Source organism: Pseudoalteromonas tunicata (genome assembly GCF_002310815.1).
Lineage (GTDB): Bacteria > Pseudomonadota > Gammaproteobacteria > Enterobacterales > Alteromonadaceae > Pseudoalteromonas > Pseudoalteromonas tunicata.
The window spans coordinates 1,654,798-1,712,468 of sequence record NZ_CP011032.1 but is presented as its reverse complement, the minus strand read 5'-3'; the positions used below and the strand labels follow the sequence as shown (position 1 = coordinate 1,712,468).

At 39.6% G+C, this 57,671-nt stretch carries 47 protein-coding genes and 2 tRNA genes (2 of these 49 only partly in view); 17 read left to right on the top strand and 32 right to left on the bottom strand.

The window, feature by feature from the left end; genetic code table 11:
- The 3 genes from PTUN_RS07885 to PTUN_RS07875 all read left to right on the top strand — a co-directional run.
- Positions 1-104, top strand: partial view of an alpha-glucosidase family protein gene (locus PTUN_RS07885; protein ID WP_009839706.1) — the end only. 1,522 nt of this gene lie to the left of the window's left edge; 104 of the gene's 1,626 nt are visible here — the last part of the coding sequence; its start codon lies off the left edge, out of view; its stop codon occupies positions 102-104.
- A gap of 122 nt (positions 105-226) precedes the next feature.
- On the top strand, positions 227-646 hold the full coding sequence (locus PTUN_RS07880; RefSeq protein WP_009839705.1) for an FAD synthase family protein: 420 nt from the start codon (positions 227-229) through the stop codon (positions 644-646).
- 4 nt (positions 647-650) lie between these two features.
- On the top strand, positions 651-1,733 hold the full coding sequence (locus tag PTUN_RS07875) for an iron-containing alcohol dehydrogenase family protein (protein WP_009839704.1): 1,083 nt from the start codon (positions 651-653) through the stop codon (positions 1,731-1,733).
- 187 nt (positions 1,734-1,920) lie between these two features.
- On the opposite strand, the gene PTUN_RS07870 is transcribed toward PTUN_RS07875, so the two are convergent.
- The 24 genes from PTUN_RS07870 to PTUN_RS07755 all read right to left on the bottom strand — a co-directional run bounded on the left by PTUN_RS07870 (position 1,921) and on the right by PTUN_RS07755 (position 31,591).
- On the bottom strand, positions 1,921-2,994 hold the full coding sequence (locus PTUN_RS07870; protein WP_009839703.1) for a CDP-glycerol glycerophosphotransferase family protein: 1,074 nt from the start codon (positions 2,992-2,994) through the stop codon (positions 1,921-1,923).
- 117 nt (positions 2,995-3,111) lie between these two features.
- Positions 3,112-5,094 (bottom strand): methyl-accepting chemotaxis protein, encoded by a 1,983-nt coding sequence (locus PTUN_RS07865; protein ID WP_009839702.1) that lies wholly within the window; start codon positions 5,092-5,094, stop codon positions 3,112-3,114.
- Positions 5,095-5,395: 301 nt separating this feature from the next.
- Complete coding sequence (locus PTUN_RS07860) at positions 5,396-6,685, bottom strand: NCS2 family permease (protein ID WP_040644228.1); 1,290 nt, start codon at positions 6,683-6,685, stop codon at positions 5,396-5,398.
- 240 nt (positions 6,686-6,925) lie between these two features.
- A complete protein-coding gene (galE, locus tag PTUN_RS07855) occupies positions 6,926-7,939 on the bottom strand; it encodes a UDP-glucose 4-epimerase GalE (protein WP_009839700.1) in 1,014 nt (337 codons plus the stop codon).
- Between the two features lie 57 nt (positions 7,940-7,996).
- Entirely contained in the window at positions 7,997-8,686 is a 690-nt protein-coding gene (locus PTUN_RS07850; protein ID WP_009839699.1) for a VpsP family polysaccharide biosynthesis protein, read from the bottom strand.
- A 26-nt stretch (positions 8,687-8,712) separates the two neighbouring features.
- Entirely contained in the window at positions 8,713-9,444 is a 732-nt protein-coding gene (locus PTUN_RS07845) for a tyrosine-protein phosphatase (protein ID WP_009839698.1), read from the bottom strand.
- A complete protein-coding gene (locus tag PTUN_RS07840; RefSeq protein WP_009839697.1) occupies positions 9,441-11,666 on the bottom strand; it encodes a GumC family protein in 2,226 nt (741 codons plus the stop codon). Before PTUN_RS07840 ends, PTUN_RS07845 begins: the two co-directional genes overlap by 4 nt.
- A gap of 26 nt (positions 11,667-11,692) precedes the next feature.
- Positions 11,693-12,214 (bottom strand): polysaccharide biosynthesis/export family protein, encoded by a 522-nt coding sequence (locus PTUN_RS07835; protein WP_009839696.1) that lies wholly within the window; start codon positions 12,212-12,214, stop codon positions 11,693-11,695.
- Positions 12,215-12,223: 9 nt separating this feature from the next.
- A complete protein-coding gene (locus PTUN_RS07830; protein WP_119081464.1) occupies positions 12,224-13,408 on the bottom strand; it encodes an outer membrane beta-barrel protein in 1,185 nt (394 codons plus the stop codon).
- A 19-nt stretch (positions 13,409-13,427) separates the two neighbouring features.
- Positions 13,428-14,828, bottom strand: coding sequence for an undecaprenyl-phosphate glucose phosphotransferase (locus PTUN_RS07825; RefSeq protein ID WP_040644227.1), 1,401 nt, complete (start codon positions 14,826-14,828; stop codon positions 13,428-13,430).
- Positions 14,829-15,064: 236 nt separating this feature from the next.
- Positions 15,065-15,934 carry a dTDP-4-dehydrorhamnose reductase gene (gene rfbD / locus PTUN_RS07820; RefSeq protein WP_009839693.1) on the bottom strand — a complete coding sequence of 290 codons (870 nt, stop codon included), beginning with the start codon at positions 15,932-15,934 and terminating at the stop codon, positions 15,065-15,067.
- Positions 15,935-15,940: 6 nt separating this feature from the next.
- Positions 15,941-16,486 (bottom strand): dTDP-4-dehydrorhamnose 3,5-epimerase, encoded by a 546-nt coding sequence (rfbC, locus tag PTUN_RS07815; RefSeq protein WP_009839692.1) that lies wholly within the window; start codon positions 16,484-16,486, stop codon positions 15,941-15,943.
- Positions 16,487-16,821: 335 nt separating this feature from the next.
- Positions 16,822-17,661, bottom strand: a complete 840-nt coding sequence (locus PTUN_RS07810) for a hypothetical protein (protein WP_009839691.1) — start codon at positions 17,659-17,661, stop codon at positions 16,822-16,824.
- A gap of 372 nt (positions 17,662-18,033) precedes the next feature.
- On the bottom strand, positions 18,034-18,324 hold the full coding sequence (locus PTUN_RS07805) for a hypothetical protein (protein WP_009839690.1): 291 nt from the start codon (positions 18,322-18,324) through the stop codon (positions 18,034-18,036).
- Between the two features lie 379 nt (positions 18,325-18,703).
- On the bottom strand, positions 18,704-20,179 hold the full coding sequence (locus PTUN_RS07800; protein ID WP_009839688.1) for a phosphomannomutase: 1,476 nt from the start codon (positions 20,177-20,179) through the stop codon (positions 18,704-18,706).
- Between the two features lie 585 nt (positions 20,180-20,764).
- Positions 20,765-22,219 carry a mannose-1-phosphate guanylyltransferase/mannose-6-phosphate isomerase gene (locus tag PTUN_RS07795; RefSeq protein ID WP_040644225.1) on the bottom strand — a complete coding sequence of 485 codons (1,455 nt, stop codon included), beginning with the start codon at positions 22,217-22,219 and terminating at the stop codon, positions 20,765-20,767.
- Between the two features lie 534 nt (positions 22,220-22,753).
- Positions 22,754-23,971 carry an MATE family efflux transporter gene (locus tag PTUN_RS07790; protein WP_009839683.1) on the bottom strand — a complete coding sequence of 406 codons (1,218 nt, stop codon included), beginning with the start codon at positions 23,969-23,971 and terminating at the stop codon, positions 22,754-22,756.
- Positions 23,958-25,007, bottom strand: coding sequence for a glycosyltransferase (locus PTUN_RS07785; protein WP_009839682.1), 1,050 nt, complete (start codon positions 25,005-25,007; stop codon positions 23,958-23,960). Before PTUN_RS07785 ends, PTUN_RS07790 begins: the two co-directional genes overlap by 14 nt.
- A complete protein-coding gene (locus tag PTUN_RS07780) occupies positions 24,997-26,163 on the bottom strand; it encodes a glycosyltransferase (protein ID WP_009839681.1) in 1,167 nt (388 codons plus the stop codon). Before PTUN_RS07780 ends, PTUN_RS07785 begins: the two co-directional genes overlap by 11 nt.
- Positions 26,163-27,269 carry a polysaccharide pyruvyl transferase family protein gene (locus PTUN_RS07775; RefSeq protein ID WP_009839680.1) on the bottom strand — a complete coding sequence of 369 codons (1,107 nt, stop codon included), beginning with the start codon at positions 27,267-27,269 and terminating at the stop codon, positions 26,163-26,165. The genes PTUN_RS07780 and PTUN_RS07775 overlap by 1 nt, the downstream gene beginning before the upstream one ends.
- 27 nt (positions 27,270-27,296) lie before the next feature.
- Positions 27,297-28,769, bottom strand: a complete 1,473-nt coding sequence (locus PTUN_RS07770) for an O-antigen polymerase (RefSeq protein ID WP_009839679.1) — start codon at positions 28,767-28,769, stop codon at positions 27,297-27,299.
- Between the two features lie 15 nt (positions 28,770-28,784).
- Complete coding sequence (locus tag PTUN_RS07765) at positions 28,785-29,243, bottom strand: hypothetical protein (RefSeq protein ID WP_009839678.1); 459 nt, start codon at positions 29,241-29,243, stop codon at positions 28,785-28,787.
- Positions 29,244-29,248: 5 nt separating this feature from the next.
- A complete protein-coding gene (locus PTUN_RS07760) occupies positions 29,249-30,247 on the bottom strand; it encodes an NAD-dependent epimerase (RefSeq protein ID WP_009839677.1) in 999 nt (332 codons plus the stop codon).
- Positions 30,248-30,250: 3 nt separating this feature from the next.
- Complete coding sequence (locus PTUN_RS07755) at positions 30,251-31,591, bottom strand: UDP-glucose dehydrogenase family protein (protein ID WP_096035243.1); 1,341 nt, start codon at positions 31,589-31,591, stop codon at positions 30,251-30,253.
- Between the two features lie 422 nt (positions 31,592-32,013).
- Between PTUN_RS07755 and PTUN_RS07750 the strand changes: the two genes are divergently transcribed.
- Positions 32,014-32,463, top strand: coding sequence for an REP-associated tyrosine transposase (locus PTUN_RS07750; RefSeq protein ID WP_009839671.1), 450 nt, complete (start codon positions 32,014-32,016; stop codon positions 32,461-32,463).
- Positions 32,464-32,787: 324 nt separating this feature from the next.
- On the opposite strand, the gene PTUN_RS07745 is transcribed toward PTUN_RS07750, so the two are convergent.
- Positions 32,788-33,828: an NAD-dependent epimerase gene (locus PTUN_RS07745; protein WP_009839670.1), complete on the bottom strand. Its 1,041-nt coding sequence runs from the start codon at positions 33,826-33,828 to the stop codon at positions 32,788-32,790.
- Positions 33,829-34,071: 243 nt separating this feature from the next.
- Here PTUN_RS07745 and PTUN_RS07740 point away from each other — a divergent pair, with 243 nt between their 5' ends.
- The 7 genes from PTUN_RS07740 to PTUN_RS07710 all read left to right on the top strand — a co-directional run bounded on the left by PTUN_RS07740 (position 34,072) and on the right by PTUN_RS07710 (position 42,279).
- Complete coding sequence (locus PTUN_RS07740) at positions 34,072-34,773, top strand: transglutaminase-like cysteine peptidase (RefSeq protein WP_009839669.1); 702 nt, start codon at positions 34,072-34,074, stop codon at positions 34,771-34,773.
- Entirely contained in the window at positions 34,760-36,820 is a 2,061-nt protein-coding gene (locus tag PTUN_RS07735) for a bifunctional diguanylate cyclase/phosphodiesterase (protein ID WP_009839668.1), read from the top strand. The genes PTUN_RS07740 and PTUN_RS07735 overlap by 14 nt, the downstream gene beginning before the upstream one ends.
- A gap of 10 nt (positions 36,821-36,830) precedes the next feature.
- Positions 36,831-37,316 (top strand): hypothetical protein, encoded by a 486-nt coding sequence (locus PTUN_RS21740; protein ID WP_050760047.1) that lies wholly within the window; start codon positions 36,831-36,833, stop codon positions 37,314-37,316.
- Positions 37,317-37,553: 237 nt separating this feature from the next.
- The gene (locus tag PTUN_RS07725; RefSeq protein WP_198138445.1) at positions 37,554-38,900 is read left to right on the top strand and encodes an O-antigen ligase family protein; all 1,347 of its coding nucleotides are present in this window, start codon (positions 37,554-37,556) and stop codon (positions 38,898-38,900) included.
- A gap of 138 nt (positions 38,901-39,038) precedes the next feature.
- Positions 39,039-39,758 (top strand): tetratricopeptide repeat protein, encoded by a 720-nt coding sequence (locus PTUN_RS22160; RefSeq protein WP_009839665.1) that lies wholly within the window; start codon positions 39,039-39,041, stop codon positions 39,756-39,758.
- A 464-nt stretch (positions 39,759-40,222) separates the two neighbouring features.
- On the top strand, positions 40,223-40,657 hold the full coding sequence (locus PTUN_RS07715) for a SulA-like leucine-rich domain-containing protein (protein WP_009839663.1): 435 nt from the start codon (positions 40,223-40,225) through the stop codon (positions 40,655-40,657).
- A 1,163-nt stretch (positions 40,658-41,820) separates the two neighbouring features.
- A complete protein-coding gene (locus PTUN_RS07710) occupies positions 41,821-42,279 on the top strand; it encodes a YchJ family protein (protein WP_009839662.1) in 459 nt (152 codons plus the stop codon).
- 115 nt (positions 42,280-42,394) lie between these two features.
- Here PTUN_RS07710 and PTUN_RS07705 read toward each other — a convergent pair whose 3' ends face one another.
- Positions 42,395-42,919 carry a VC2046/SO_2500 family protein gene (locus tag PTUN_RS07705; protein ID WP_009839661.1) on the bottom strand — a complete coding sequence of 175 codons (525 nt, stop codon included), beginning with the start codon at positions 42,917-42,919 and terminating at the stop codon, positions 42,395-42,397.
- Between the two features lie 111 nt (positions 42,920-43,030).
- Here PTUN_RS07705 and PTUN_RS07700 point away from each other — a divergent pair.
- Positions 43,031-43,115 (top strand) — tRNA-Tyr (locus PTUN_RS07700).
- 251 nt (positions 43,116-43,366) lie between these two features.
- Here PTUN_RS07700 and PTUN_RS07695 read toward each other — a convergent pair.
- Positions 43,367-44,263: a response regulator gene (locus tag PTUN_RS07695; protein ID WP_040644124.1), complete on the bottom strand. Its 897-nt coding sequence runs from the start codon at positions 44,261-44,263 to the stop codon at positions 43,367-43,369.
- A gap of 148 nt (positions 44,264-44,411) precedes the next feature.
- Here PTUN_RS07695 and PTUN_RS07690 point away from each other — a divergent pair, with 148 nt between their 5' ends.
- Together PTUN_RS07690 and PTUN_RS07685 are read left to right on the top strand one after the other, a co-directional pair.
- A complete protein-coding gene (locus tag PTUN_RS07690; RefSeq protein ID WP_009839658.1) occupies positions 44,412-45,254 on the top strand; it encodes a hypothetical protein in 843 nt (280 codons plus the stop codon).
- A gap of 133 nt (positions 45,255-45,387) precedes the next feature.
- A tRNA-Tyr gene (locus tag PTUN_RS07685) sits at positions 45,388-45,472 on the top strand.
- Between the two features lie 23 nt (positions 45,473-45,495).
- On the opposite strand, the gene PTUN_RS07680 is transcribed toward PTUN_RS07685, so the two are convergent.
- On the bottom strand, positions 45,496-46,176 hold the full coding sequence (locus tag PTUN_RS07680) for a M48 family metallopeptidase (protein ID WP_009839657.1): 681 nt from the start codon (positions 46,174-46,176) through the stop codon (positions 45,496-45,498).
- Positions 46,177-46,359: 183 nt separating this feature from the next.
- Between PTUN_RS07680 and PTUN_RS07675 the strand changes: the two genes are divergently transcribed.
- Positions 46,360-48,012, top strand: coding sequence for a tetratricopeptide repeat-containing response regulator (locus PTUN_RS07675; RefSeq protein WP_009839656.1), 1,653 nt, complete (start codon positions 46,360-46,362; stop codon positions 48,010-48,012).
- A gap of 277 nt (positions 48,013-48,289) precedes the next feature.
- The gene (locus tag PTUN_RS07670) at positions 48,290-49,270 is read left to right on the top strand and encodes a pentapeptide repeat-containing protein (RefSeq protein ID WP_009839655.1); all 981 of its coding nucleotides are present in this window, start codon (positions 48,290-48,292) and stop codon (positions 49,268-49,270) included.
- A gap of 34 nt (positions 49,271-49,304) precedes the next feature.
- Here PTUN_RS07670 and PTUN_RS21730 read toward each other — a convergent pair whose 3' ends face one another.
- A complete protein-coding gene (locus PTUN_RS21730; protein ID WP_009839654.1) occupies positions 49,305-49,460 on the bottom strand; it encodes a hypothetical protein in 156 nt (51 codons plus the stop codon).
- 151 nt (positions 49,461-49,611) lie between these two features.
- Here PTUN_RS21730 and PTUN_RS07665 point away from each other — a divergent pair, with 151 nt between their 5' ends.
- Positions 49,612-51,237: a phosphoethanolamine transferase gene (locus PTUN_RS07665; RefSeq protein WP_009839653.1), complete on the top strand. Its 1,626-nt coding sequence runs from the start codon at positions 49,612-49,614 to the stop codon at positions 51,235-51,237.
- 58 nt (positions 51,238-51,295) lie between these two features.
- Here PTUN_RS07665 and recD read toward each other — a convergent pair whose 3' ends face one another.
- The 3 genes in view from recD to recC are tightly spaced (each overlapping or abutting the next) and all read right to left on the bottom strand, a layout consistent with a single transcriptional unit that may run on beyond the window.
- Positions 51,296-53,107 carry an exodeoxyribonuclease V subunit alpha gene (gene recD, locus PTUN_RS07660; protein WP_009839652.1) on the bottom strand — a complete coding sequence of 604 codons (1,812 nt, stop codon included), beginning with the start codon at positions 53,105-53,107 and terminating at the stop codon, positions 51,296-51,298.
- Positions 53,107-56,658, bottom strand: coding sequence for an exodeoxyribonuclease V subunit beta (recB, locus tag PTUN_RS07655; RefSeq protein WP_009839651.1), 3,552 nt, complete (start codon positions 56,656-56,658; stop codon positions 53,107-53,109). The genes recD and recB overlap by 1 nt, the downstream gene beginning before the upstream one ends.
- On the bottom strand, positions 56,645-57,671 hold the end of the coding sequence (gene recC / locus PTUN_RS07650; RefSeq protein WP_009839650.1) for an exodeoxyribonuclease V subunit gamma. Its footprint extends 2,225 nt past the window's final position; the window shows 1,027 of its 3,252 coding nt (coding positions 2,226-3,252); its start codon lies beyond the right edge, outside the window; the stop codon is at positions 56,645-56,647. The genes recB and recC overlap by 14 nt, the downstream gene beginning before the upstream one ends.

Here is a 57,671-nt window from a genome sequence, read left to right as displayed (position 1 = left end):
CACTGACTGAGTTGGCTGATGTGAGCCATCACAGTGGTCAGCTTGTAAAAAATCAGCTCAATCTGCCCCCGTTTGGCTGTTATTTTGCAAAAAAACACGACTGATCTAGCATCTATTGTGATTTCCCTTGAGCAAAACGCGCTATTTAGCGCGTTTTTTTATTGCTTATTGTTCGGTTTTAGCCAGGTTTTGAGATAAAATCGGCGTTTTTAATTGGGGATATAAGATGTCAGAAAATATTTTAGTGGTAGGTGTATTTGATTTATTTCATGTAGGGCATCTCACATTACTCGAAAAGTCAAAAGCGCTGGGCGATAAACTATTTATTATCGTCAATGGCGACAAAATGACGGGTGAATATAAGCGCACTCCCTATATCAATGAAAACGACCGTAAACGCCTAATCGAAGCACTTGATATTGTTGATGAAGCAGTCATTTCAAATGAATTTGATATCAAACCTTATATTGAGCAATTCAATATTACTAAAATCGTTCATGGTGATGATTGGGAGCTAAATTCGTATATGGAGCAAATTCGCTGCACACCTGAATATTTAGCAGCTCAAGGCTGTGAAATTGTTATGCTGCCTTATACACAAGGGATCAGCACCTCAGCTCTTATCAAACAAATAAAGCAAAGCTAATCGAATGCAATTCTCTCAATTATCTGCCAATCGGTTTTTAAATATACCCAAAGTATTAAAAATCATTGAAAACGAGCAACAGACGGCCCAGTTATTACTCGAAACATTACAAGTACAAAACATGCAAAACATTTGTATTGTAAGTGGTAAAGGCGGTTCATTGAAACTGGCCAGCGACATAACAACACACGTAAAACTGGGGCATCAAGTGTTGCACCATGTGATTGAAGATAATTCAATGGCAGAATGTATTAAGCTTGATATCGCATGTGCACATCATCAAATTGATTTAATTGTCGCCATTGGTGGCGGTAAGGTGATTGATGTCTGTAAAGTTGCGGCAACAACACGTAATTTGAGTTTCGCGATTATTCCTACTTGTTTATCAAGCGATTGCATCACCTCACCCGTTGCGGTTATTAAAAACAAATTAGGGCAAAACCAAAGTGTCGCTGCGGCATTAGCCACCTTTGTCTTTATCGACTTAAAGCTAATTATATCAGCCCCTAAACGGCTCAACCTTGCAGGACTTGGAGATTTAATTTCAAATGCTTCGGCATTACTGGACTGGGAATATGCCCACAAAATCAATCAAACCCCGGTTGATGATTTTGCTCGTTTGTTATCAAGTGCCAGCTGCGATGTATTATTTAAAAACCCACTATTTGACATCACCAATCTGTCAGATTTAAAAATTGTGGCCGAAGGCTTATTAATTTCGGGCTTATCGATGGGATTTTCTGGTGATAGCCGACCAGCAAGTGGTGCAGAACATTTAATTAGTCATGCGCTAGACAAACTGGCGCTTGGGCAAGGTTATCATGGCGAGCAAGTTGCGTTAGCAACGATATATATTAACGAGGTGCGAAAGCTACTTGATGAGCCACAAATTGATGACGCCATCATTACCCTCATTAAGCAGTGCGGCTTACCGACTTATCCGAGCCAACTGCTCATTTCACAAAGTGATTTTCTCTGTGCGGTGACTCTTGCCAACACAATGCGACCCGACCGAATTACGATTTTAAATCACCCAGGGATCAGTCCAGAGTTACTCAATCAAGCGTTTGTAAACAGTTTTGATTAGGAAACCTGGGTCGAGACCGAGCCAACTTTTCGGTTATAGACTTTTTAAAGATTGTGACTTATTGGTATTTTTACTGCGTTGCCGCAGATTTATGTAGCATAACGACACTACAGCGGCTGCGCTTCGTGTGAGTCGTGGAAATACTAAACAAACCGCAATAAAAACATAGGCCAAAAGTTAATATGGCCTATGTATTGGCTATTAAGTATTCAGCAATTCTTTTTGAAACCTGTCCATCGGTGGCACCGGCTAATTGCGCTGTCATTTCAATCCGTTTACTGGCGAGTTTATTCGGCTCGCGAAACGCTTCGGTTACCGCCTGTTTTAAGCCTTGGTAGTGTTCAACTCGCTCGGTAATTTGATGAAAAAACTCAATATCATCATTTAAGCGTTGTTTAAAGCGAAAACTAAAAATACCGCGATAACTCCAGCGTAATTTATAAAAATCACACCACACCACGGGTTTATTAAGCGCCGCAAACTCAAAAATTGCCGATGAAGCATCTGAAATCATCACATCGCTCAGCGCCATAAATGGCAGTAAGTTATAGTCCGACACAGGCGCCAAATACACATTTTTGGCTTGTGCCCATTGCTGGAGCAAACGGCGTTGTTTATGGTATTTATCTTTGCTTAACGAGAAAAAATGCGGTTTAACAATAATATTAAATTCACTAAAATCTTGCGCAAATGTTTTGGCAAAACATTCGATTGAGCTTGGATAAAACGTTGGCGCATATAATAAAGTGGGTTTTGCAGGGTCTAAACCTAACGCTTCAAGCGTCAATAAAGCGTGTGGTGCATTAAAAGCCGGATCTAACTTTGCAAATCCGGTATCAACAAAATTGCTGTTTGGATATAAGGCTTGTAAACGTTTTAATCTGTGCTGTCCTTCAACAAAACGCACCGTTGTTGGATTGGCCGATACATCGTAATAACACTGCTTTGGGCCAATGCCATGTTGCATTAACACCGTTTTACTGACGCGGTGTAATTGGTCTAAATCGTTGACTGCATTACCAAATACTAGCCAATCTGCTTGCTCACGAGTGTAATGAGCGAGCGCTTGGCTCCAGTTATCAACCCACACGGCATCAAGTTGCTCGTTGGCAATGACCTCTTCACAGACTTTTTGTAACTCGGCCTCAGCTTGGCGATAAAAAACAAATCGGCACGCTACATCATGTTTGGTTAACTCAGCTAACACGGGTAAATATTGCGGTAAATAGTATAAATGCTGAATATCAAAAATGACGGTCATAACAACAAGCTCAAAATAAAGAGCCGCAGTTTATCACGCGGGCGTTAAAAGTAAAAAATTTCCCTTTTTTAATGCCGATAACGCTGTCATTATCGGCAATTTATACAAAAGAAGTGCTTAAGCTGTTAGTTTAAACTGCAGTGTAACTTGCTTGAGCTGCTCTGCTAATAAATTAAGCTCAATACTCGCTGCAGATACCTGATCAGCCCCAGCCGCATTATCAACCGCAGCCTGATTAATCGACTCCATGCTTTGGTTAATTTCTTCAGCTGTGCAGGCTTGTTGCTGCGCCGCTGTGGCTATCAATTGTGCATTTTGCGCAATATCTCGAATTTCAGATAAGCTGCGGGAAATTTCATGGGCGCTGCTTGTGGCATTATTAATGGTCGATAAACTAATGGCTGTGGCACTGCTCATTACGGTCACGGCTTGTGATGTACCAGTTTGCAGCGCGGCAATCATTTGTTCAATATCACGGGTCGATTGCTGGGTTTTTTGTGCCAGCTGGCGCACTTCATCGGCCACCACCGCAAAACCACGGCCTTGATCGCCAGCCCTTGCAGCTTCAATTGCGGCATTAAGTGCTAACAGATTGGTTTGTTCAGCAATTTGTTGAATTACTTCAAGCACTGAACCTATTTTTTGCGACTGGCTTTCTACGTTATTTATCACGTCTGCCGCATCCTTAACTTCATTAGCTAATTGCTGCATGCTATTGATGGTATCACGGACACAATTGTTCGCAGCTTCTGAGGTATATTGTGCGCTTAAACTTAAGTCAGCGACATTACGGGCGTTATTTGCCACATCATCAATAGTAGTGGCCATTTCATGCATTGCAGTGGTGACACTTGCAATATTAAGGTGCTGCTCTTGTAGACTTGAATTAGCTTGTACACTCGCGGCGCTAGTTTGTGCCGCTGTTGATGAAAGCTGCCCCGTTGAATCAACAATGTTACTTATCACATTGTGTAAGTTCTGGCTCATGATCTGCATTGCTTTATAAACCCCCGAAAGTCGTCCTTGATGTTCAAACTGGGTTGATAAATCGCCCAGCGCAATACGCTCACTAATTTCCTGCATGGTTTTAGGTTCACCACCAAGCGGCCTAATAATTGAATTAGCCACCATAACGGTCACCACAACCACAGCACATACAGTGAGTAAAACAATCATTGCAATTAAAAACGTAAGTTTAGCCACGGGTGCAAACGCCTCAGCTTCATCAATCTCAGCAAGCAATACCCAGCGCATGCCCATAAACTCAATTGGTGTATAAGCCGATAATACTGGGTTACCGTTATAATCAATTACAATCTCAGTGGCGCTTACGCCCTCAAGCCCTTCTCGCACCGCCTTAGTATCAACCCCATTTCTTGCCACTGTACCAGCAAAACTGGCGATGACAGAATGACCTTTTGGGTCGAGGAAGGAGTCTGAGCGCATTCTTAAATCAGGCCCAACCAAATAGCTTTCGCCGGTCTCACCCATGCCATTGCGCTGTTGCATCACATGATTTATTTTTTCTATCGATAGTTGCAACGCAATCACAGCCACTTGTTTACCTGCTTCAATAACAGGCAAACCAATAAACGCCGCGGGTTCGTTATTACTTGGCGCATAGGGGCTAAAATCGAGTAGTTGCGCTTGGCGGACAAGTGTTACTTTGCTAAATAACTGCGCCAACCCTGAGCGTGCATAAGGCCCACTTATTAAATTACTTTGATAATCCGCCTCTTTGGCAACCGTATACACCACGTCGCCCGTCATATTAATGACAAAAAAATCGTAATAACCTTGCTCGTTGATAAATTGCTGAAAAAAGGCATCATTACGCTGAGCGATTTCACTAGGAGTTAAGCTTTGATTGGTATTCGCTATACTTTGCCAATATTGTTCTAATACGGCCAAATCGGCACGACTTTTAGCAAAATAGTCTTCTATTTGGACCTTTTTAATCGATTTAATTGAAGTGAGCTGATTATACGCTTGCTGCTCTAAAGAATTGCTTGCTACAAGCAATGCCTTAATTGCGATAAAACTTGCTGGAATAATCCCCAAAGATAAAAATGAAATCAGTAATTTATTTTTTAAACGCATCTCTGTGTACCTTGCCTGGTAAAAATCCGGCGTAACGTACTCCAATTAGAGATCAAAACCTATAACTTAAATATTACATATGATTACATTTTCGTATAAAGGATGAGAAATTATTGCTCAAAACAATTTAACAAACTGATTTTGTCGCTATTTTTGCAATAAAAGCTGATTTGTTTAATGCAAAAAACCGAGTTTTGAAATGACAACAATTGTAAATGAACAACTGAAACAAACACGCCTGTTAACCTAACAGGCGTTTTAATATCTAAAGCAGGTTATGAGCGCGTAAGGCTCGAATGTACTACAACAATGCAAATTTGAGTATAAAGAGCAGCGTTAAAATCCACACCGAAATACTGATGTCCTGACGTTTACCACACAGTAATTTCATCGCGGTATAGGCAATAAAACCCAACGAAATACCATGAGCAATCGAAAATGTTAGCGGCGTCATTAAAAGCACCGTACACACAGGCACCGCTTCGGTCATATCATCCCAATCAATGAGCTTAAGATTTTGTAGCATCAATACCGCCACATACAAAATCGCCCCCGCAGTTGCATAAGCAGGTACCATAGCTGCAAGTGGCGCAAAAAAGAGCATCATTAAAAAGCAGCAACCAACCACCACCGCAGTTAAACCTGTGCGCCCACCAACCGACACACCTGCGACAGACTCAATGTACGAAGTGGTAGTAGACGTACCAAGCGTAGCCCCTGCAATCGTAGCTGCACTGTCGGCACTTAAGGCCCGCCCTAAACGGGGGATTTTACCTTGCGCATCGGCAATGCCTGCTTTTTGAGACACCGCAACCAAAGTGCCGGATGTATCAAATAAATCAACAAACAAAAAGGCAAAAATAACACTTAACATCGACAGTTCAAGTGCAGCAGCAAAATCAAGTTGCAAAAAAGTAGGCGCTAATGAAGGTGGCGGCGCAATTAAACCTTGGTATTGGACTAAACCAAGCGCTAAAGCAATCAAGGTCACCACTAAAATGCTCAGCAACACCCCACTTTTAATATCGCGATATAATAAAGCCGCAATAAAAAAGAAGCTAAAAATCGCAAGTAACGGTCCAGCTTGCGTAATGTCACCCAATTGCACCAAAGTAGCAGGATTTGCCACCACAATGCCCGCATTTTTCAGCGCAATTAGCGCCAAAAAAGCACCAATACCAGTGGCTATCGCTTGTTTAAGCACTAACGGAATGGCATTGATGATCCACTCGCGCACCTTAAATAAACTCAATAATAAAAACAGACACCCCGAAAAAAACACCGCACCAAGCGCCGCTTGCCAAGTGTGCCCCATGCCAAGCACCACACCATAAGTAAAAAAGGCGTTAAGTCCCATGCCAGGTGCCAAAGCAAGTGGGTAATTAGCCCAAAAACCCATAATAAAACAACCAATTGCAGCAGCGATACAGGTTGCAGCAAACGCCGCACCTTGGTCAATGCCCGCTTCGGCAAGCATAGGTGGATTTACAAATACAATGTAAACCATAGTCACAAACGTGGTGAGACCTGCAATCAATTCGGTACGCACATTCGAACCCAGTTCACGTATTTTGAATAGTTTTTCCAGCAGCATAATCATATTTCAGCGCATTTTTTGGGGAGGTGTATAGTACAAGCTCACGTTAATTTGAGCAATCGACTCGGTTAAATCAAACACTAAAAACAACCAGGTAACTTTTAAAACCAGTAATAAAAAACCTCCCGCAGGAGGTTTTTATTGTGGTTAACCTAAGTTGTAGCTAAGAGGTTTTCAAGATTAACAGCCTTGAAACTCGCAGCCTAAAATAGATTCATCCAAAATTGAGACTAATTAGTCGTCATACCCTTTTGGGTTATTACTTTGCCAATGCCATGCATCTTTCATCATGTCATCAAGAGTTTGCTCTGCTTGCCAGCCTAATATGTCTTTTGCTTTTTTAGGATCAGCATAACAAGTTGCAATGTCACCTGGGCGTCTTGCCACAATTTCATAAGGCACAGCAATTTGGTTTACCGCTTCAAATGAACGCACAATATCAAGCACCGAATAACCAATACCCGTGCCTAAGTTTATTGGCTCAAAACCAGTTTGAGCAGCCACTAAGTCTAACGCTTTAATGTGACCAAGCGCTAAATCAACCACATGAATGTAATCACGTACGCCGGTACCATCTGCGGTATCATAATCGCCACCAAAAATGCTCAGTTGTTTGCGAATTTTAAGCGCAGTTTGTGTCACATAAGGCAATAAATTGTTTGGAATACCATTAGGACTTTCACCAATCAAACCTGATTTATGCGCGCCAACCGGATTAAAATAACGTAGCGCCACCACAGACCAATTAGCATCACTTTGGCATAAATCACTAAGCATTTGCTCAACTTGTAATTTATTGGCGCCATATGGGTTTGTCGTACGCAGTGCACATTGCTCATCAATCGGTAAGCGCTCTGGCGAGCCATAGACAGTCGCAGACGAACTAAAAATAATTTTTTTGACGTTTGCGTCGTTCATCGCTTTTAGCAAACACAAGCTGCCGCACACATTATTGTCGTAGTACGAAAGCGGCATGGCGACCGACTCACCGACTGCTTTTAAGCCCGCAAAATGGATCACTGCATCAATCGAAAAATCATTAAATACTTGGGCTAACGCTTGGCTGTCGCGAATATCACCTAAAATAAAATGTGGTTTTTTTGCAGTGATTGTTTCAATACGCTCAAGCACGGCACGATTAGAATTCGATAAGTTATCAAAAATCACCACTTCGTGGCCTAAATTTAATAATTCAACCACAGTGTGGCTACCAATATAACCATTACCACCTGTTACTAAAACTGCCATTGTCGTTCTCCAATTTTAAATACGTCTAAAACAGACTTAAGTCACTCGTTACTGAGCTTATTTACTTAAACAATATTTTTTATAAACGTGCGATTTTCTTTGTGTTTCGTATTGTTGGTTAAAGCGTAACTGTGGGCAAATTAAACTTTTGCGACCAACCGTTTGGCTAAACTTCAAAACCGACTCAAGCATCTTAGGTTGCTTGGCAGCAATCGCAAACTGCTCAAAAAACAAGGGTGTTTGCCCAGGGGTAACCTGATACCAATACGCCATCATAATATTAAGCACACCTTGGTTAACCGCCTGCTCGTAAGGCCCGACCGCCAACGCTTGGTGAATATACTGCCATGTTTCATCGCTCATGCCTTCTTGGCTGGCATTTAAATGCGCCAAATCAATCCAAGGAATGGGCCATGCACTACGCGCTTGAGTTGAGGCAAGAAAAAGCGCTTTAACCTCTGAAATTTGCGCGGCATCAACCAAGTTTTCGTTAATACCCCACTGTAAAATGCGCCCCTTAATGTGCAAATAATGCGGGTGTGATGGGTCGTACGCCACCGATTTGCTGATCGCTGCCCACGCTTTTTGGTATTCATCAGCGTGTTCAATTTTTCCCGCTTTTGACCAATCATCTAAATAATAACTAGCATTAAAATACCAAATATTGGCAACACCCCAACTGTAGGCATACACCATAGCGGTAAAGGTCATTAAAGCAAAAACAGCAACTAACAGTTTATTTTTCATTATCTGGGCTTACAACAGATTAAAGATCAAGGGATTATAAATAAAGAACGGGTAATGTTATAGGGATTTGTCCAAAACAAACGCTGCGCTTCATCTTCACCTAACAACTGCGCCACCTCGGCTCGTGCATTGCTCAGCAGCGGCGGGCGACGATTTAAGTTATGAGCATCAGAAGCAACGACATCAATTAAACCCGCTTCTAAAAATTGCACCGATAAAGCCTGGCAACTTTCCCCAAAATGCCCTAATAAAGACGATGCGGTTAATTGAAACCAACAACCTAGTCTTTGTAAGGATTTGATCCGTTCAGGATTTTTTTGAATATCGCGATTACGCTCAGGGTGAGCAATCAACGGGGTGATATTTCTGCTGCGTAACCATTTAATTAAATTTTCACAGCCTGGGGGAATATGACTATGAGGTAACTCCAGCAATAAAAATTGTTGCCCTTCGTGCTGACCTAAAAATGGCAATTTATTGGCCATAATCATCGGCAACATATCGGCATCAATACGCACTTCTGCTGCAGCGGCAAGGTCAATATTGATGTTGGCTTCAAACGCAGCTTGTTTGAGTGCCAGCAACTCGGTCCAAATATGCGCTTTAGAATTTTCAAAGCGCCCAAAATGTATGTGCGGCGTAATGACCATACGAGTAATGCCATCATCCGCCGCCATGCGCAACAAAGACACAGCATCCGCTGTGTCTTTTGCACCATCATCAATGCCAGGTATTAAGTGGCAATGTATGTCTATCATGCTGATTTTTTAGCCTCAACCACGTTTTCGTTTTCATGACCATAGCTGTAATAGTCATAATAACCTTGATACGCGCCATTTTTACCGGCTTTTTTAGTATCAACTTGGTTCAGTACAATCCCTGCCAATTTAGCATTGGCAGCAATTAAACGACTGACACCATTTTGCACTAAGCCCATGCGAGTTGAGTCTGCTTTTACCACATAAATCATGGCATCAGCTTGGCGAGAAATAATCAACGCATCACTCACCGCTTGTGTTGGCGCGGTATCAATTACGATTCGATCAAAGCGACCTTTTAACGCATCAAGTAACTTCTCAAAACGAGCCGATGATAATAGCTCAAGCGGATTAGTTGGTAACTGACCACAAGGCATAATGGTTAAGCCTGATTTTTCGTCAATAAACATACAATCTTCGACTTTTTCAGTACCGGCAATTACATTTGATAAACCAGGGTGATACGCAGGAATGCCAAAACGTTTGCACACGCTTGGTTTGCGCATATCGGCATCAATTAACAATACCTTTTCCATTTGACCAAGCGAGAACGCCAAGTTAGTTGAGGTTGTTGTTTTACCTTCACCAGGCACTGATGACGTAATGGCAATCACTTTAGAGTTTTTATCCATTTGGCTCAGCACAAACCCCGTTCTAAAGGTTCGTACTGCTTCAGAGAACTGACGAGCATCTTTATCAAAGAAGTAATGGATATTTAAATTAGTGCCTTTTTTGTGCGCCACTTTTGGTAATAAGCCCAGCATTCTTTGCGCTAGTTTATTCTCAATATCATGGGATGATTTAACTGTATCGTTTAATGCTTCAATCACAAACGCCACAACCACACCCAAACCTAAGGTCGCAATAAACGCAAGTGCGACAATTAAACCCTTTTTCGGTTTAACTGGCTCAACCGGTGCATAAGCACGGTCAGTAAAACGCGCCACAGCCGCATTAAAATCGCTGGTCACTTCCGTTTCTTTTGAACGAGAGAAAAAGGTATCGTAAATTTTACGATTGGTATCAACTTCACGCTTAAGCTTACGGTAATCGTTTTCTTTGGCGGTTACACGTTGATATTCTTCACGAATACGAGTTAATTCAGCTTCTAGAGCACGCACATTGGCTTGTGAGGTTTTAACTTCTTTTTCAATACCGGTAACCAAAGAGCGCACTTGTAGGCTTAAGTTTGCTTTCACCGTTTTAAGTTCAGCTTGAGCTGCAATCATTTTTGGGTGTTTTGGGCCATACACTTCTGCAAATTCAGATACTTTACGCTCCGAAATCACCACTTCTTTCTTCACATCTTGCACTACTTTATGTGAGGTAATTTCAGGAATAGTCTCTAAACGCTCTAAATTATCACGGCCGTATTCATTAATTACCCGCATGATACTTTCAAGTTTGTTACGCTCATTACGTGTTTGCACTAACTGAGTGGATGTTTGCTCAAGCTCTTGGGTCGTTAAGCCCACAACACCTTCAATATCAATCAGGTTTTCTTTTTCACGGTACTTTTGTAACTTAGTTTCTGATTCATCTAAACGTTCACGTAAACCAGATAAACGATCGCTTAACCAGCCAGCTGCTTTTTGGGTGATCCCCATTTTCGCCGCCATATTTTGCTCGATGTACACTTCACCTAAGGTATTGGCAACTAATGCAGCCAACTTAGGGTCTTCTGATTCAAACGAAATATTGACTAGCTGCGTTTTACGCACCGGGCTAATGCTAAGCTTTTCAGAAAAGTCTTTTACTAACGCTTGCATTTTTTGTTCGGCGATTTCTTCAGCGCTTAATAGCTGTGTATCTTTTTGCGGTAAAAACGGCAGAGATTCTTTAAGCGCAGATTTTAAGCCAGCAAGGACCGATGGCGGTTTGTTAAATTCAGGATGTGTCAATAAATCAAGGCGCTCAATCACTTTTTGCGCAATGCTTTTAGACTTTAGGATTTCAAACTGGGTTAAATAGTATTCTTGGCGGCTCGAATCTAAACCATATACTTCTTGAAAGTTTACCGCTTTTGCTTGTTCAGCTTCGATTATCAGCGTGGCGGTAGCACTGTAGATTGGCGTCATTTTGATGGCAATAATCGCCGTAAAGACCGCCACAAAAGCTGCCAAACCAAAAACGCGCCATTTGTATTTGTTAACAATATTAAAGTATTGTCTTAAATCAATCACTTCTTCGGTTTTTGGTTGTTCAGTTATAACTGGTTCCATGTGTTTCACTTAAAAATAAACCTCATTTAAAAGAATCGTTGATCAATTGTAATCGTATCACCTGCCGACACTTGTGTGCCTAGCTCTGCAATAAGTTGTTGGTTTTTGTTGCTTTCTTTAAACAAGTAAATTTTTTCACGCGATGCACGTTCAGTTAAACCACCGGCTAAGGCAACCGCTTGGTTAATCGTCATACCGGGTTGGTATGGGTATCCACCTGGTTTTTTTACTTCACCATGAATATAAAAAGGACGATATTCAACAACTTGGGCATAAACATTTGGGTTAATAAAATAATCACCCTTAAGCCCTTTTTGGATCACCGCTTCAACTTCCTTGGTCGATAAGCCTGCAATGCTGACTTCACCTAAAAACGGATAATTAATTTTACCGCTATTACCGAGTAACGCCTCAACCGTTAAATCGTCTTGGCCATGTACTTTTATTTCAATTTTATCGCCAGGCCCTAAAATGTAAGCATCCTGCGCCAAAGCTTTGGGCAGGATGCTTGCAAAAACAAGAGCCAAGCTAATTACTAGCTTGTTCACTTATATTCCTTACATTGCAAAGGTGAAGTTCACACCAACAACTGTTTTATCAAAATAAATTGTGTCACGTGTTGAGTTTTTATCGATGAAATCAGCAAAAACGCCTACATCAACCCAACGGAATAATGCATAAGTAGCAGATGCACTGTAGGTAGTTGTATCATCTTTACGCACTACACCACTGTAATCTTCTTTGGTGTACGATACGCCTAAACGGGTATTTAACTGTTGATTCCAACCGTGTGTCCAACCTAATGTATGCACACTTTCTTTGATGTAGCTACCTTCAACACTCGGATCGCGCGCCGCACGAGAAGTACTAAAATCAATTAAAGTATAAGTGAGTGGTTGCCACGTAATACCCGCATTCCAGCTTAAACCGCTAAAGTTAGCACGGCTGTCTGATTCAAAATCTTTGTTTTGATAACCAATTTTTGCACTACCGGTTGTAAGCGCTGTCGCTTCCCATTTCACACCGATAAGTGCGCGGTAATCGTCTGAACTTAAGCTTGCTCTACCTGCTTCAACTTTTTCATAACGGATAGCATCTTTGCTTAACTCAAGAAACAAATCAGTTGCTGCGCCAGTATTGTAAGATAACGTAGTACCTAATAAAAATGAGTCATACTCACGGTATTGAGTCACAGCTTCAAAATTGCTATAGCCTTTGTTGTAGTATCTTGCATCAAACGCTAGTTTACCATTGGTAGAAAGTGCACCAAATTCATATGTTGCAGCAAGAATTTGCTCGCTGTAGCTAAGTGGCTCATCAACACTATCGCCCAAACCTTCTGTGATACCTGTACCACGTGGCTCTGTTACCCAATTTAAATCAGCATTTAAATCAAAACGGCTTTGTGATGAAGGTTCTAAATGCATATCAAACGCTAAAAAACCGTCTAAATAGTTATCATCTGAGCTTGAGAAATAAGTGGCTGATTTTAAGCCCGCATCAACACTGTAGCTATTGATACCATCACTTAATAAAAAGTTAACTGTAGGGTCTACCGTTAAAATAGCGCTGCTTTCTTCATTTGCTGGTTGGCTAAAAATATTGTTATCGTTTTTTACACCAACATTCAACAATGGCGTAATCACTATGCCACTTTCCGTGTTAAATCCTGCAGGCTCTACAGCGTGAGCGTAGTTAAAAATCGTTCCAGCAAGTGCAGTTGCTAAAAGGGATTTTTTCATTTTTGCTATTTCCTTTATATTAATAGGCATTGTTGCCAGTGAAACCTTTAAAAATGGTTAAAAAGATTATTTTTATATCGAACCAAAGCGACCAATGTTTTATGTACAACAAGTCAAACTCAATACGTTTTTCCATTTTTTCTAACGTATCAGTTTCACCGCGCCAGCCATTGATCTGCGCCCAACCAGTAATACCTGGTTTGACTTTATGGCGTAACATATAAAACTCGACCTTCTTACGATACTCTTCGTTATGGGATACAGCGTGTGGGCGTGGCCCAACAATCGACATATCACCAAGGACTACATTAATGAACTGCGGTAGTTCATCTAAACTGGTGCGGCGTAAAAAACCACCAAATGGCGTAATACGGCTATCATTTTTGGTCGCTTGTTTCACATCATTGCTGTTTTCCATTACAGTCATAGAGCGAAACTTCCACACTTTAATTTCATCGCCATGCAAACCATAACGGGCTTGTTTAAAAAATACTGGGCCACGAGAAGTTAATTTGATGCCGACAGCAATGGCGGCTAAAATCGGCGAAATCATTAATAAAATCAGACTACCGATAATAATGTCTTCGGTACGTTTAACCAGCTCACGCGCGCCAATAAACGGCGACTCAAAAACACTTAAGGTATCAATATCGCCTACATGATCGATACGGGCGTGAATTAAACTCGATAATAAAAAGTCAGGCACAAAATGCACATCAACTGTGGTATCACCCAGTCTTGCTAAAATATCGGCAATGCGTTTTTCGGCTTTAAATGGCAGCGCAATAAACAGTACATCAATTTCACCGCGGCGCGCTTTATTAACGGCGTCTTCAATTGGCCCTGCAACATGTAAATGCATATCATCAAATAAACGCTCAGGTTGGCGATCTTCAAAAAAGCCGATACATTCATAACCCAATTCGTCATGAGCAATAATTTGTTTAAATATGCTCGCGCCAGATTCAGTCGCACCGATAATAGCAACGCGTTGCATGCTCATACCTAAACGGCGACGGTTTAATTTGTATAAGCGACTGGTTAGACGCCAAATAAACAATCCCACTAAGGCATTAGCAAACCAAAGAGTCATCACCACTCGGGACAATTGTTCGGTAAATTTGAATAAAAAGGCGAATATAAAAAGCGCAACAAATGAAAAAACTAAGGTAAGAGCGGCAAAAATTACCATATGGCGAAATTTACCCGCACGCCAAGAGCGATAAAGGTTAAATGCTTCTGCCGTATACGAAAACCCCAACAAGACAACTAAAAGAGTCGTTAGGTACACTCGATTTAACGCAACGCCATAAAAATAGGCGGCGGCAATTAATGAGCAGGTAATAATTGCAATGTCTAAAAAACGGTAAAACACAGAATTAGTGTTACTGTTCGATTTAAAAACTTTAGCTTGGTTCAAAAAAATCACTCCCTGATAGCTGACCTTGAAGTCGCACTATCCTTGCGCTCAAAAAAACAGGCGTCATTATAGGCATAGTTCAAACAAATTTAAATCAATTTTTAACTCTAAAGTATTAGTATTTTTCATATTTAGATATTAATAGGTACAAGGTTGGATAATTGCTTGTTTAAAGACAATTAAGCACACAAACCATTAACAACTAAACCGTAATTTGTGAACCACATACGCTCACATTACTGTGAATTTAGCAATACATTTAAAGTCTCTTGCCAAGGGCGCATGTGATAAATGCCATTAGACCCAGAGCAATCGAGCACAGAATAACAAGGCCGTATTGCAGCTGTGTGAAACTGCGCACTGCAAATAGGCTTAATTGGAATAAGGTATGACAGCAAACCTGCACTATGCGCAACGTGTTGGATCTCCACGGCAAAATCAAACCATGAGCCCTGCCCTTGCCCGCTAAAGTGATAAATAGGTAGCCAATTGGGTAAATCAATTAAACTCCATAAAAAATCTGCCAGTGTGATAGCCGATGTTGGGCTGCCTACTTGATCATTGACAATCTCAAGTGCTGGGCGCTCTTGCATCAGCCTGAGCATGGTAAGCAGAAAATTATTACCGCAAAGCGAATACAACCAAGAGGTACGCACCACAGAGCCAAAATCAGGGCAATGTGTAAGCACGGCCATTTCACCTGCACGTTTTGATGCGCCATAAACGTTTAGCGGCTTGGGTAAATCGCCCACGGTATAAGGTGTTTGCTGCTCACCGTCAAAGACATAATCGGTCGAAAGCTGAATAAAACGAATGCGCTGCAGCTGACATATTTTTGCCAAAAACGTAACTAAATCGGCATTAATTAAATAAGCACGTTCAGGGTTTGATTCGGCCAAATCAACCGCAGTATAAGCGGCAGCATTAATAATAACTTCAGGCTTAAACTGGTTAATAATACTTCGCAAAGTGCCCAATTGTGTTACATCAAACTCATTGGAGCCAACAACAAGTACCTCAATATTGGCCTTTTTAGTTGCCAACAGTGCCTGCGCTAACTGGCCTTTTCGACCAATAATTAATACTTTTTTAAGGGATGATGTCATAACGAATTAATACGTTGCAGCAAGTTTAAATGGTGTCGCAGCACTATCTTTTAACGAAAGAGTAGGTAAAGTGCCCTTTAACAGCGGCCAATCAATGGCTAAGTCAGTGTCATTCCAGCAAATACTGTGCTCATGCGCTGGCGCATAATAGTCGGTGCATTTATAAATGATTTCGGCACTTTGGCTGACCACATAAAAACCATGGGCAAACCCCGCAGGCACCCATAATTGATGTTTATTTTCGGCATTTAAATAACAACCAAACCACTGGCCAAAAGTGCTACTTTGGCGGCGTAAATCAACCACCACATCAAAGATTTCACCTTGTGTCACTCGAATAAGCTTGCCCTGCGCGTGCTCAGTTTGATAATGTAAACCGCGCAAAATCCCCTGTTTGGATGAGCTATGGTTCTCTTGCACAAAATCAACATCGGCCACTTCGCGCTTAAACCAATCATCACGAAAGGTTTCCATAAAATAGCCTCGTTCATCACCAAAGATCTTTGGCACGATGATTTTGACATCAGCAATCGCGCTCGCAATAACCTGCATGTAAACTCTCAATAAAAATAAGGGCAACTAACGGCGCACAGAATAGCATTTTTTATAATAGACAAAAAATAAAAAGGCACCCGCAGCTGATTAAAACCACGAATACCTAATATATTAAGTGAATAAAAATAAATACACGCGTAATAGCTTGTTTTAAAACCAAGTTACAATCGTTGAGCGTAATTAAAATTACAGGCCTTTGCAATTGAGCGTAGCTCTAATCGTGCATGAGTAATGTGGCAAAACATAAGTCAAGCCACTCGCCGACGTAGCAAACACAACCCTACTATTTTTAAACACCACGACACTTTGTAATACCTTAAACGGGTCAACACTTAGTTTGAAGGTGGTGTGGTGCAATCTGGAGAAAACCAAAAGTCATCAGCCGCCGCAGTCCATTCATTACTACATGCACCCAATTGTTGGCCTTCTACATCGGCACACGCGTCATGATTCAAACAGTCTTGTGTATATTGACCATCGCCAAACATAGGACAACCCGCTCCACATCGCCCTGCACAAAAGCCATGTCCACCCACTTTATAGTATTTAGTTTTAGTCCCAACACCTGTTACATCCCAAATCGCCTTTTTTTGTCTCCCCATAGAAGAGCATAAATTTTCCCATCCTAGCACCGAAATAGCACCATCATCCTTTTGGATAATTTGATGGATAGGAGTACCAATAGGATAAGTTGAAAGGAACTCAAAGAATCTTAAGAATGTTTTGTTTGTTGCACTATCTAAATCGGACTGAAAAGACATTATCTGTGGAGCAGTAAGTTGAGATGTTCTAAATATTTGAGTTAAATCACTTTTTAAATTTTGATCTAATATTAACTTTTCTCCTTTTTTCCCAAACCCTTTTATCTCTGCCTTTTGGTTTAAATTATCATAAAAGAGCTCATATCTATTCCCTTTATATTTAATAACAGCATTTATTTCATCTAGAAATGAACCTGTTACGCTAAATTCTACCTTATTAACGTTATTATCAACTTCACCATTTCCGCTGTGAAAAGATGACTGATCACGTTCTTGGACGTTTATTGCAGAAAAAGAACCCTGTACACCTGCGCCTTTAGCGCTCATTTCTAATTGACTATTTTCTGCCGAGATTGATACTTTAGGTTGCAAAAAGAGTAGTGCGAATAGAATCAATATTATTTTCTTCATTTAAAAATCCTTTTAATATTAACAATTAATGTTAGCTAGTCTCATTACAGGTTATCTGATTATTAAGACTTAAATTAAGTACCCATTAAGGGTTCAGAAAATATAACCATGATGTTTATCATTGTCAAATAGAGGGATTTTTTGCTTGCTATTGTGTGATATCACCTTGCTGATATGCGCCTTTACATGGTGTTAGGCCTACCCCCCCCACACCAATCCAGAGCAGATTTTGTAGACAAAAAATAGATGACCTTGGCAGAGTTTTCGCTAATAGATACTTTATATCTAAACACCTTAAGATGTGGCCATTACAACTAAGCAATTTTTTCTAGTGGCCCATGGGTGGACTGGTTTATTCCTATTGGCGTTAATTTACTTTTCTTGGCGACGTGCATCGATTGCTTTTTTATATAGAATCATTGAAGCAACACCTGCTGTTGGTAATGTCAGCAGCCCCGCCCAACCAGCCACGTACAAAAGGGCTAATATATTTCCTATATCAACGCCGAACATTAAACAATTCGTTGGACCGGCCTCTCGAACAACACAATTCAGGGTCGCTGTTAGCAACTCTGCAATCACTAAAGCTAAAATAGGCGCAAGAGCAATTGCGCCAAACGCTATTGCCAAAATCAAGCGGTTATTAGACTTTAACGTATTCATATAAAGATCCTTTTCAATAAATCGTAGGTGATGGCCTGCCACCGAATCTTTTAAGATGGCCCATCGGCGAATCTTTTAAGATAGCCCATCGGCGAATCTTTCGAAACGGCTTGCCGTTGGTTCTGTTTAAACCATAAACAACAAAACGGGAAGGTTTCACCTACCAAGCAAGCAGGCTTGCACCTACAAAAACATAAAAGAACAAAAACAACACATTCAAATCTGTGATTATGGCACCCGTAGGTGATGGCCTGCCAGCAAATCATTTAAAAGCAGCCCATCAACAAGTCTTTCAAAATGGTTTTGCGTCAAACTTTTTAAAACGGGAAGATTATATCTTCCTTCGCAAGCAGGCTTGCACCTACAAAAAACTCGGTGCTTAAAGGGCAATCACTTGCTTTAACACCTGTTCAACCAAGCTTTTGGCCTGATTAAAATCGGCTGCTTCGGCATAACAACGCAGCTCGGGTGCATTACCCGACGGGCGCAAATGCACCACAGTGTCATCACTGAGCGTCATTCGCAGGCCATCTGTGGTATTAACCGACACCAGCGTTACATCACGCAATTGCAGTTGTTGTAATAACGCCTCGGGCACTTTAATACCCTCAGCAATAATGGCTTGGCTGCGCGCAGTCGCAAAATCGGTAATTCGGTCGCTGTACGTCACACGCTGTGGTAATGCGTTAACCAAACTCGAAATTGGCGCTTTACCCGCCCCCGCTAACAACATTAATGCAGGTAATACCGCATCACGCGTCGGTAATGCCGCAAGTAACTTGCCATTAAATTCAACATGTGAGCCTAATAAAAAGCCACCATTAGCTTCAAAACCCGCAATGGCGTTAAAATCGTTTGCTAAATCGGCGAACGCTGCAATCACATACGGAGAGCCAATTTTAGTGCGCACCACATGTGCAAATGCACCCGATGATTCAATCGCACTATTACAACTGACCGGCACCGCTAATGCGTCAATATTCAAATGTTTGGCACATAACAAACCTAAAATATCACCGCGCAACCACACGCCTTGTTCATCGGCAATGAGTGGGCGGTCGCCATCACCATCGGTCGAAAAAATCGCATCAAACTGATACTGCGCTGCCCAAGCGAGCGCTTTTTGCTGATCGCTCACCGATACCGCTTCGGTATCAATGGGCACAAATTGGTCACTGCGCAAAAGACAGGTGACTTGCGCGCCAAGTTGACGAAATAAATCAGCATATAAATCACGACCCGAGCTTGAATGCTCGTAAATACCAATATGTTTACCCGCCAACCACGGCGTATCAAACAATGAGGTATAACGCGCCACATAGCGCTCACCCGCACTTGGGTTAACGGTTAAATCAGGTAAATTGTCTACCGAATTAAACGACGCACTGGCTGCTAAAATGGCTAGTTCATCGGCTTTTGAAATTTCGCCATCAGGGCGATAAAACTTAAGGCCATTGCGGTCAAACGGAATATGACTGCCGGTGATCATAATGCAGGGTATGTTGTCTTGCATGGCAACAAACGCCAGCGCCGGTGTTGGCAATACGCCGTAATACACCACCTCAATACCCTGCGATTTAAGCGCTGCTGCACAAGCTTGCGCCATTGCATAACTACTTGGGCGGTTATCAATAGCCAAAGCAAATTGAGTAAACTCAAACTGCTGCTTCATCACAGCAACAAAAGCATGGGTAAACGCCGCGCAAACATCGGCAGTAAATTGTGTCACCAAGCCACGGGCACCCGACGTACCAAACGCCACCCCACTATTTTTAAGTACTTCAAAACTTTGTAACATTTTAAATCCTATTTTATAAATGCCAACACCCCACCAAAACAACTCATTCAGCTGCATGATTGTCACCCCCGTAGGTGATGGCCTGCCAGCAAGTCTTTTAAGATGGCCTGCCAGCGAATCTTTTAAGATGGCCCATCGGCAAGTCTTTTAAAATGGCCCATCAGCGAATCTTTCGAAACGACCGAATGGCGATGTTTAAAAAGCGGGAAGGTTTCACCTTCCTTCGCAAGCAGGCTTGCACCTACAAAACCCAAAACACCACAACTGCGTGATTGTGACGCCCGTAGGTGATGGCCTGCCAGCAAATCTTTTAAGATGGCTTGCCAGCAAATCTTTTAAGATGGCCTGCCAGCAAGTCTTTTAAGATGGCCTCCCAGCAAATCTTTTAAAACGTCCGAATGGCGATGTTTAAAAAGCGGGAAGATTTCATCTTCCTACGCAAGCATGCTTGCACCTACGTAAAAAACCATTTCGATTCAATCGTAGGTGATGGCCTGCCAGCAAATCTTTTAAGATGGCCCAACGGCGAATCTTTTAAAATGGCCCATCGGCCAATCTTTCGAAACGACCGATTGGCTATGTTTAAAAGCGGGAAGGCTTCACCTTCCTTCGCAAGCAGGCTTGCACCTACAATAACAAAAATCACTTGCGGCCGTATCTGTCTTCAAAACGCACTATGTCGTCTTCGCCTAAATACGAACCCGACTGCACTTCAATCAACTCAAGGTCAACCTTGCCAGGGTTTTCAAGCGCATGGATCACACCAACCGGAATATACGTCGACTGGTTTTCCGTCAACAAAATATCTTTATCGCCATTGGTCACTTTGGCTGTGCCCGACACCACAATCCAATGCTCAGCGCGATGGTGATGCATTTGAATCGACAGCTTTTCACCGGGCTTGACCGTAATACGCTTAACCTGAAAACGGCTGCCGCTATCGATAGAATCATATTTACCCCAAGGGCGATACACTTCACGGTGAAACGTCACCTCAGGGCGCTGCTCGGCTTTAAGCTGGTTAACAATCTCTTTAACCTGCTGCGATTTATCTTTATGAGCCACTAATACCGCATCTTTGGTATTAATAATCACTAAATCTTCAACGCCCACCGTGGCAACCAGCTTATCTTCACCAAATACCAAGGTATTTTTAGTATCAAAGGCTTTTACATCCCCTTTAAAAGCATTGCCGTTTTCGTCTTGCTCAGACACCTGCCAAAGCGCAGCAAAACCGCCAACATCGTTCCAACCGGCGTCCATTGGCACAACCACTACATCTTCGCTATCAGCATTGGCACAAAGCGGCTCCATTACCGCATAATCAATCGAATCATCTGGGCAGGCGATAAACGCGGCTTTGTTAATGCGCACAAAATCATGGTCAACATCTTGATTTGCCATGGCAGCCACACAGGCATGATAAATATCAGGGCGATATTCCAATAAAGCCGCTAAATAACGGCTGGCTTTAAACATAAACATGCCGCTATTCCAATACCATTTATCTTCGCCGTGTGCGAGGTCGGCATTTTCAGCTAAATAACGCTCGGCCGTGGCAAGGTTTGGTTTTTCAACAAAGCCCGCAACAGTAAATCCTGTACCTTGTGGCAAAGCAGCACCACGTTGAATGTAGCCATAACCCGTTTCGGGGTTTTTCGCCACAATACCAAAGGTGACTAATTTGCCTTGCTCAGCAAGGATTGATGCCTGTTCAACCGATGCCACAAATGCTGCACTGTCTTCAATAACATGGTCTGCCGCGAGCACTAACAGCACCGCATCGTCATTATTTTGCACTGCTTTTAACGCGGCAAGGGCAATGGCCGGTGCGGTATTGCGCCCTACTGGCTCTAAAAAAATACCACTGTGACCACAACCTAATTGGCGCACTTGTTCCGCAGCAATAAAACGGTGTTCTTCATTACAAATCAGCATGGGTGCCGCGTGGTTTAAGCCTTTTAAACGGGTAATGGTGTGTTGCAATAACGACAAACCATCGTCTTGAATGGTTAAAAATTGTTTAGGAAAATTGCCACGCGACAGCGGCCATAAACGCGTGCCACAGCCACCGGCCAAAATAATAGGAAGAAACATAATCATCACACCAAGCGCAAAGTGTGTTGATTATACCCGTAGGTGATGGCCTGCCAGCAAATATTTTACAAAGACTGGACGGCGAATGGTTTAAAACTGCCGATTGGCGAACGGTTTATTTCACCAACAAAACGGGAAGGTTTTACCGACCAAGTAGGCTTGCACCTACAAAAATAATTAAACCTACAATTTCACAGGTGGCAATTAAGTTTTTTGTATAACTTAACCCCAAGACTGGATAATAAATCATTCTCAGACAATTATTTTCTACAATTACAGTACAGGATTAACGGTTAATAGTTTGCCTATTGATGCGCCAATCAGCATTGGGATTCTCTGGTCAGAGATGAACCATTAGATATTGACTTCTAATTAGTTATGTGGAGAAATCACTTATCTAGAGCTGAGATTTACTTAATAATGAAGTTAGCTTGGTAATCAAGAAATTATAGGTGCAGATGACATTAGTTTAGAGGTGCATTTCAAAATACCGTACTTATAAATACAATAAGTATATATTTAATTGAACATCGATTAAATTCCATTTTTTAACGCCGAGAAAGCATAAAAATACAGTAAAAACATTCGTAATAATGATGTGAAAGCAAATGACCATGCTAAAGCCAAAAGCCCATAGGTATCTACAAATAAAAGCATCATAATTGAATTAATAATAATACAAAAAATCATTATATTTCGTTGTAATTTAAATTTTTCAAAAGCAGTAAGTAAAGCATTAGACAAAGCTGATATATAATTAAAAGAGACTGCCAACAAACAAATTAAGAAAATACTCTGATATTGACCTATTTCAGGGTTATAAATAAAATTTAAAATTACGCCCCCATATAAATCAGTTAAAATTAACATAAATAGTGAAGTAAAAGAAAACAATAACGTAAGGCTTATAAAGTAGAAAATAAGCTTCTTAATAAGTCCCTTTTTAATAAAGTAGGTAAATTTAGGTAAAAGAACTTGCGTAAAACCAGTAATAACTGGTGCAAATGACAAAGACAACTGTAATGATGCAGCCAAAATAGCCGTGTCTAGATCACTAAGAAAAACACCGCTCATTATTCTAGATAAGTTCAAGTTAAGATTAATCAAAAACAAACCTACACCAAGTGGCAGCGCGAACTTAACAAGCTCTAAATCAGTTTTTTTACAGGTTAAAAATTCTGAAAATAGCCCAACCTTGGAATAAACCCTTAACTTTGGCAGTTCATACATTAAAATAATAAATATATGCAAAAGTGAAATAGCCAAAAGTAAAGAATTCAATCCAAAGGTTAACTTTGTAAAAGAATAAACTAAAAAAGCAGAGAGTAAACTTTTAAAAAATAAAATTTTAGATTGAAAATTATGATTTTGATGTTTTTGGAATTTAGCATACCCAATCTCACTAACTGATTCAATAAACTTAATAAAAGATATCAAAACAGATAATAAGATATAATCAGGATTAAATATCAAACCAAAAATCAGCAAAACTAAAAATGAAATAGTCGAAAGTATAATTCTAAGTTTCAAATATTGTGCTACATCGTTATATTTAGAACTTGTTATTATTACCTGTCTAAAACCAACATTAGTAAAAAAAAATACTACCGTTGATATAGAAAAGAAAAAGGCATAGGCACCAAGCTCTTCAATCGTATAAAACTTGCTAACTAATGAAAGTAGTAGAACTTGGTAAATTGCGTTACTACCAACCCCTATGAAAGTGCTGAGTAATTTTTTAATGAAGTTCATTATCTTTAATACTATAAATTACTTTAAGTGCTTCCATCTGATTTTTCTCAGAACATAGTTCATTGACTTTTACAAATTCAGAGTTAGCTAAACTATCTTTATTATTAAAATGTTTATATATTAATTGAGCGCAGCCCTCAGGCGTTGTTGATAATTGTTTTAATCCAATAGATTCAAGAGAAGGTATTTTTCTTCCAACTATCGGCATTTCCATGCGAGAAACCTCAAGAACTGACATTGGATTACCCTCCCATGCAGCACAATGAAAATACAAATCACTATTCAAAACTTCATCGACTAATTCCTCCCTAGAGAGCCAGCCACTACAAGTAATGCCATTAAGAAGCAACTTATTTATATCATTATCTGCACCATTGCCAATCCAATAAAATTTAATTGAACTATCCAATAGCTGCAGTTGCTTAAAAGTTTGTATAAAGAAGTTTGCATCCTTCTGGGGGCAAATTCTACCAATCATAATGACTCTTTTTATTGAGTTATTAGGATTCTGCCATTTGTGAGTGATACTAGAATAATTTGTTAAGAATATATTACTTATTTTCTTTTTAAAAACTTTAAATGCAAGTTCATTACCCAATGTAACTTCACGAGGAGAACAGCCTGCAACTGTTGTTGGCTTTAAAGCAAGTAATCGCTCAGCAAAATAAAAGAAACATCTTTTGATTTTGCTAATGTCTGTTCGTTCAAATGCATAACAATGAGGTGTATAGATAACATTCTTAAAAAATGGAAAAATTAATCTACCAACTACTCCAGCAATTGAAGAATGTAAATGTATGTGAGTTGGCTTAATTTGTTTATAAATTTCATATAAGCTTAAGATTCCTTTGAAATTTAGATTAATAATATAAGTGTTAACTAAATTTTTAGGATTTGAAATGTTAATTTGACAAGAATCATCATTCGCAGCAACCAAATAATGGTCTGATAATGGACTATTTATTATATAAGTTTCTAGTGCACTTATTATCCCACCACCATGAGATAAAGATAAGTGTAAAACCTTAGTCTTCATAATTTCTTTCCTTGACCCCTTGATAAAAAGAATTTCTTCTTTTTTGAATCATCTCACCTTTATAATTTTCAGAAGTTAGTAAATTTCTTTTTGATTCTAATTCCATTATATTTGGATTATTAATAAAGTACTCAATCCTTTCAGCCAAACCTTCTGGATCATCGACTGCAATAATAAAACTCTGATTGATTAACTCTGAAATACCACCAACATCAGTGCCAATACAAGGAAGGGCACGACTCATAGCTTCAATCATCACTCTGGGTAGGCCTTCTTGTCGTGATGGTAAAATAAAAATATCAGAATCATCATAATATTTTTGTAATAATTCCCTATCAGATACTTTTCCAACAAATTTCACTTGGTTTTTAATATTAAGCTTTACAGCTAGATTTTCGAGAAAAGCTCTATATTCACCATCACCAACAAACGTAACAAAACAATTTATATTACGTTCCTTTAGTATGGAAATAGTTTTCAATATCACATCTTGTGCTTTATAAAGCTGTACCATCATGCCGACATTCAATAAATTTATTGTATCTAATTTATCATATAACTTCGGTTCTTTTACAAACCATTCATTGCCAAGATTTAAACTTGTATAATTAGTGGTTAAATCACTTTTTGGTGGATACCTTTTCTGTAAAGCCGATTTAGTTACATACGCAGCACCTATTGCTTTTCTGCATTGCCATTTCAAAAAGTATGAGTACAATTTCTGAAAAATCATTCGAATTGGATGTTCAACCGATCCTTTACTTAACTGATCATGTGGGTCAGCGACAACTTCAACAGCAAACTTTTTTCTCTTTACAAATAAGATTAATGAAAAAATAAAAGGTATAGTACCAGGGGTTCTGAGAAAAACGGCTGTATTTTTTAGGTCAATATTCCATAATAATTTTAAAATAGATGGCAGCTTAAATAAAAATTGCTTAGGCCCAACATAACCAGGTATACCAATAAATGTTGCATTATTACCTATTACTGATTGCGCGCCATCATCTGGTTTATTAAACAACCGCCCAACAACTGTTACACTATCAAACTCTGTTAAATATCTTTTAGTAAATAAGTCGTAAGTTAAATGGTAAGAAGATGGTAACCCTGAGTTATTATAAAAGCGCCCATCAAAAACAACTAAAGCTTTCATTATTGATACCTGTTTCTTGCGGTTTTAATTGTATTAATCATTAGCTTTCTTTTTTCTAACACAGATCCTACATTCATATTTATGCTATTCCAATAATCAGTAGCATCAGATTTTAATGCGTTTACCTGTTTTTCTATTAACTTTGGATTAAAACTTTTAAAACCGTGGCAATATTCTGAAACACCTAAATCAGAAAATGCACCGAAACCCTTTCTCTCATAGGATAAATGGATTGAAGGACAACCTGATATCATGCTTTGTAAAGAGCCATGAAGTCTAACAGAGATTACGACACCTCTGTTTTGAGGGTCATTCAAAACGTCTTTCACTTTACGTAAAGGACCTGACCAACCTAATTTTTGATAAAAGCTAATATCATTATTACCTCTACCTTCACTTTGTATTAGAGGCTCTAGATTTGGTATTAGTTTTTTTAACTCAATTAACTTTGAAATATAATTTTCTTCCCCTGGTACTTTAACAGCACGTGCGATTAGGTAAACTTTATCAAAATTTATCTGGTGCTTTGACTTACTATACTGCATAGCAAGTTCTTGAACAGCTAAGTCTGGTACTCGAACAACATTATCAAGTTGTAACTCTTTAACTGTTAAGTCATCTCGTGCAAAAATCACATCTAACTGCTTCATTCTATTTTTTATTAATTTTCTTAAAGGTCCATTAAAAGGGCCAATACTCTGAGGCAAATAAATTGTCACAGCTTTATTCTGCCTACTCGCCCAGATTAATTGAGGAACATGCGCTAGAAAAGTTTTTAGGCTTTCAAGTTTTGTTCTTCCACGCATATAGCCGCCACCAACGGCAATTATAGGTTCATTAGAGTCATCAGGTAAATAACCTCTAAATAGATCAATTTTGAGATAAACATTTATTAAACTCTTTATTCCATATTTTAATTTACCGAAAAAGCCTTTATTAATAATTTCAGGTTCATATATAGAATCAAAACCATTAAAAGAACTTTTATCCAACGAAACTAATTTACTTACTGGGCCTAAGTTGGCTTCTAAGGCAACTTCTTTTGTTAAGTCAACAAGTAACCCATCACCACTATTTTTAGTACTGTAAGAATGTAAAACGATCATATGAAACACCTAGCATTATCTATTAAGTTAATTATTATTTTTAACTAACTTCGGGCAAAAATATAAAACAATTAATGGAATAGTTATAAATCTAAATAAAAACTGAGAAATTACATTACTATCCGACATAAGCATCTGAATTGATAAAAGTATAAATATAGGAGATAGAAGATTGAAAATCCCATCTTTAGGTAAAGCTCTACAGAAACCATCTATATAAGAGATTAAAACTCCAAATATATAAAAAAACACCAGACCAAATAATATACCAAAGTTGATTATAAACTCCCCGTATCCACCAGCTAATAATGTAGTGTAATTCGTTTCTGTAAAACTATAATCACTCCAAAAAATTCCTGTTTTTTCTTTTATTGCTGTTACTGGTTTATTAGGCAATAAAAAACTAGGTACAAATGAAAGCGCCCCAGCAACTAAAGTTCTACCATAAGATAATGGATAATCTTCATTCCAATATGTTTTTATTATAAAGGACTGTACATCTGTTCTTCCAGCATCCCTGACCAGCGCAAATTTTTCAGAGTCTTCAATGTATTTATGCTCAAAAACCTGAGCCTTAATATCCTTATCCCAAAGTCCTTGAACTCCTTCAATACCACCGAATTTATATAAACTATAGGTCGTCATAAAAAGGAAAAAACCAGCGCCCAAGCCTATCAGTAATTTTAAGTTCAATTTCTTTATATTGTTGTGGTAAATAACAATAAACCAAAATAAAGACCAAATTGTCGTGCTCCTACTTCCTCTCAAACCACCAAAAAGCATATTAAGTAGAAATAAAAATACTATGAGACATAATAATACTTTGACACTTTTAGACCATTCTTTATCTTTGATCAACAGCACAATATATATAGCTATTAAATTAGGTAACGATTCGGAGAAAGTAAATAAGAAACCAAAACCTGCATATGGATTATAATTTTGAATAGAACCCTCTAATCTCATTTCATATGAATTTAAATAACCTGAATACCCACCTAGCTTTATTAAAACTATAACTTGGCATAACAAACAGAAAAAAATACCAATTAAAAATGGGATGTGCATTTTTTTAGTATTAATATGATAACTTAAGTTACTTTTTATCTTTACGCGTGTTGATTTAAAACCAACAACAACAAGAAAAAAACCAACTATACAAAGGATTGCCCATAACCCTACCCATTCTTTCATTCCTTCATTATTAAGAATGCTAGGCCAATAATCCCAAATGATTTGATTAAAAGGAACAACATAAAAAAAAGTAAAACCAAAAGCCAAGAAAATAGATAATGCAGAAAATATGTTTTCTCTATTATTTAAAGTGTGAAGATTTTCATACAAAAATATTACACCAAGTAACATTACAGGTATAAATGACCATACTATTAAAGTTCCACTTTGAATAAACCTCAACAAACTATAAAAAACTATTAAGATAAAACTGAAAAGCAATAACGCTTTATCTACTGGCTTATTATTTTTCCTTATAAAACTCACTTTACACCTTAATAATTATTTATTTTTCAGTATTTTGCTGAGGGCTGGTATTATTTCATCTTCTAATTTTACATCACCACACACTACTGCTGATGTATAAACTGTTACATTTTTTAAATGTGGATAATGACCTCGGTTTACTCCTAATGTCACATTTTGATAAATCACATTACAACCATCTAATACAACCCCCTCGCCAAGTACGATACCGACTGGGTGCGGCATTATTAATGTGCCGTAAATTTTACATCGAGGATTAATGTCACAACCAAATAAAAAATATGTTAACAACCAAAGTAACCTACCTAAAAAACGAAATATACCTCCAAGACAATAAATTGAAGAATAAAACCTATATAATATTAAAAGCAAAAAACCTGGCGTCATAAATACTTGAAATATAGGTAATGGGCTTTTATATTTATAAAAAGTGACATAAGCATTATAATCACTAACAAAATTAAATTTACTCATGACTATTACTTAATATACCATTGCACAAAACTATTAATCCCACTTTGCAGATCAGTATTCGGTTTAAAGCCTATTTCGCTTTCTAAACCACTAACGTCAGCAAATGTGCGCACTACATCACCATCTTGCATTGGTAAATATTGTTTTATGGCTTTTTTACCTAATGCATTTTCGATACAGGTTATAAACTGCTCAAGTTCTACTGGTTGATTATTGCCAATATTATAAAGCTTATAAAAAGGTGAGCCTTCGGCTTTATTAACTGCTTGCTTATTATCTGCCTGTTTATTTGGCGCAGGTATTACATCTTGAATACGAATAATACCTTCGACAATATCGTCAATATAAGTAAAGTCGCGTTGCATTTTACCGTTATTAAATACTTTAATTGGCTTATCGTTGGCGATGGCGTCAGTAAATAAAAACGGTGCCATATCGGGGCGACCCCACGGGCCATACACAGTAAAAAAGCGCAGCCCGGTGGTTGGCAACGAATATAAATGGCTATAAGTGTGGGCCATTAATTCGTTCGATTTTTTAGTTGCAGCGTAAAGCGATACTGGATAATCGACTCTATCTTCTTCAGCAAAAGGGATTTTAGTATTTGCGCCATATACTGAACTTGATGAGGCATAAACCAAATGTTGCACTTTGTTATGACGGCAACCTTCTAAAATAGTGGCCATACCTACTAGGTTTGAATCAATATAGGCCATTGGGTTTTCTATCGAGTAACGAACGCCCGCTTGCGCAGCTAAATGGATCACTCGCTCAAATTGCTCAGTTGCAAACAAGTTAGCGATTGCTTCGCGGTCAGCTAAATCCATTTTAACAAACGTAAAATTAGTGAAGTGCTCAAGACGTTTTAAGCGAGCTAACTTTAATGCTGGGTCGTAATAATCATTTAGGTTATCAAGGCCAATTACTTGGTGGCCCATTGCACATAAACGCTCACTGACGAAGTTACCAATAAAACCTGCTGCGCCCGTTACCAGATATTTCATTCATTACTCTCCAGTTACCGATAAACCACGGCCAATGCTGTAGTACTTAATTGCTTTTTTAGTCATGCGCGTTGGTTCAAATAAATTACGGCCATCAAACACAACCGCTTCGTTTAATTGCGATTTAATTAAATCGAAATCTGGCGCTCTGAAATTTTGCCATTCAGTGCAAATAATCAGTGCATCGGCGCCATTAAGGGCTGATTCTTTGGTGCCCATTAGGCTTAAATCTGGGCGTGAGCCATAAATGCGCTGGGTTTCTTCCATTGCTTCGGGGTCATAGGCTTGCACTTTTGCGCCTGCGGCCCACAGTTGTTCCATCAATACGCGGCTTGGTGCTTCGCGCATATCGTCGGTATTAGGTTTAAAGCTTAAGCCCCATAATGCAAAGGTTTTACCGCTTAAATCTTTACCGAAATGTTTAGTAATGTATTCAAACAGTTTATTTTTTTGCGCATAGTTGACTGCTTCTACCGCTTTTAAAATTTGTGACTCATAACCAATGCCGTCGGCCGTGCGCACTAAGGCTTGCACGTCTTTTGGAAAACACGAGCCGCCATAACCACAGCCTGGGTAAATAAACTGAAAACCAATGCGTGAATCTGAGCCGATGCCTTGGCGTACGTGTTCAATGTCGGCCCCTACGCGCTCGGCAATATTAGCCATTTCGTTCATAAAGCTGATTTTGGTCGCGAGCATACAGTTAGCGGCGTATTTGGTGAGCTCGGCACTTTTAATGTCCATCACGATGATTTTTTCGTGATTACGGTTAAAGGGTGCGTACAGTTCGCGCATTAGTTCTTCGGCATCGGCGCTGTCGGTACCAATTACTATACGGTCTGGGCGTTTACAGTCATTCACTGCCGCGCCTTCTTTTAAAAATTCTGGGTTTGATACCACGGCAAAAGTTAAATCTGAGCCACGGCTATCAAGCACTTGTTGCGCTTTAGCACGTACTTTGTCGGCTGTGCCAACTGGCACTGTTGATTTATCAATAATCACTTTTGGTGATGTCATGTGGGTGGCAATGGTTTCGGCCACTTTTAATACGTATTGTAAATCGGCTGAGCCGTCTTCGTCTGGCGGTGTGCCCACAGCTATAAACTGTAAATCACCAAAATTAACACCAAACTCGGCGTCGGTGGTAAAAGTTAAGCGCCCTTCGGCAAAGTTTTTTTCAACCAGTGGCGTTAAGCCCGGCTCATAAATAGGAATAATGCCTTTTTTAAGGTTTTCGATGCGGGTTTCGTTAATATCAACACAACATACATCGTGACCTGCGTCGGCAAGTACCGTTGCTTGCACTAATCCTACATACCCAATACCGTAAAATGTAACTTTCATTTTATTCCTTATTATTTTTGACCACCGCCACAGAATAATCACTTGGCTAGTGGTTTGATATTTCAGTGTGTTACAAGTGCTTGGTTTGTCGCAATTTATACTTTTTGGGCTAGGATTGTAAACACCTTATCGAACTGGATTTAAAAAAGAACCTGAGAACATTGTTGTTGCTCCTACATAAAACAACCATTTCAGTTCAATCGTAGGTGATAGCCTGCCAGCGAATCTTTTAAGATGGCTTGCCGTTTAAGTCTTTTCCAACGGCTTGCCGTTGGTTCTGTCTAAACCATAAACATAAAAGCAGGAAGGTTTCATCGACCAAGCAAGCAGGCTTGCACCTACGTGAAAAACCAACTTGAACCTATTTTGCATTGACAAAATATCTGGCCTATCTTGAAACAAAACATGAAATGGACTTCATCATGTATCAAAACCTGCGCAAATACAGACAATCAATACCTGACGCTTATTATGCCATCACCTTGTGCACCGATAACCGAACACCGTGGTTCAACCAATTTGACAATGCGCATATCGCCATCAAAACCATGTACGAAAACGATCACAACAATCGAACCAAAACAATTGCATATGTCTTAATGCCAGACCATTTACATTGGTTAATTCAATTACAAAACAATGAGCCATTGCCACTCATTGTCCAACGATTTAAATCCTTGGTTACACGAAAAATAAACCTAAAATACCAACAAAAACATACCATTTGGCAACGTTATTATTACGAGCATCAGATTCGAAGCGAACAAGATTTATATCATCAAGCCAGATACATCATTGCCAACCCGTTGCGAGCCGGGATCATCGATTCAGTGCAAAATTACCCTTTTTGGAATTGTAAATATTTGCCATAACCAAAAAATCGTTATAACGCATATCAGACAAGCATATTGATAACACCCGTAGGTGATGGCCTGCCAGCAAATCTTTTAAGATGGCCGATTTGCGAATCTTTTAAGATGGCCCATCGGCAAATCTTTCGAAACGACCGAATGGCTATGTTTAAAAAGCGGGAAGATTACATCTTCCTTCGCAAGCAGGCTTGCACCTACGTGAAAAACCATTCCGCTTCAATCGTAGGTGATGGCCTGCCAGCGAATCGTTTAAAACGGCCAAATGGCGCGGGAAGGTTTTATCTACCAAGCAAGCTGGCTTGCACCTACGAATGAGCCGTGAATTTAAAATCCGCTGGGTTTATAAAAATCAGTATACCAATTTACAAATTGGCTAATGCCGTCGGCAAGTGTGGTATTGGGTTTAAAATCAATTGCGCTTTCAAGGGAACTGACATCGGCATAAGTTTGTATTACATCGCCCGCTTGCATTGGTAAATACTCTTTAATGGCTTTTTTACCTAATGCGGTTTCGATACAGCTAATAAAGTGCTCTAACGTTTCGGGTTGGTTATTACCAATATTATAAAGTTGGTAATAAGGTGACCGACTTTGCTGGGTTGTTCCTTTACTTAGCTCTTCATTTAACTCTTTGTTTAGTTCGACTTTATTTGGCGCTGGAATAAGCGCTTGAATTCGAATCACGCCTTCGACTATATCGTCTATATAGGTAAAGTCGCGGCGCATGTTGCCATGGTTAAATACTTTTATTGGCCGCTGATGGGCAATGGCGTCGGTAAATAAAAACGGTGCCATATCGGGGCGTCCCCACGGGCCATACACAGTAAAAAAACGTAATCCGGTGGTCGGTAGTTGATACAAATGGCTATAAGTATGGGCCATCAGCTCGTTTGATTTTTTAGTCGCGGCATAAAGTGAGACTGGGTGGTCGACTTGGTCGCTTTCGGCAAAAGGCACTTTCGTATTGGCGCCATAAACAGAACTTGATGACGCATACACTAAGTGCTGCACTTTGTTGTGCCTGCATCCTTCGAGAACCGTTGCCATGCCAACCAAGTTTGAATCAATATAGGCCATTGGGTTATCGATTGAATAACGCACCCCTGCTTGCGCGGCTAAATGAATAACGCAGTCAAATTGTGCGCGAGCAAATAGCGCTGCAATGGCGTCTCTGTCGGCTAAGTCCATTTTAATAAAGGTAAAATTAGCAAAGTGTTCAATCCGTTTTAACCGCGCTAACTTTAAGGCAGGATCGTAATAATCATTTAAATTATCAAGCCCAATAACTTGGTGTCCCATTTCACATAAGCGCTCAGCGACAAAACTGCCAATAAATCCCGCTGCGCCCGTGACTAAATACTTCATCTTACATCCTTTTTAAGTGACTGATTTATCATGTGCTGTTACCTTTTTTTGTCGCTCTATTTGGCTCAAACTGAGTTATTTTGGCCTAATAAAGTGCCTATTTATGCGTTAAAGTGATGAAAATGCAAGTCCAAGCCAGATGTTTTAAACTTTTGCTCAGTAATTAGTACCAGTTTTTTGTGTCGTTTTTGGCCGCTATCAGTTATCATAGCGCCGCATAGGGATTGGCCAAAGGCTGCGCATTTGTTTCGTCACTTACTTGTATTTTTACTCATTATTGTTTCGTTTTGTGTTTTGGCGTCGCGTCTTGCTGATGTGCTGGCCACAGATGCTGTGCTAAACAAAGTAAATGCAGTGTATGGTGATGCGGGTCTCAACCGCGTAAAACAATGGTTAGCGCTAGTTAATGAATCTGGCAGTGACAATGAATGGAATCAGCTCAACAAAGTGAATACTTTTTTTAATAAACAAATTCGCTATCAAAATGATTTACCACTTTGGGGTAAAAACGATTATTGGGCCAGCCCGGTTGAAATGTTAGGGGTTGGTAGTGGTGATTGTGAAGATTACGCCATTGGTAAATTTTTTACCCTGCTTTCGCTTGGTGTCCCCGAAGAAAAAATGCGTTTGATGTATGTACGCCAACTCACCGTTAATGAACCTCATATGGTGCTTATTTATTTTGAGCAACCTAATAGTATTCCGTTGGTGCTGGATAACTTTGACCCGCGTATAAAATCAGCTGATAAACGCCGAGATTTAAAACCAATTTACAGTTTTAACGGCCAAGGTTTGTGGATGGCAAAAGCAAAAGGGTTAGGCAAAAAAGTAGAAAACTCCAGAGGAAATTCTGCTTGGGATAGCCTAACGAAACGGATCGAAAACGGTGAAATGAACACCATAGATAAAGTCAATTCGAAAGGACCTGATTATGCCAAACTTTAATGGCCGAGGAATTAGCCTAAGCGTGCAACTTTATGCGCTTGTTATCTTTTTAACTGTGGTGTCGTTTACTGTTCGCTTATTAATGAATGTTGACCACACTCGTGATTATTTAAATGACCAAATGGCCAGCCATTCACAAGATGCCGCGACCAGTTTAGGGTTATCGATTTCACCTTATATGGACGACGAAAATCTAGTGATTGCCGATACCATGATGTCGGCCATTTTTGACTCAGGTTATTACCAATCAATGCGCTTTGTGACCCAAGAAGGTCAAGTTAAGTTAAATCGCGAAAACCCACAAACCGTTGAGTCTGTGCCTGCGTGGTTTATGCATGCATTTGAGCTTACGCCTCCAACCGGTTCATCTGAAGTAAATGACGGTTGGCAAATTGCTGGGACTTTATATGTCACAAGCCACCCGGGTGTATCGTATTTACAGCTGTGGCAATACGCACAGCGTGCTTTTTTAAGTTCTTTAGTTATTTTAATTGTCAGTTTAATTATTGCCCACTTCATTTTACGTGCGGTTTTAAAACCATTACATACAGTAACTGAACAAGCCGATGCCGTGAGTCGCAAACAATTTGTACATAATCCTGCTACCTATTGGACAAAAGAAGTCAATGTATTGGCAGGCGCAATTAATGCCATGGTTGTAAACGTACAAAAAACCTTTGATTCGATGACTAAACACGCCGAAAACCTAACCCGTGATGCGTATTTAGATAAACTCACGGCTCTTGGTAATCGCCGTGCCTTTGAAAGCCAATTTAAATTAGATTTACACGATTTAGCCGAGCACCATCAGGCCAATACATCAAGCCATACGATTGGTTTAGTGAGTTTGGCGTCTTTGCAAAGCGTTAACCGTGATTTTGGTTATCAAGCAGGTGATGCTTATGTACTTGAAGCAGTTGAAATTTTAAAAAATAGTTTTAAAAACATATCCGGCAATAAAATTTATCGTATTGCGGGCGGCAGCTTTATTTTTACCCTGCCCCACAATCTTGAGCTGTGTTTAGATCAAGTACAATTGGTGCATGAATCACTGCAGTCACTTTCATCTAGCCGTTATCCAAATGGTTTTGGCAGTGTGGTTGTCACGGGCTATAGCGAACAAGATACCCTTACTGAGTTACTGGCCCGTTTAGATACGCTTGCTACTACCGATGCCGCTAATCTTGGTCAAGCTGTCAGCGCAACTAGCTTTCAAGCTGGTAGTGAACAAACAATACCATCACTTGGCTTACAGCAATGGAAACAACTCATTAATGATATTTTAGCCACGGGTGAAGTTGAATTTTCGTATCAGCCAGTTAAAGCAGCTAACAGTACCGCCATTATTTATAATGAATTGTTTGCCCGTTTTAGTTATCAAAATGAGTTAATTGCCAACGCCCCGCTTTTTGCGATGGCTGAACGCCTTGATTTAACTGAAGAACTGGATAAAAAAATTATTATGGCTTTGGGTGAGCTCTCTAAAAATGGGCTTGATAAACCTGTTGCAGTTAATATTAGCCGCCAGTCTTTGCACAGTGCCCATTTCAGTACTTGGTTAAGCCAATTTATGCGTGATGCAAAACCATATATGACTGAGCTTTATTTTGAAGTCAATGAAACAGCGCTACTTGATAACATTAATGGCGCAACAAATAATATCAATCTATTTAAAACACACGGTATAAAACTGTGTATTGAACGCTTTGGTGTCAGTTTTAGCTCGTTTAAGTACTTACGTGGGCTGAATGTCGATTTCATTAAATTAGACGGCAGTTATGTGCGCGATTTAATGCAAAATCCTGACAATAACTATTTTATCCAGGCTGTGACACAAATTTGCCACGGTCTTGGTATAAAAGTGATTGCTTGTCACGTTGAAGATGAGGCAACTTATCACAAACTGAACGAATTGCACTGTGATGCGTCACAAGGGCAATTTATTCAAGCACCGTTAAAACTCGCTCATAATTGTTTAAAAAATGAGTGCGATAACGTTGTAAATACATTAAAATCTCCCACAGATTTAAATAACCATGGAACTTAAAGGGATCCCCATGAAAAAATTAACTATTGCAAGTTTATTACTTGCTGCAATTGGTACGTCGGCAATGATGCCTGTATCAGCTGAAGTATCAGACAATGCTACGCAAATCATCGCTGCTGCATTCCAAAATGCTGATGCCTCAACTTTTGCTGCTGCTCTACAGTCTGCTATTGAAGCAAACCCAGAGCTAGCTGAAGAGTTACTTGCAGCTGCAATTCAAGCTGTTGGTAGCGATAGCGCATCTGTTCCAGCATTATTACAAGCTGCTGTTAACGGCGGTTTAACAAGCGATAGCGTAACTGGTATTGCTGTTGCTAATAATGTTGACGCTGGTATTGCTTCTCAAGCAACGGCTGCTGGTAACACAGCTGGTGGTAACACAGCCGGTACTACTGGTGGCGTTACGAACGGTAACACTGGTGGTAACACTGGTGGTACTGCTGGCGGCGGCGGCGGCGGCGGTGCAGGCGGTATCTCTGAAGGCAACGGTCTGTAATTTGCCCTTTGCGAAAAAGCCCTACGGGGCTTTTTTTATTACTAAAGAATGATAATTAACCTGAGAAATAAATAAGTCAGATGCTTACTTTAATTTAATGTATTGGTAAATATCTTATCTAAAACTCAACTTAACAAAAGCTAACAGCTTGTTATTTATAATTATTATTTTCAACTTAATACTGCTATTGATATAATTTAATATCAATGCAATTTGATTATTTTCAAGAGTAGAAAATTGAAATCTTTTATTTTTAGTTGCCTTTGCCTGCTTATTTTTTGGTTGCCCATTCCACTTGGTAGTTACCGTCCTTGGGCGCTAATGCTCCTAACTGTGATGGTCTCGAGTGTTTTTTTATGTCATTTATGGTTGGCTTTTAAAGAAGAGCGCTCGTTATTTCCCCCTCTTATTAGTGCCTATGTTTTAGGGCCTTTGGCAGTGGTAATGCTTGTATTAGCAATTCAACTGATCCCTGGTTTAAATACCGCAGACAGCACCCTTGGCAGTTTAAGTTCAATCAGTATTGATCCGAGCCAAACAAAAGTAATGCTGCTGAAAACATTTTGTTATTTTTTATTTGCTTGGCTGGTATTTAGCTACGTAACCACCGCACAAAAACTCACGCAAGTTTGTTATGTCATTGTCGCTGCGGGTTTGTTTCAGGCTTTGTATGCCACTTATTTAAACTTACAGCCTAGTGTTACTAGCCCACTGTTTGGCTTTCGCCATCACGAACGTGCTATGGGATCATTTACCTACTGGAACTTTTTAGCTAATTATTTAGCCCTATGTTTGGCATTGGGGATTGGTCTATTAATTAGCCAGCTGTCTTTAGATAGCAGCGGTTCACAATTTAAAGCAAAATTACGCGGTATGATCACCATTTTACTCAGCAGTAAAATGTTATTACGCATGAGTTTAATTGCCATGATCATTGCACTCATTTTAACGCGCTCGCGTATGGGTAATTCTGCCTTTTTTATCGCCCTTGCTTTAGTGAGCTTATTTGCCTTTTTCTTTTATAATCGTAAACCACGTTACTTACGTACCCTAATTATTAGTTTTTTTGTGCTCGATTTGATTATTGTGGGTGCCATGTTCGGCGTTGAAAAAGTAAAAGAGCGTTTAGTAGAAACCAGCTTAAAATCTGAAACCCGTGATGAAGTCATTGCTGATTCAATGCCATTATTAAAAGATAATCTCTGGATAGGCTCAGGCGGCGGTAGTTTTTACACGGCGTTTCCGGCTTATCAACCAGGCCCTTACTCGGGTTTTTATGACAATGCTCATAACGACTATTTACAGTTTTCAATTGAGCTTGGTGTACCTGTTACTTTGTTGTTGGGCGCGATGATGTTATTTGCACTATTCAAAAGCATACACACTATGGTGAAACGTAAAACGCCGCTTTTTCAAGGGGTCGCTTTTGGTTGTTGTGTTGCGATTATTCATATGCTTTTACACTCAACTGTTGATTACTCATTACAAGCTGGCGCAAATGCAATGACATTTATTATCATTTTATGTTTAGCGTTGATCAGTTCAGCGCTGCCAAGTGGTAAAAGAAGCCGCGGTTATAAGTAAACAGACACACAAATAACTAATAATTTAGGCCAAGCTAAATACTTGGCCTAAAATTAGCTAAGCTAACTAAAGCATTTATAATTTTTGCCGCTATTAAGCCATCGTTTTTAGTTTGATTTTTTGCATTTTGAGGTTTACATGAATTCAGAACATTCATCCCAACGGTTAGATGAAGACACCTTAATTGACTCTTATGAGCATGATGAGCCTTTAAACCCCGATAATGCAGAAGAAAATGATACTGAGCTTGATAACATTGAGCTCGACAATACTGAGCTTGATAACATTGAGCTTGATGAAACTGATATAGATGCTCGTCACCTAGATGAATTTACAAGAGATGATGACGAAGAGCCTGACTCACCTCAATCATCGGCTAATAGCAATGATTTAAATAATATGACCATATTTGAGCTTGAGCACAAATTACTGCTCACTTTTACTAAGCTGTGCGATATTTTAGAACAACTGCCAAGTACTAGCTCACAACTAAGCGCTATTTCAAGCACTGTAAATACCTTAGAAAGCCCCACCCCTGCGGAATTATTTGCCACAGCCATTCACATGGCAAAAAGCAAAAATGATGTTGGTGCGGCTAAATGGATGCGCCGCGCGGCAATGAGTGGCCATGTCAGAGCTCAGTATTATTTAGGTTTAATGTTTGCCAAAGGCAGCGGGCTTCCTCAAAGTGAGTTCCACGCCTTTACTTGGCTGGCATTAGCGGAATCCCAAGGTTCTATTGAAGCTGTTGAAGCAATTGCTAAGTTACATTCTCATTTGTGTACAAAACAAATTAAAGATGCACGCACTCAGGCTGCTACTTTATATGAACAAATACACGATCAGCACTTTTTGTAAGCGCCCTATTGATTTTTTAACTTGGCCCTAAGCCAACTTTTACTAACCTCAGTGCTAGATAAGATATTTATTAATTAAAGATAAATATCATAGTTGCTGATCGCTAGCTATCGACTTTTAATGCTAACAGAACGAATTAGCGCTAATAGCGAATCTCTTTCACCTTAAGCAATCACTGTTAGCGTTTAAAATAACGGCCTAAGATAGATTTATTAACCAGTATTGAGATTACTTAGCTTATTGATGCACGGTTTAATTTAAACCAAGCACCCTGCCGAACACCTCACTAAAGAGTCACTAATCAACCAAAACGCTGCAAAACAGACCAACTAACGAGTAAAAAAAGATCAATTTAAAAGCTTGTGTCATTTTTTTGCTCATTTTTTAATAAAAAAAGCTTGAACTTAACAACTGTATAAACTACTGTATATGAAGGCACTGTATAAACAACCAGTAGGTGATTCATGTTACACACTATCGATGTAAGACGTATTAAAAGTTATCAAGCTGTGGATTCAAGTTCAAAACTTCATTTAGTTGAAGTAAGTGATGAGATCAGCGCAACATTTGAACTACTGAAAATTTTACATCAATATAATCATCAAAACGGCTGGACATTACTCATCGCCCCAGATGCAGTGCCAAGTAAAACATTACTTGATTCTTGTTCAATTGATAAATCAAAATTATTAGTCATTCGCCAAAAGCACTTGGCTAATTTAGATTATGTGCTCAACTCAGCACTTTCGAATGGCAACTTTGCTGCAATCATTACGTGGACCAATATGCTATCTCATTCGCAATTAGAATTATTAGCACAGCATAATGCCCACATATCGGCCCAACTTTATAGCTTTGTCCGCACAGAGCAGCCTAATCAATGCCCAACGTTATGCTAGGTTAGCTCAAAATCCATAACATCAGGAAAAATAAGTAGTTAAAAGCATTTCACCACCGAGTACACCGAGCTTTTTGTTATTAGTATCCATGTTTATTTTGAGATTTTACTGTAGGTGCAAGCCTGCTTGCGAAGGCGAGCGCAGCTCGGCCGCTTTTATAGGTCGGGATCTAGCCCGACGCTTGTTGAATTGTGATTTATTAACAACAAAACGGGAAGGTTTCACCTACCAAGCAAGCGGGCTTGCACCTACAAAAACCCTCTTTCCTCTGTGTCCCTCTTAACCTCGGTGGTTAACCTTCTTTTCACCACCGAGTTCACCGAGGTTGCACTCACCGAGAAAAGCAAACCAAGTAATCTTTTTCTTTCCTCTGTGTCCCTCTTAACCTCGGTGGTTAACTTTCTTTTTTACCATTGTAAATTCAGTGGTTAACCATTCTTTTCACCACCGAGAACACAGAGGCTGCGCTTCACCGAGAAAAGCCAACCAATTAATCTTTTTCTTTCCTCTGTGTCCCTCTTAACCTCGGTGGTTAACTTTCTTTTTTACCATTGTAAATTCAGTGGTTAACCATTCTTTTCACCACCGAGAACACAGAGGCTGCGCTTCACCGAGAAAAGCCAACCAATTAATCTTTTTCTTTTCTCTGTGTCCCTCTTAACCTCGGTGGTTAACCTTCTTTTCACCACCGAGAACACCGAGCTTTTTGTTTTTAGTATCCATGTTTATTTTGAGATTTTACTGTAGGTGCAAGCCTGCTTGCGAAGGCGAGCGCAGCTCGGCCGCTTTTATAGGTCGGGATCTAGCCCGACGCTTGTTGAATTGTGATTTATTAACAACAAAACGGGAAGGTTTCACCTACCAAGCAAGCGGGCTTGCACCTACAAAAACCCTCTTTCCTCTGTGTCCCTCTTAATCTCGGTGGTTAACCATTCTTTTCACCACCGAGTACACCGAGGCTGCGCTCAGCGAGAAAAGCCAACCAATTAATCTTTTCTCTGTGCTCCACCTAACTTCGGTGGTTAACCATTCTTTTCACCAGCGAGTACACTGAGGCTGCACTCACAGAGAAAAGCAAAAAAAATTACACTTTGCCAATAATATGGATCAAAAACTGCCGAGTTACGGTAATATTACAGCCTTTTTAGAAATGAGAACTTGCTATGTGTTACTGTGGAACAACGCTTACCTTTGAGCAATGCTGCCAGCCTTTTATTAATAAAACGGTTAAACCAAACACTGCAGAGCAGCTAATGCGCTCACGCTTTAGTGCCTATGTAGTTAACAATCCCGCTTATATTCAACAAACCTATGCCCAAGAAAAGCAAGCTGAAAACTCAGTAAAAGAAATTGCTGATTTTGCGAATAGTTGCCGATTCATTAAACTTACGGTCATTAATACCGAACAACAAGAGACACAAGCTTGGGTTGAATTTGAAGCAGACTATTTTTATCAAAATTTATTTTGTAAATTAAAAGAGCGCTCTTACTTCGAATTACGCGACGACACTTGGTATTATGTCGATGGTATCATTACGCCAACAACCGATATTAAAGTGGGCCGTAATGATGAATGCCCATGTGGTAGTGAGAAAAAATATAAAAAATGTCATGCCAATTAATAACTCAAATGGATGACGCTAAATTAATCATGATTAATTAATAACGATTAATAAACCTAAACTGCTTTCGCGCTATGACCATAGCGCAAATTTATTTGGCTTATGCTTGATTGGTTTATGCTTGAGTAACAGCCAGCGGTCGATGTAAATCGGGATGAGTTAAATCGTTATAAAATTGCGCAGCATTCATAGATAAATGACTTAATGGCTCTGTTTGACTGAAATATCGCTTTTGCACATTTAAATTACAGTTAGAAATAATGTCGCTACTGATATAGTCTTTGTCATCTCTAATTGCTAAAGGCTCAGGATTTAAATAAGTTTGTAGTTTCAGTTGCGCAAGGCCTTGCTCTTGTACCATGGCAGCATTTTCGGCACCAATGAGAAAATCTATTGGTTTTACCGCTAATGCTTGCAGCGGACCGGCACCTAACTTTAATCTTAAATCTTCGTTATCGGCTTGGGTACCATAGGCAGGCTTTTTTTCTTCGTATGGTAAATGAAATTGAGCAAAGTCGAGCGGATCGGCTGAAAGCATTGAAAGCAACAATGCAAAATCAGAACGCCTATTTTCACTAATACATACACCGAGCTTATTACCAAGCTGGATTTCATTAGTCAAAATTCCATCAATCTGCATCAAAAAACACCATTTACTACGACGATAGAAAATTTATCGGCAGAAACGTGATTTTCTTTAGGAATTTACTTTACTTAAATAAGCTTTTTGCTATTATGCCCGCACTGAAGTGGAGGGGTTCCCGAGCGGCCAAAGGGATCAGACTGTAAATCTGACGGCTCTGCCTTCGCTGGTTCGAATCCAGCTCCCTCCACCACTTCAGTTCCTCTTCTTTTATATCTCTCTCGTTTTATACACTCTTTATCATAAGCTGTTTTATTGATAAATCTGTTATTTACACCTAATTTAACCACGCAAATTAAAAAACTCTTATTATTGTTTAACTCAAGAAAACTCAATCTTCTATTAGCTGCATTAACATAGATCTTCTTTTAGCAATGCAATTAGGCTACAGAAAAAATAACAATACAGTAAGGAATTAAATTCGTGGATAAACTCTAATTAGATTTAAGAGCTTACAATTGTGATAGTGCCATCTTGATATCCTTTGATGGTACATAAAATATCAACTCTTTCTGAGGCAGGTTTGGCAAATAAAATCTCAAGTTTAGCAAACGTTTTTGGTACAAAACTGACACATTTTAGGCGCAAATTTTTACGCGTTTTTCGATCTAAAAAAGCAAATGAACTACTTGCCAGTACTTGCTCACAACCATCAAGCATCTGTTTACTGATCACTTTATTTGTTAAATAACGCTCAACTTTACTCGCCGGAAATTCATTTTTAAGCCCTCCCAGTAAACACGTTGCTTTAATGTCGAGCATAGCGACGGCTCTGACTTTTTGTGTTTCGGTATCTTCAAACAAAGCCAATAAAGCCGGAATTTTTTCATTGCTAAATACTTGAGTCGGGATCGCAGTTAATTGAATATCTGGATTTAAAAAACGGTGCAGCACTTTTTCTAGCTGTGATAATTTTGGTAAGACCAAATCACTATTATGAATAGGTTGCGCATTAAGAATTTCTTCTGTTTCAAATGCGCCTTGGATTAAAGGCAATAATGCCTTGTGTAACGCTTCATCTTCAAATGGTTTACTCAGAACAAAACTGGCGCCTTGTTCTATTGCCAATTCAATACGTTCATCATCATTAACTGTAGTCACCAGCCCTATTTTAAGCGGCAACTCACGTTTTTTAACCTCAATTAACAGTTCAATACCACTCATTTGTGGCATATGCCAGTCAGTTAAAACAATTTCAGGCTGCCAGTTACCAATAATTTCTAATGCTTCGACACCATTATTAGCCTGTTTTATTTCTAATTGCTTATAGCCAAATTGTTCTAAACCTCTGCGAACAATTGCTTGCATGGCAACACTGTCATCAACTATGAGTATCTTCACTTATGGGTAAACCTCGAAGCAATCTTTAGTAAGATTAATTGAAACTATTCCTCATTATAGGCAGTATATATTAATCAAGCTAAACTAAAATTTAATACAAACAGAGAATTACCTATTCAATTGGGTTAGTCAATATTTTGAGGTCTCGATGCTTCCAGAAAAAGTACTTGAAATTTTAGCCATAGATTTAGGCTTATTAATAATCACATCTTGGTTTGTTATTTTATTACTGATGTTTCATGAGTTTCGTACCGTTACATCGGCAGTAAATCGATTATCAGGCTTTTTGCCTGAGCAAAATAATAAACACTTCGAATTATGCCAACAGTCCGTTAATGATGCGCTTGAATCTGTCAATAGTCATACCGAAACACTTAATCAACTTACCAATGTTCACGAAATTCTTGAAGCACAATTGCGCGATCTTCACAAAAGTCAGGCGCTGACAAACAGTAAAGAAGATGAAGAGAAAATTAATAAACTTGAAAAAGAGCTCGACCGCTCTCATGCACTGATCAAAAAGCTTAAAGGTGAGCTGATTTCAAGTAAAAAACGACTTGAACATACCAAGGTTAAACTCTACAAACAGTATGAAGCGGTGGAAAATCTGCAACGAGAAAAGAATCAATTTACCGCTGAAAACGAACAATTACTGGCGCAAATGGAAAATGACGAAGAAAAAATGCAACTAGAAAAACAAATTAATCGTTATGCCGCCCAGCAAACTCAACTGGTTGAACTAGCGAGCGATTACAAATCTAAGCTTGCCAAACAAGGTAAAGAACTCACCTATTTACGGCAAAAAAACCAGCAAATGGCTAATAACTCAAATCTTGAAAGTAACAGTAAACTTGACGATAAAGTGAAACAACTAGAACAGCAAGTGAGTATGGCTGAAGATAAAGCGCGCCAAATTGAAACTGAAAAACAATTTTTAGAAAGTAAGTTTCTTGATGCGATCACTGAGCTTGATAAATATAAAAAGAATTAGGATAACGGCTATTTTAAAAACATTATTGGTTTAAATAACAGCAAGTTGACTATTTAAACCGCAAACGAACATTAAATTAAAAAAAAGGGCTTTACAGTAAAAGTTATTTTGCTAATATGCACGCCGTAGCACTGGAGGGGTTCCCGAGCGGCCAAAGGGATCAGACTGTAAATCTGACGGCTCTGCCTTCGCTGGTTCGAATCCAGCTCCCTCCACCACCTACACCCTCTTTTTTCATTTTCTATTCTACTTCTAAATCAAACATTCTATTTTTAAGCCAGTTTTCAGCTTTTTTACGATCCGGATAATGTGTGTCAACTAATTGCCAAAATAACGCACTGTGGTTTAAATGTTTTAAATGTGCCAGTTCGTGCACGATGACATAATCAATCACCCAATGCGGAGTTTGCGCCAGTAATAAATTAAAACTAATTACGCCTTTGCTGGAACACGACCCCCATCGTCTACGGTAATGTTGTATTTTCAATCCCTGATAATCTAAATTCATCTGTTGGCAATAAAATGCTAAGCGTTGTGCTAAATAAAGCTGTAACTGCTCTGCCAAAAATCGCTGGATCTGTTTAATTCGAAATGGCTCAATTGTTTTCACCCTAGCTGCGGTCTCAACCTCAATGGTATTAAATAATAAAAAACAACGGCTTTGTTTACTCAACGAAAAGCGAATGGGATATTCTTGGCCAAATAAACACATGTTCTGGCGCGTAAAAATAGAGGGCTTAATCAAGGCTTGTTGCTTGTGTAGTTGCTCACTGATCCACGTTGATTTACTTTGCACTAACTCATCTAAATAATGTTTTGAAACATAAGTAGGCGCATAAACCGTAACTTGATTTTTTTGGATTTTAATTGCCACGGTTTTACGTTTTTTACTGGTTTTAATCTCATATAAAATTGACGACACACTACACCTTAGAAAACTAAATTATTTACCTAAAAAAGCTTTTGAAATGGATTTATTATCCATGGAACAGGTAAATTAACAAACGAACATTTAAAAATATGAAGGCATTTACAGCAGCTTGCTTTGAAATAGTTTACTATCTATTAGTCACAGACAACAATTAAAGAAAACTAATAAAAATTCATGGCAGCAAAACCACTGATTGATTACCAAGATAAAAAAATCCTTATCGTTGATGATCAGCGCTCTTTTCAAACAATGTTAAAGGGCCTGCTGTTCAGCATAGGCGCGCGCAACATAAACTTTGCCAATAGTGGTGAATCTGCCCTATCACAATGCCTTGAAACACAATTCGACTTATTGTTCATCGATTACAATTTAGGGAATGGTAAAAATGGTCGGCAGCTTCTTGAAGAACTTCGTTCAAAAGACTGCTTAGCCGTTGACGCTATTTATATGATAGTGTCGGGCGAAAGTACCCGTCCTATGGTGCTTGGCGCCGTTGAAGCAGAACCTGATGATTATTTAATTAAGCCGTTTTCACAAGGATTGTTAAAAACACGAATTCACCGCGTTTATAAACGAAAACAAGCAATGAAAGAGGCGCTAATTGCTTTAAAAGAAGAAAATTACACAGCAGCCATTGACCTCATTTTAGCTGTGCAAAAAGAACAACCTCGCTATCGGCAATACTGCGCGCAGCTACTTTGCACAATTTATATCAAACAAAAACAATACAGCCTCGCCAAACGTCTGCTTAATCTTGAGATTAGTAAAAAACGCGTTTTATGGGCGTTAATTGCCCTCGCTTCAATTGCGCATTTAAATAAAGAATATAACGTTGCGTTAGAATTATGTAACGAAGTGCTCGATAGCAATCGTTTTCGAGTTGAAGCGTATGATATTAAAGCCCGTTGTTTACTGGCGCTAGGTGAAACAAAAGAAGCGCTAAAAACCATTAAACAAAGTGTGGCGATTTCGCCTTTTTCATTTCATCGTCAGCATTTGTTAGCGGATATTGCGCGAGAAAACAAAGCCTATAACAGCCTGATCAATGCCTGCCAAAGCTTATTAGAAATGAGCAAACGCTCTATTCACCAAGATATTTCGCATCAGCTCAATTATATTCGCGCCCTTTTTGATGCCGCGCAAAATAGTGATAACGAGCCAGATAAAGAACATTATTTAAAAGAAACTAAACTGGCGCTGCGAAAAGCAAAAACCGATCAACAACTTTTCACCGATACCTCGTTTGATACCTTTGAAGCCATGTGTTTGGCGCGTTTAGACGCACTACAAGGCAATTATTTCGATTCGAAAAAATCGCTCTGTGCAGTACAAAAAGAGCTCGAGCATAACGAAAGTGAGCTGCCGTTGGACTTATACCCTGAATCAATAATGACATTGCTTGAAATTGGTGAATTTGAGCAAGCATTTGAACAGCTTGCTGTGTTTAAAACTAAAAGTGATAAAAACACGGACTTTGTTGAAGCTATCATGGCTGAGCAGGCAGGTAATGCTGAACAAAAGATTGCCAGCTTTGATTCTCACAATAAAAAAGGAATTGAAGAATACAAAAAAGGTAATTTTAGTTTAGCTATTGAAGAATTTGAAAATGCGTTGCGCTTTGCACCAATGAACACAGGTAGTGCATTAAATTTAATTCAAGCCTTGTTACAAGTACTGCAACATTCTGGTAGCAATAAAGTCGAGCTGAAACAAAAATGCTTAAACTCTTTTAAGATAGTGGAAGGTTTAAATCTGCCTGAAAGTCACTTTAACCGCTGCAAAGAACTTAAAGCAGAATATAAACGCATCAATGCTTTATTAGGCTAGGAATGTATTGACCTTTGAACTGCGATTTTATTCAAATCAAACGCTTTTAATACTCGAATAAATCATCTAGCGTAATCGTTTTTCTCAATTGCGAATGAATACGCGGCGAAAACCTTTGTTCAGCTCCTAGCACTCCGTTAGGCCATGTCATTAAAGCTGCTGACGCACCTTGTTTAATACTTTATTCATAGTTCAGATGTTTTTAGGCTTTTATCTGCCGTGCAGTTCTATTTTTAACTGCTAGGATTAATGTAATCGTCCTATTTATTAGCCGCTTATGATTGAAAAACCTAAATGCAAATATTGCACCCCAGATAACGAACAATGCCAAGAACTTGATATGGGCACTGGTTTTTGTTTTTGGCATGACGAAAAATTTGATAAAAGTGGGCTTGAACTCAAAGATAAACTCGAACGTTATGCTAAAAATGGCGGTTTGCTACAAGGTTTAAAGTTAAAACGCGCTAATTTAGCGGGTCTTAATTTAGTACGACGTGGTTCTAAAGAAGGTTATGACTTATCTTATTGTGACTTTTATCGCGCCAATTTGTCTGGCGCGCATTTATTTAATACCAAAATGATTGGCACCTCCTTAATGAAAGCCGACTTACGAGATGCCAACTTACACTGTTGCAAATTGCAACACGCTAACTTGTTAGGAATTAAGCTCTTTGGCGCACGCATTGATAACATGCACATTGGTAGCCATCTGCAACAAGAAATTGCGGCAAAAGAGGCGCATCATCAAGGTCATCATCATGAAGCGCTCGATTTATATGAACAATCTGAAGAAATTTATCGCGATTTACGCAAAGCAGCCGAGCATCAAGGTTTATTTGAACTGGCAGGTAATTTTACCCATAAAGAAATGACCATGCGTCGCTACCAAAATCCGCGAGGGTCAAAACGCAGGGTTATATCGAAATTTATAGATTTGTTATGCGGTTATGGTGAAAAACCAACCAATGTAATCTTCTTTTCGCTCTCACTTATTTTTATAGCCGCGATTGCCTATTACTTTTTAGGAGTCAATTTTCAAGATCAAGTGATTCACTTTTCGATTGATCAAAACATAGAACAAAATGTGTTTGCTTTCCTCAATTGTCTCTATTTTAGCGTTGTTACTTTCACCACCTTAGGTTATGGCGATATTACCCCTCTTGGTTTTTCCCGCTTAATTGCTGCTATTGAGGCGTTTTGTGGCAGTTTTACCTTGGCATTATTTGTAGTGGTTTTTGTGAAAAAAATGACACGATAAAACAGCATACTCTTTGTTTCATCGTGTCATTTTTTTAACTTGCCGCATGCAGCTGACTCACAATAAATAATCCAACAAAGGCTAAACTCACTAAGCGAAAGAAAAAGAGCTGGCTTTTTAACCGTCTAATTTCTTTACTTTTATTAAAGATCCTCACTTCTAAAGCGCGGCAGTAAGATTGACTTAACATAATTTTCTCCAATCTTTGAATGTGACCTTGTTTTTTAATGCATACTGAATGCCAAAATAGTAACAGCCTTTATTGTCTTTAAAAGTTCATCACGATAGACTTGCTTTACTAGTGCACTTTCACATTCATTTCATAGATGTAATCTCAACTCATGACCCTAAAAAAATATTTCCCTACCTTATTCGTTCTGGCTGCTTTTTATTGTTTTGCGCTTCTTCCTGAACATATTTATCACCTTCTTAACAGTAACTATTTAGCCACTCAAAGTATAAAAAGCAGCGCCATTAGCCTAGTACTGATGACAGTATTGGCTTTTTGCGCTCAACGTCTGTTGGTTATTACCTTATTGGCGATTTTTACGCTGCTGCAAACGGGTCAGTTAATGTATTTTCATTATTTTGGCGGATTTTATAGTGCTTTTGATGTGATGTTATTGAGCAAAGAGTTAACTGATGCATTAATTGGCTTTTTAGATGTTGCTCTTTTTTTAATGGTGCCTGCGCTGCTGAGTTTAAGCTTTGCTGGGTTTGCTTTTTGGGTTTACCAGCGTTTTCACCTGCAATTACCTCGCTCTCGCTACTGTGGTTATGCCTTAGTGATATTATTACTGTTACCACTTGGCCAAGCTTTTAGCGTCAATTCGTCGCAAAAATTTCAACCTAATATCAGCCAATCAGCGCTCAAAAATGGTTTATTTTCATTTTCCTATTTAATTGCCTATAACAGCAAAACAGCCCTCGGTTTGTTGCCACCCGCAAAAGAATACCAAGCATATCAGCTCAGCCAGCATGCGCCGGTGGATGCAAATATTGTGGTGATCATGGGGGAAAGTTTTAGTCGTTATAACTTAAGCTTATTTGATTACGAACGTGATACCACGCCAAATTTAAACGCACTTAAAGATAAACCTGAGTTTTTTTATCGCCCTTCGTTATCAAGTGCGGTATCAACTCGCGTTTCATTAGCGCTCTTTTTTAATACTGTGTATGAGCCTGATAACATGGCGCATTTGCAATCTATGCATACCTCATTGTTTAAATTAGCCAAACACAGCGGCTACAATACCCACTATATCACCACGCAAAAAAATGCCGGTGGTTTAACGTATTCGTTTTCACTCAGTGATGTCGATACTTGGATGGATGATGACCATTTAACTGATTTTGAAGGCCAATACGATAATCGCTTATTACTGGCACTTGATAAACTTAAACTTGATTATCAACAGCCTCAATTTATTACGTTACATATGCGCAGCACCCATGCGCCTTATGTTGATAATTACCCAGCCGAAGAAGCTGTATATCCGGTAGATAAAAACGACTATCAAAACTATATGCGCAATTCCTATGATAATTCAGTGCATTACACAGAAAAACAAATTGCTGATATTTATCAATTTTTTGAAAATACGGGCCGACCAACTTATATCTTTTTTACCTCAGATCATGGTGAGCTTACCGGCCAAAGTGGCCGTTATGGTCACAACATGGTGGATTTAGATATCGCCCAAGTGCCATTTTTATTTTATGGCCCACATTTAGAGCAAAGTGCAATTAGCAATCTTGCAGCTGAGCTAGGCTGCATGCCAAACCATTATCATATCAGTAAAGAAATCGCCAAATTATTGGGCTTTAGCATTCACAATCCAAATGAAGTTGCAGATACCTATTACCTTAATGGTACCTCTGTATTTGGTGAAGCCGGATATCAGCAATACACCCTCTCTGATCTTAGCGATCAGTGGTGTGCTTCACCTTCTGAACATACAAAGTAATCTAGTTGCTTTAACATTAATATCCCGTTGAGCCAGCTACATTCGCTGGCTCAATACATTAGCTCTGTTGCAAACGCTGATATAACCCAGAGCTGCGAGTGAGCATTTTGTTCATTGCCAGTTGTAATACTTGAGGCTGAGCGATTAAATCAAAGCGTTTTTTAGCTCGAGTGATGCCTGTGTACACTAATTGGCGATTGACTCCTATTTTTGCTTGCTGCATTGGCGGTAAGATCATTACAGTATGCAAAAATTCAGAGCCTTGTGATTTGTGGATTGTCATGGCATAGACTTTTTCATGGGCGGGTAAACGAGCCGGATAAAAACTGCGGGTACTGCCCCCTTCACTCATAAACACAGCTTTTAGCTGGCCGTCATCATCGGGCATGATGATGCCAATATCGCCATTAAATAATTTAAGCTGATAATCGTTCTGGCTGATCATTAGCGGCATGCCAACATAGTGCCGATGTGATGGGCTGATAAGTCCCATGCGTGCTAATTGTGCTTCGATTTTACTGTTGAGTTTGTTAACGCCATAATTGCCTTCGCGCACTGCGGCCAAGAGCTGATATTGTAAAAAAGCATCATGCACCTCTTGAGGGCTTGCACCTTGTTTAATAAGCGCTAAATACTGTGAATAAGCCTCGGCGCAGCGAATGATCATCGCTTTATATTCATTGGTTAAATCATAAAATGCCAGTTCAGGGTAACCAAAGGCTTTAATCTCTTGCAGCAGCTGTTTGTCATTGCTGTTAACCGCTTTAGCTAATTGCCCAATGCCGCTTTTTTCATCAAAGCGATGGCTGTGTTGTAAAAAAGCAATATTATCGGCAAGCACATAATCACTCTGTTTTGCTTGCAGCGCAGTGTGTTGGCCCTGATGACACAATTTATTCAGCTGCAATACCCGAGCTTCACTGTAAAAAGGTTGCACACCAAGGACTAAATCTTGGCAAATATCAGCCAGTACATTACCGGTATCAACCGAGGTAAGTTGGTCTTTATCACCGAGTAAAATCAAACGACCATGCTCTGGCATTGCTTCAACCAGCTTTGCCATTAACGCTAAGTCGACCATCGACGCTTCATCAACAATCAGTAAATCTAAATGCAACGGATTGTGGCTGTTATGGCGATATTTATTCGACTGTGGGATCACCCCAAGTAATCGATGGATCGTTTGTGCTTGCTCAGGAATAACGGCATTTAAATTGGGCGCCAGTTCGAGTTTTTGTTTTGCATCACGAATTGACTCACTGAGCCGCGCAGCCGCTTTTCCTGTGGGTGCCACCAACTTAATACTCAGTGGCGCTGCCAAATAAAGTGATTGCAGTATCGCTAGCAATTTAGTCACTGTCGTGGTTTTTCCGGTGCCTGGGCCTCCGCTGATGACACAAAAAGCATTCTGTACCGCCATTGCACAGGCTATTTTTTGCCAATCTAGGGTTGGTGTTGTGCCAAAATACTGATCAAGCAATTGCGCTAAGCGGCTTTCGTCGAGTTTAAGCGCACGTTTTGCTAAGCTATGGAGTTTATTTGCTAATATTTGTTCATATTCTGCATAACGAGCAAAGTACAAACGCTCAGCAAATAAAAGCAGTGGCTTGCCTTCACCTACAACAGGATGATCACGCAGTGCCGTTAAACAATGCTCATAGCTTGCAAATAAAGGTACTGGCGTTTCGAGCATAAACGGATTTGACCAATCAACCTGTGCCAAAGGTAAACAAGTATGCTGGCGCGCATTGTATTGACTCAGTAGCAACACCACATAAAAAACTGGGTCATTGCTATCTTTAACTAACAACTGGGCTAATTGAATATCCAGTTGCGTGACTTTTTCGTCTGCTATTAGTTGCGCCAACATTAATAGGTCACCTCTAAAGTTGCTTGTTCAAACATACGGTCGAGTTGCAAAATGATCTCTTTGGCTATTTTTTTAAAATATATGCCTTCGCCTTCGCCCATGCCTCGCAAAAATAAATAGTAAACACCCCCTAAATGCTGCTCGATATCGTAATCGGCCAAGCGGGTTTTTAATAATCGATGTAACGCAACGCTGTATAACAAATACTGTAAGTGGTAATGATGCGATTGCATGACTTCTTCCATATTACTTTGCTGATAATCGCTCGCCAGCTCACCTAAATGATTCGATTTATAATCAAGCACATAGTATTTACCTTGCCACTCAAATATTAAGTCGATAAAACCTTTTAACATGCCCTGAATGGTTTCAAATTTCAGGTTATGTTTAAACACACTTTCACTTGCCACACTATCGAGTACTTGATTAATACCTGTGGCATCAAGACGCTCAAAAGGTAAATAAAACTCCATTTCGATTAAACATTGTTGGGCGCCAAGCTTATTTAAACTCAAGCCATCAGCATCGAGGGGCGTACTTAATACGCGCTTTATCCATTGCTCTGCAACGAGTTGCCAATGGGGTTCGATTGAATATTTTTGAAGTTGTTGCTCAACCACAGCGCCAAGATTTTTACTCGGATCGCTTGGGTGCGTATCAGGATGCTGAAAATCAATCTCCTCAAAAATAGCATGTAAGCAACTCCCCGCCCTTGCTCCTCTTGGAAAACTAAATTGATTGAGTTCGTTGCTTTGCTCTTCGCCAAGCCAATCGAGCTCATGGCTTTCATCTTCAAAACCTGGGGTAATGTGTTCTGATGCTTGATTATAACTAAGCGCGCTAAAGCTGGTTAAACGCCAGTTACGCTCAATTTTGCCAGTAAATAGTTTGCGCTCATAGTTGGGCACTGTGAGCTCATCACTCAAAGAGATCTTACTATCAGTCTCAGCAAAATAGCTCACGGCCATATCGGCTGAATGTGCTGCCGCAAAGGCATTTAATAACTGATGCCAATCGGTAGCGCTAGTGAGGGTTTGGCCAGCAAACAACAAATGGCCTAAGGCTGTACGTTGAATTGTCATGCTTTTACTATTGCCCACCGCAATGTTATACATGCCAATAAAGCACTGATGCACTGGGCGAGTTAAGGCTACATACAATAAGCGTAAGTCTTCGGCTAAACGCTCTTTTTCGGCAAGTTGCTGACTGGCATCGTCTTTAATAAGATTGTAAACAAGTTCACCATCTTGATGATAAATTTGCTCAGATGCTTCACGAAAGCCAACCGCAAATGGCATAAAAACCAAAGGATATTCCAATCCTTTTGATGCATGCATGGTAACAATTTTTACTAATTTAGCGTCACTTTCAAGCCTAAGTTGCGCACTTTCTTTACTGGTATCGATAATATTTTGTGCAAACCATCGTACTAACCGTAAACTCCCTTCAAGTTCTAACTGCTTTTGCTGCAAAATTTCAGCAAGATGGCGAAAATCCGTTAACCAACGTTCAACTGGCAGCCCCATTGCTTGCCATAAACCCGCCAAATTATTACGCATCAGCAATAATTCAAGCATCGCCATGGCGCCTTTTTTGTACCAGATATCGCTCAATTCGCTAAAAAGGGCTAAATATTGCTGCCACGTTTGTTCATTTTCTGCCAATTGGTAGATTTGTTGATAATTTAAATTAAATAAAGGGCCCGCTAAAACCCCACGATAAGCTGACTCATCATATTGACCATGTAAGGCGGTTAAAAAGTTTAATAAATGCAAAGCCAGTGGGCTTTGTAAGACACCATCGCGGGATAAATACACACTGGCAATCCCCTGCTTGCTTAACGCCTCTTTAATAAACGACGCTTCATTTCGGTCTCGCACCAGCACACAAATATCTGCCGCCTGAACAGCATGGCTGCCAATCGTGGCACGCCCTGCTTGCGCTTGTTGCAACAAGGTGGCTATTTTATCGCTAAAATGTGCGGCCAATCTTGGCATGGCATAAGCTTTACTGGTGACAGGCGCATCATGTTCAAGCACACAAAACTCAAACGCAGTCACTGCTTTACCGTCAAGATACAGTGCTTGTTCTGCAGTTTTACCTTGTGCTTCAACCGCTAAAAATGGAATGTCTTGATTAAAAATAAAGCTATTATCGTGATGATTAAACAAGGCATTAACGCTATTGACTATGCCTGTGCTTGAGCGCCAATTTTTACCTAAGGTGTATTGCTGCTCGGTCGATACCTGATGTTTTGCATTAATATAGGTAAAAATATCCGCGCCGCGAAAGCCATAAATAGCCTGTTTTGGATCACCTATCATGGTAAAAGCGCAGCTTTCTCGGTTAAATATTTGGCTAAAAATACCGTATTGAATTGGGTCGGTATCTTGAAATTCGTCAATCATCGCAACCGGAAAATCCGCCGCAATTTGACTTGCCAAAGTATCGCCCCCATCGCTAAATAAGGCGTGGTGTAATTGGGTTAATAAATCATCGGGGCTGATTAGGCGCTGCTCTTGTTTTTTGGTGCTTAATGCCGCACTCACCCACTTAGTTGCTTGTTGAGCGATTGCGATGGGCATGCCAAAAGTGAGCTTTTGTTGCAGCTCACTGAGCTCGGTAAACACCTGACATAAAGGATGGCTAAAGGTTTTACCGCCCTTTTTATACATCTCAGGGTCTAAAAAGTTATCAGCGGCCCAAATTTCAAATGATTTTTTATCTGAGCCAAATTCAAATACAGTTTGTTCACTTTGGCAAAATGCCAATAACAGCTCAAGATTAGGCGCTTTAGCCGCTGGTTTGGTTTTTTTAAGGTCAGAATTTAAGATAGCCGCTGCAAAATCAGACTTTAAATAGTCTATTTTAAAGCGGGCTAACAAAGACAAATACTGTTCTTGCCATTGCCAGACCTCATCAAGATTAATTTGCGGCTGTATCTTAGCGCCACTACGTGATAACAACGCCGCCACTTTTTTATATAAACGTTCAGGCGCGGGAAAATACGCAAGTACATGCGCAGTGCGCTCTTTTGTTAAGCCATAAACAAACGTACGCCAATAATCTTTAAGTGCTTCAGTCAGCAATTCGGACTGATCCATAATAAACGTGAGATTAAATGCAACACCCGATTCAAACGCATGTTGTTTTAGCATCCGCTGGCAAAACCCATGAATAGTAAAAATAGCCGCATCATCCATGGATTTTGCCGCCGCATCTAACAAGGCAAAGGCCATTTTAGTCTCACTGACTTCACTTAAAATTGCTTGTACCACGGCATCATCACAGTCGCCGCCCATCAAGGCATCACGGGCAAGAATAATGCGTTTACGCACGCGGTCTTTGATTTCAGCTGTCGCTGCTTCGGTAAAAGTCACCACTAAAATTTGTTCTACCGTAAGTGGCACACCTGTTTGACCAGCTACTTGTAAACCCAATAAATGGCGCAAATACAAAGCAGTAATTGTGTAAGTTTTACCGGTGCCTGCGCTGGCTTCAATAAGTGATACGCCCTTAAGCGGCATGGTGATTGGATTAAGCCCCTGCATGTTTGACCTCCACGGCGTGTGCCGCAATGGGTGAGACTAATAATTCACTCCAGCGGATAAACTCAGCTTCGTGCGGCTCTAAACGTTTAAAATCAAGTGCGACATAGGGGTTTTCGGCTTCGCCACGACCAATGTATTCGCCACCTGCAAACTTTTGTGCTGCTTTAGCAAAATCCCCTGTTGTAGCAAACTGCCACGCAGCGGTCGGAAAAAACGCCACCGGCTGTTGCAAACTAGCTTGATACAAACGAAACCAATTATCTAATTGGCTTTTAGCATCTTGGGCGCTTTGTACTTTAAACTGATATTGCCCATCAAGCCCCACGACCCAAGTTTCTGTAATATGAGCGCCCAATGACCCCACTAAATGATATAAATAAGCTTTGATCATGTCTTTTGCTTTGATAGTTGCAGTGCGGTAAAACACTTGTTTTTTGCCGGTTACTTGAGTCAACCAACCCACTAACTGACTTTGCCCCAGTTGCACATTAATTTCTATCGGCTCATTAAACTCAGTGACATCATGACTGTGAAGGCTGTTGACCATTTGACCAATGCGCTGTTGCATCTGCTCAAGGGTAATTTCACCTACATGCGCCAGAGGTAAATCACCACGTTGCAAAATTTGTGCTTGATTAATGGTTGTGCCTTTAAGCGCAGCCACCAGCATTTCATCTAAATAAAAATAACGTTCAAGATGATCTAATGAGAAAGGCTCCTCATCTTTGGCTATTTCGTCAAATTGCGTCAACTTTAAGCCTAAGCTATTACGATAAAAACTTTCTTGTGCTTGGCACACGGTGCGAATAAAACTGTTTAATTCAATTTCAGCTGCTGGCAATAATGGCAGCGCTGCTTTGTCTTGATTTAACTGCAGCGGTTTTATTTGCCACGTAGGATGGTAACTTTGTGGCGCACCGGGTTGATAATAATCTGGGTTAAAAGGCTGAAGATGGTGTTTTTTAATCAGATTATTTGGGAAATCAGCGCAATTTGGCTGATAAAAGCTGCGC

Coding starts and splice junctions, on each gene's coding strand:
- PTUN_RS07805 (WP_009839690.1), bottom strand. CDS start 18,324: ATGAATACGTTAAAGTCTAATAACCGCTTGATTTTGGCAATAGCGTTT.
- PTUN_RS07710 (WP_009839662.1), top strand. CDS start 41,821: ATGTGTTACTGTGGAACAACGCTTACCTTTGAGCAATGCTGCCAGCCT.
- galE (WP_009839700.1), bottom strand. CDS start 7,939: ATGGCAGTTTTAGTAACAGGTGGTAATGGTTATATTGGTAGCCACACT.
- PTUN_RS07870 (WP_009839703.1), bottom strand. CDS start 2,994: ATGACCGTCATTTTTGATATTCAGCATTTATACTATTTACCGCAATAT.
- PTUN_RS07795 (WP_040644225.1), bottom strand. CDS start 22,219: ATGTTTCTTCCTATTATTTTGGCCGGTGGCTGTGGCACGCGTTTATGG.
- rfbD (WP_009839693.1), bottom strand. CDS start 15,934: ATGACATCATCCCTTAAAAAAGTATTAATTATTGGTCGAAAAGGCCAG.
- PTUN_RS21740 (WP_050760047.1), top strand. CDS start 36,831: ATGAAAAAATTAACTATTGCAAGTTTATTACTTGCTGCAATTGGTACG.
- PTUN_RS07880 (WP_009839705.1), top strand. CDS start 227: ATGTCAGAAAATATTTTAGTGGTAGGTGTATTTGATTTATTTCATGTA.
- PTUN_RS07850 (WP_009839699.1), bottom strand. CDS start 8,686: ATGAAAAATAAACTGTTAGTTGCTGTTTTTGCTTTAATGACCTTTACC.
- PTUN_RS07790 (WP_009839683.1), bottom strand. CDS start 23,971: ATGAACTTCATTAAAAAATTACTCAGCACTTTCATAGGGGTTGGTAGT.
- PTUN_RS07665 (WP_009839653.1), top strand. CDS start 49,612: ATGACCCTAAAAAAATATTTCCCTACCTTATTCGTTCTGGCTGCTTTT.
- PTUN_RS21730 (WP_009839654.1), bottom strand. CDS start 49,460: ATGTTAAGTCAATCTTACTGCCGCGCTTTAGAAGTGAGGATCTTTAAT.
- recD (WP_009839652.1), bottom strand. CDS start 53,107: ATGTTGGCGCAACTAATAGCAGACGAAAAAGTCACGCAACTGGATATT.
- PTUN_RS07765 (WP_009839678.1), bottom strand. CDS start 29,243: ATGAGTAAATTTAATTTTGTTAGTGATTATAATGCTTATGTCACTTTT.
- PTUN_RS07755 (WP_096035243.1), bottom strand. CDS start 31,591: ATGAAAGTTACATTTTACGGTATTGGGTATGTAGGATTAGTGCAAGCA.
- PTUN_RS07670 (WP_009839655.1), top strand. CDS start 48,290: ATGATTGAAAAACCTAAATGCAAATATTGCACCCCAGATAACGAACAA.
- PTUN_RS07780 (WP_009839681.1), bottom strand. CDS start 26,163: ATGAAAGCTTTAGTTGTTTTTGATGGGCGCTTTTATAATAACTCAGGG.
- rfbC (WP_009839692.1), bottom strand. CDS start 16,486: ATGCAGGTTATTGCGAGCGCGATTGCTGATGTCAAAATCATCGTGCCA.
- PTUN_RS07735 (WP_009839668.1), top strand. CDS start 34,760: ATGCCAAACTTTAATGGCCGAGGAATTAGCCTAAGCGTGCAACTTTAT.
- PTUN_RS07865 (WP_009839702.1), bottom strand. CDS start 5,094: ATGCGTTTAAAAAATAAATTACTGATTTCATTTTTATCTTTGGGGATT.
- PTUN_RS07760 (WP_009839677.1), bottom strand. CDS start 30,247: ATGAAATATCTGGTAACGGGCGCAGCAGGTTTTATTGGTAACTTCGTC.
- PTUN_RS22160 (WP_009839665.1), top strand. CDS start 39,039: ATGAATTCAGAACATTCATCCCAACGGTTAGATGAAGACACCTTAATT.
- PTUN_RS07840 (WP_009839697.1), bottom strand. CDS start 11,666: ATGGAACCAGTTATAACTGAACAACCAAAAACCGAAGAAGTGATTGAT.
- PTUN_RS07800 (WP_009839688.1), bottom strand. CDS start 20,179: ATGCAGCTGAATGAGTTGTTTTGGTGGGGTGTTGGCATTTATAAAATA.
- PTUN_RS07705 (WP_009839661.1), bottom strand. CDS start 42,919: ATGCAGATTGATGGAATTTTGACTAATGAAATCCAGCTTGGTAATAAG.
- PTUN_RS07775 (WP_009839680.1), bottom strand. CDS start 27,269: ATGATCGTTTTACATTCTTACAGTACTAAAAATAGTGGTGATGGGTTA.
- PTUN_RS07785 (WP_009839682.1), bottom strand. CDS start 25,007: ATGAAGACTAAGGTTTTACACTTATCTTTATCTCATGGTGGTGGGATA.
- recB (WP_009839651.1), bottom strand. CDS start 56,658: ATGCAGGGGCTTAATCCAATCACCATGCCGCTTAAGGGCGTATCACTT.
- PTUN_RS07675 (WP_009839656.1), top strand. CDS start 46,360: ATGGCAGCAAAACCACTGATTGATTACCAAGATAAAAAAATCCTTATC.
- PTUN_RS07810 (WP_009839691.1), bottom strand. CDS start 17,661: ATGAAGAAAATAATATTGATTCTATTCGCACTACTCTTTTTGCAACCT.
- PTUN_RS07745 (WP_009839670.1), bottom strand. CDS start 33,828: ATGAAGTATTTAGTCACGGGCGCAGCGGGATTTATTGGCAGTTTTGTC.
- PTUN_RS07750 (WP_009839671.1), top strand. CDS start 32,014: ATGTATCAAAACCTGCGCAAATACAGACAATCAATACCTGACGCTTAT.
- PTUN_RS07845 (WP_009839698.1), bottom strand. CDS start 9,444: ATGATAGACATACATTGCCACTTAATACCTGGCATTGATGATGGTGCA.
- PTUN_RS07715 (WP_009839663.1), top strand. CDS start 40,223: ATGTTACACACTATCGATGTAAGACGTATTAAAAGTTATCAAGCTGTG.
- PTUN_RS07875 (WP_009839704.1), top strand. CDS start 651: ATGCAATTCTCTCAATTATCTGCCAATCGGTTTTTAAATATACCCAAA.
- PTUN_RS07690 (WP_009839658.1), top strand. CDS start 44,412: ATGCTTCCAGAAAAAGTACTTGAAATTTTAGCCATAGATTTAGGCTTA.
- PTUN_RS07830 (WP_119081464.1), bottom strand. CDS start 13,408: ATGAAAAAATCCCTTTTAGCAACTGCACTTGCTGGAACGATTTTTAAC.